Annotated in this window: 53 protein-coding genes and 3 pseudogenes (2 of these 56 cut by a window edge); 15 read left to right on the top strand and 41 right to left on the bottom strand. The window is 71.5% G+C overall.

Annotation, left to right across the window (positions count from 1 at the left end; genetic code table 11):
• Window positions 1–555, bottom strand: the beginning of a protein-coding gene (locus tag OG524_RS30960; protein WP_405812521.1) for a glycerate kinase. The gene continues 561 nt to the left of window position 1, outside the view; the window shows 555 of its 1,116 coding nt (coding positions 1–555); the start codon lies at window positions 553–555; its stop codon lies beyond the left edge, outside the window.
• Window positions 556–706: 151 nt separating this feature from the next.
• On the opposite strand from OG524_RS30960, the gene OG524_RS30955 reads away from it, so the two are divergent.
• Entirely contained in the window at window positions 707–1,201 is a 495-nt protein-coding gene (locus OG524_RS30955; protein ID WP_405387390.1) for an NUDIX domain-containing protein, read from the top strand.
• A gap of 81 nt (window positions 1,202–1,282) precedes the next feature.
• Window positions 1,283–1,753 carry a hypothetical protein gene (locus tag OG524_RS30950; protein ID WP_405812077.1) on the top strand — a complete coding sequence of 157 codons (471 nt, stop codon included), beginning with the start codon at window positions 1,283–1,285 and terminating at the stop codon, window positions 1,751–1,753.
• Here OG524_RS30950 and OG524_RS30945 read toward each other — a convergent pair.
• On the bottom strand, window positions 1,721–2,125 hold the full coding sequence (locus tag OG524_RS30945; protein ID WP_405387394.1) for a (2Fe-2S) ferredoxin domain-containing protein: 405 nt from the start codon (window positions 2,123–2,125) through the stop codon (window positions 1,721–1,723). The genes OG524_RS30950 and OG524_RS30945 overlap by 33 nt on opposite strands.
• Window positions 2,126–2,451: 326 nt before the next feature.
• Here OG524_RS30945 and OG524_RS30940 point away from each other — a divergent pair, with 326 nt between their 5' ends.
• A complete protein-coding gene (locus tag OG524_RS30940) occupies window positions 2,452–3,033 on the top strand; it encodes a TMEM165/GDT1 family protein (RefSeq protein ID WP_405387396.1) in 582 nt (193 codons plus the stop codon).
• A gap of 48 nt (window positions 3,034–3,081) precedes the next feature.
• Here the strand turns inward: OG524_RS30940 and OG524_RS30935 are convergent, their stop codons facing one another.
• From OG524_RS30935 to OG524_RS30925, 3 genes are all read right to left on the bottom strand, one after another.
• Window positions 3,082–3,582: a methylated-DNA--[protein]-cysteine S-methyltransferase gene (locus OG524_RS30935; protein ID WP_405393044.1), complete on the bottom strand. Its 501-nt coding sequence runs from the start codon at window positions 3,580–3,582 to the stop codon at window positions 3,082–3,084.
• A 35-nt stretch (window positions 3,583–3,617) separates the two neighbouring features.
• Complete coding sequence (locus OG524_RS30930; protein ID WP_405387400.1) at window positions 3,618–5,090, bottom strand: AlkA N-terminal domain-containing protein; 1,473 nt, start codon at window positions 5,088–5,090, stop codon at window positions 3,618–3,620.
• 131 nt (window positions 5,091–5,221) lie between these two features.
• The gene (locus OG524_RS30925; protein WP_405387402.1) at window positions 5,222–6,637 is read right to left on the bottom strand and encodes a phytoene desaturase family protein; all 1,416 of its coding nucleotides are present in this window, start codon (window positions 6,635–6,637) and stop codon (window positions 5,222–5,224) included.
• Between the two features lie 86 nt (window positions 6,638–6,723).
• On the opposite strand from OG524_RS30925, the gene OG524_RS30920 reads away from it, so the two are divergent.
• Window positions 6,724–7,569 (top strand): nucleotidyltransferase domain-containing protein, encoded by an 846-nt coding sequence (locus OG524_RS30920; RefSeq protein WP_405812076.1) that lies wholly within the window; start codon window positions 6,724–6,726, stop codon window positions 7,567–7,569.
• Window positions 7,570–7,572: 3 nt separating this feature from the next.
• Here the strand turns inward: OG524_RS30920 and OG524_RS30915 are convergent, their stop codons facing one another.
• A complete protein-coding gene (locus OG524_RS30915) occupies window positions 7,573–8,406 on the bottom strand; it encodes an inositol monophosphatase family protein (protein WP_405812075.1) in 834 nt (277 codons plus the stop codon).
• A 45-nt stretch (window positions 8,407–8,451) separates the two neighbouring features.
• A complete protein-coding gene (locus OG524_RS30910) occupies window positions 8,452–10,251 on the bottom strand; it encodes a gamma-glutamyltransferase family protein (RefSeq protein ID WP_405387408.1) in 1,800 nt (599 codons plus the stop codon).
• An 889-nt stretch (window positions 10,252–11,140) separates the two neighbouring features.
• On the opposite strand from OG524_RS30910, the gene OG524_RS30905 reads away from it, so the two are divergent.
• Window positions 11,141–12,064, top strand: a complete 924-nt coding sequence (locus OG524_RS30905) for an NAD-dependent protein deacetylase (protein ID WP_405387410.1) — start codon at window positions 11,141–11,143, stop codon at window positions 12,062–12,064.
• A gap of 47 nt (window positions 12,065–12,111) precedes the next feature.
• Window positions 12,112–12,417 carry a hypothetical protein gene (locus tag OG524_RS30900; protein ID WP_405812074.1) on the top strand — a complete coding sequence of 102 codons (306 nt, stop codon included), beginning with the start codon at window positions 12,112–12,114 and terminating at the stop codon, window positions 12,415–12,417.
• On the opposite strand, the pseudogene OG524_RS30895 reads toward OG524_RS30900, so the two are convergent.
• Window positions 12,408–13,412: pseudogene (locus tag OG524_RS30895) on the bottom strand (LysR family transcriptional regulator). The gene OG524_RS30900 and the pseudogene OG524_RS30895 overlap by 10 nt on opposite strands.
• A 223-nt stretch (window positions 13,413–13,635) precedes the next feature.
• Between OG524_RS30895 and OG524_RS30890 the strand changes: the two are divergent.
• A complete protein-coding gene (locus OG524_RS30890; protein WP_405387414.1) occupies window positions 13,636–14,181 on the top strand; it encodes a tellurite resistance TerB family protein in 546 nt (181 codons plus the stop codon).
• A gap of 94 nt (window positions 14,182–14,275) precedes the next feature.
• Here OG524_RS30890 and OG524_RS30885 read toward each other — a convergent pair whose 3' ends face one another.
• Window positions 14,276–14,872 (bottom strand): hypothetical protein, encoded by a 597-nt coding sequence (locus tag OG524_RS30885; RefSeq protein WP_405387416.1) that lies wholly within the window; start codon window positions 14,870–14,872, stop codon window positions 14,276–14,278.
• A gap of 224 nt (window positions 14,873–15,096) precedes the next feature.
• Between OG524_RS30885 and OG524_RS30880 the strand changes: the two genes are divergently transcribed.
• Complete coding sequence (locus OG524_RS30880; protein WP_405812520.1) at window positions 15,097–16,152, top strand: biotin/lipoate A/B protein ligase family protein; 1,056 nt, start codon at window positions 15,097–15,099, stop codon at window positions 16,150–16,152.
• 112 nt (window positions 16,153–16,264) lie between these two features.
• Here OG524_RS30880 and OG524_RS30875 read toward each other — a convergent pair whose 3' ends face one another.
• The 3 genes from OG524_RS30875 to OG524_RS30865 form a co-directional block, all read right to left on the bottom strand.
• Window positions 16,265–18,484 (bottom strand): NADP-dependent isocitrate dehydrogenase, encoded by a 2,220-nt coding sequence (locus OG524_RS30875; protein WP_405812073.1) that lies wholly within the window; start codon window positions 18,482–18,484, stop codon window positions 16,265–16,267.
• 232 nt (window positions 18,485–18,716) lie between these two features.
• Window positions 18,717–20,183: an amidase gene (locus OG524_RS30870; protein ID WP_405387418.1), complete on the bottom strand. Its 1,467-nt coding sequence runs from the start codon at window positions 20,181–20,183 to the stop codon at window positions 18,717–18,719.
• Window positions 20,184–20,360: 177 nt separating this feature from the next.
• A complete protein-coding gene (locus OG524_RS30865) occupies window positions 20,361–20,717 on the bottom strand; it encodes a hypothetical protein (protein WP_405812072.1) in 357 nt (118 codons plus the stop codon).
• A gap of 179 nt (window positions 20,718–20,896) precedes the next feature.
• On the opposite strand from OG524_RS30865, the gene OG524_RS30860 reads away from it, so the two are divergent.
• Complete coding sequence (locus OG524_RS30860; protein ID WP_405812071.1) at window positions 20,897–21,670, top strand: hypothetical protein; 774 nt, start codon at window positions 20,897–20,899, stop codon at window positions 21,668–21,670.
• 104 nt (window positions 21,671–21,774) lie between these two features.
• On the opposite strand, the gene OG524_RS30855 is transcribed toward OG524_RS30860, so the two are convergent.
• From OG524_RS30855 to OG524_RS30795, 13 genes are all read right to left on the bottom strand, one after another.
• Window positions 21,775–23,325 carry an NCS1 family nucleobase:cation symporter-1 gene (locus tag OG524_RS30855; protein WP_405812070.1) on the bottom strand — a complete coding sequence of 517 codons (1,551 nt, stop codon included), beginning with the start codon at window positions 23,323–23,325 and terminating at the stop codon, window positions 21,775–21,777.
• A gap of 83 nt (window positions 23,326–23,408) precedes the next feature.
• Complete coding sequence (locus OG524_RS30850; RefSeq protein ID WP_405387422.1) at window positions 23,409–24,410, bottom strand: TIGR03842 family LLM class F420-dependent oxidoreductase; 1,002 nt, start codon at window positions 24,408–24,410, stop codon at window positions 23,409–23,411.
• 11 nt (window positions 24,411–24,421) lie between these two features.
• Complete coding sequence (gene hydA, locus OG524_RS30845) at window positions 24,422–25,822, bottom strand: dihydropyrimidinase (protein WP_405387423.1); 1,401 nt, start codon at window positions 25,820–25,822, stop codon at window positions 24,422–24,424.
• A gap of 94 nt (window positions 25,823–25,916) precedes the next feature.
• Window positions 25,917–27,200 carry an aspartate aminotransferase family protein gene (locus tag OG524_RS30840; RefSeq protein ID WP_405387424.1) on the bottom strand — a complete coding sequence of 428 codons (1,284 nt, stop codon included), beginning with the start codon at window positions 27,198–27,200 and terminating at the stop codon, window positions 25,917–25,919.
• On the bottom strand, window positions 27,197–28,039 hold the full coding sequence (locus OG524_RS30835) for a nitrilase-related carbon-nitrogen hydrolase (RefSeq protein ID WP_405387425.1): 843 nt from the start codon (window positions 28,037–28,039) through the stop codon (window positions 27,197–27,199). The genes OG524_RS30840 and OG524_RS30835 overlap by 4 nt, the downstream gene beginning before the upstream one ends.
• A 132-nt stretch (window positions 28,040–28,171) precedes the next feature.
• Entirely contained in the window at window positions 28,172–29,209 is a 1,038-nt protein-coding gene (locus tag OG524_RS30830) for a serine hydrolase domain-containing protein (RefSeq protein ID WP_405387427.1), read from the bottom strand.
• Window positions 29,206–30,126, bottom strand: coding sequence for a DUF6895 family protein (locus tag OG524_RS30825; RefSeq protein ID WP_405812069.1), 921 nt, complete (start codon window positions 30,124–30,126; stop codon window positions 29,206–29,208). Before OG524_RS30825 ends, OG524_RS30830 begins: the two co-directional genes overlap by 4 nt.
• On the bottom strand, window positions 30,123–30,851 hold the full coding sequence (locus OG524_RS30820; protein ID WP_405387429.1) for a hypothetical protein: 729 nt from the start codon (window positions 30,849–30,851) through the stop codon (window positions 30,123–30,125). The genes OG524_RS30825 and OG524_RS30820 overlap by 4 nt, the downstream gene beginning before the upstream one ends.
• Complete coding sequence (locus OG524_RS30815) at window positions 30,848–31,030, bottom strand: hypothetical protein (RefSeq protein WP_405387430.1); 183 nt, start codon at window positions 31,028–31,030, stop codon at window positions 30,848–30,850. The genes OG524_RS30820 and OG524_RS30815 overlap by 4 nt, the downstream gene beginning before the upstream one ends.
• A 642-nt stretch (window positions 31,031–31,672) precedes the next feature.
• Window positions 31,673–33,034, bottom strand: a complete 1,362-nt coding sequence (locus tag OG524_RS30810) for a hypothetical protein (protein ID WP_405812068.1) — start codon at window positions 33,032–33,034, stop codon at window positions 31,673–31,675.
• A gap of 136 nt (window positions 33,035–33,170) precedes the next feature.
• Window positions 33,171–33,551, bottom strand: a complete 381-nt coding sequence (locus OG524_RS30805) for a PPOX class F420-dependent oxidoreductase (protein ID WP_405812067.1) — start codon at window positions 33,549–33,551, stop codon at window positions 33,171–33,173.
• Between the two features lie 20 nt (window positions 33,552–33,571).
• Window positions 33,572–33,901 carry a helix-turn-helix domain-containing protein gene (locus OG524_RS30800; protein ID WP_405387434.1) on the bottom strand — a complete coding sequence of 110 codons (330 nt, stop codon included), beginning with the start codon at window positions 33,899–33,901 and terminating at the stop codon, window positions 33,572–33,574.
• Window positions 33,902–34,018: 117 nt separating this feature from the next.
• A complete protein-coding gene (locus tag OG524_RS30795) occupies window positions 34,019–34,441 on the bottom strand; it encodes a MarR family winged helix-turn-helix transcriptional regulator (RefSeq protein WP_405387435.1) in 423 nt (140 codons plus the stop codon).
• A 177-nt stretch (window positions 34,442–34,618) separates the two neighbouring features.
• On the opposite strand from OG524_RS30795, the gene eno reads away from it, so the two are divergent.
• Window positions 34,619–35,920 (top strand): phosphopyruvate hydratase, encoded by a 1,302-nt coding sequence (gene eno / locus OG524_RS30790; protein ID WP_405387436.1) that lies wholly within the window; start codon window positions 34,619–34,621, stop codon window positions 35,918–35,920.
• 74 nt (window positions 35,921–35,994) lie between these two features.
• Here eno and OG524_RS30785 read toward each other — a convergent pair whose 3' ends face one another.
• The 3 genes from OG524_RS30785 to OG524_RS30775 all read right to left on the bottom strand — a co-directional run bounded on the left by OG524_RS30785 (window position 35,995) and on the right by OG524_RS30775 (window position 39,861).
• Entirely contained in the window at window positions 35,995–36,708 is a 714-nt protein-coding gene (locus OG524_RS30785) for a glycoside hydrolase family 75 protein (protein WP_405387437.1), read from the bottom strand.
• A 155-nt stretch (window positions 36,709–36,863) separates the two neighbouring features.
• Window positions 36,864–38,666 (bottom strand): gamma-glutamyltransferase, encoded by a 1,803-nt coding sequence (ggt, locus tag OG524_RS30780; protein ID WP_405812066.1) that lies wholly within the window; start codon window positions 38,664–38,666, stop codon window positions 36,864–36,866.
• Between the two features lie 151 nt (window positions 38,667–38,817).
• Window positions 38,818–39,861: an NlpC/P60 family protein gene (locus tag OG524_RS30775; protein ID WP_405387439.1), complete on the bottom strand. Its 1,044-nt coding sequence runs from the start codon at window positions 39,859–39,861 to the stop codon at window positions 38,818–38,820.
• Window positions 39,862–40,344: 483 nt separating this feature from the next.
• Between OG524_RS30775 and OG524_RS30770 the strand changes: the two genes are divergently transcribed.
• The 3 genes and pseudogenes from OG524_RS30770 to OG524_RS30760 all read left to right on the top strand — a co-directional run.
• Window positions 40,345–40,926, top strand: a complete 582-nt coding sequence (locus tag OG524_RS30770) for a snapalysin family zinc-dependent metalloprotease (RefSeq protein WP_405387440.1) — start codon at window positions 40,345–40,347, stop codon at window positions 40,924–40,926.
• Between the two features lie 538 nt (window positions 40,927–41,464).
• Window positions 41,465–44,065, top strand: coding sequence for a rifamycin-inactivating phosphotransferase (gene rph, locus OG524_RS30765; RefSeq protein WP_405387441.1), 2,601 nt, complete (start codon window positions 41,465–41,467; stop codon window positions 44,063–44,065).
• A 71-nt stretch (window positions 44,066–44,136) separates the two neighbouring features.
• A pseudogene (locus OG524_RS30760) lies at window positions 44,137–44,445 on the top strand (acyl esterase); the annotation flags it as partial.
• Window positions 44,446–44,472: 27 nt separating this feature from the next.
• Here the strand turns inward: OG524_RS30760 and OG524_RS30755 are convergent.
• The 5 genes from OG524_RS30755 to OG524_RS30735 all read right to left on the bottom strand — a co-directional run bounded on the left by OG524_RS30755 (window position 44,473) and on the right by OG524_RS30735 (window position 48,232).
• Window positions 44,473–45,342, bottom strand: coding sequence for an amino acid ABC transporter permease (locus tag OG524_RS30755; RefSeq protein WP_405387442.1), 870 nt, complete (start codon window positions 45,340–45,342; stop codon window positions 44,473–44,475).
• Window positions 45,339–45,983 carry an amino acid ABC transporter permease gene (locus OG524_RS30750; protein WP_405387443.1) on the bottom strand — a complete coding sequence of 215 codons (645 nt, stop codon included), beginning with the start codon at window positions 45,981–45,983 and terminating at the stop codon, window positions 45,339–45,341. The genes OG524_RS30755 and OG524_RS30750 overlap by 4 nt, the downstream gene beginning before the upstream one ends.
• Window positions 45,984–45,999: 16 nt before the next feature.
• Window positions 46,000–46,914 (bottom strand): glutamate ABC transporter substrate-binding protein, encoded by a 915-nt coding sequence (locus OG524_RS30745; RefSeq protein ID WP_405387444.1) that lies wholly within the window; start codon window positions 46,912–46,914, stop codon window positions 46,000–46,002.
• Window positions 46,915–46,925: 11 nt separating this feature from the next.
• On the bottom strand, window positions 46,926–47,669 hold the full coding sequence (locus tag OG524_RS30740; RefSeq protein ID WP_405387445.1) for an amino acid ABC transporter ATP-binding protein: 744 nt from the start codon (window positions 47,667–47,669) through the stop codon (window positions 46,926–46,928).
• 101 nt (window positions 47,670–47,770) lie between these two features.
• Complete coding sequence (locus OG524_RS30735; RefSeq protein WP_405387446.1) at window positions 47,771–48,232, bottom strand: DUF6278 family protein; 462 nt, start codon at window positions 48,230–48,232, stop codon at window positions 47,771–47,773.
• Between the two features lie 100 nt (window positions 48,233–48,332).
• On the opposite strand from OG524_RS30735, the gene OG524_RS30730 reads away from it, so the two are divergent.
• Complete coding sequence (locus tag OG524_RS30730) at window positions 48,333–49,112, top strand: SDR family NAD(P)-dependent oxidoreductase (protein WP_405387447.1); 780 nt, start codon at window positions 48,333–48,335, stop codon at window positions 49,110–49,112.
• Between the two features lie 202 nt (window positions 49,113–49,314).
• Here the strand turns inward: OG524_RS30730 and OG524_RS30725 are convergent.
• Both OG524_RS30725 and OG524_RS30720 read right to left on the bottom strand, forming a co-directional pair.
• Window positions 49,315–49,491 (bottom strand): annotated as a pseudogene (locus OG524_RS30725) (arsenic resistance protein); the annotation flags it as partial.
• 383 nt (window positions 49,492–49,874) lie between these two features.
• Entirely contained in the window at window positions 49,875–50,615 is a 741-nt protein-coding gene (locus OG524_RS30720) for a Clp protease N-terminal domain-containing protein (RefSeq protein ID WP_405812065.1), read from the bottom strand.
• Between the two features lie 146 nt (window positions 50,616–50,761).
• On the opposite strand from OG524_RS30720, the gene OG524_RS30715 reads away from it, so the two are divergent.
• Window positions 50,762–51,055: a glutaredoxin domain-containing protein gene (locus tag OG524_RS30715; protein ID WP_405387449.1), complete on the top strand. Its 294-nt coding sequence runs from the start codon at window positions 50,762–50,764 to the stop codon at window positions 51,053–51,055.
• A gap of 60 nt (window positions 51,056–51,115) precedes the next feature.
• Here the strand turns inward: OG524_RS30715 and OG524_RS30710 are convergent, their stop codons facing one another.
• From OG524_RS30710 to OG524_RS30685, 6 genes are all read right to left on the bottom strand, one after another.
• Complete coding sequence (locus tag OG524_RS30710) at window positions 51,116–51,895, bottom strand: exodeoxyribonuclease III (protein ID WP_405812064.1); 780 nt, start codon at window positions 51,893–51,895, stop codon at window positions 51,116–51,118.
• 34 nt (window positions 51,896–51,929) lie between these two features.
• Window positions 51,930–52,583 carry an MBL fold metallo-hydrolase gene (locus tag OG524_RS30705; RefSeq protein WP_405387451.1) on the bottom strand — a complete coding sequence of 218 codons (654 nt, stop codon included), beginning with the start codon at window positions 52,581–52,583 and terminating at the stop codon, window positions 51,930–51,932.
• Between the two features lie 13 nt (window positions 52,584–52,596).
• Window positions 52,597–53,877, bottom strand: a complete 1,281-nt coding sequence (locus tag OG524_RS30700) for an alpha/beta fold hydrolase (RefSeq protein ID WP_405387452.1) — start codon at window positions 53,875–53,877, stop codon at window positions 52,597–52,599.
• Between the two features lie 251 nt (window positions 53,878–54,128).
• On the bottom strand, window positions 54,129–54,365 hold the full coding sequence (locus OG524_RS30695; protein WP_405387453.1) for a hypothetical protein: 237 nt from the start codon (window positions 54,363–54,365) through the stop codon (window positions 54,129–54,131).
• A 330-nt stretch (window positions 54,366–54,695) separates the two neighbouring features.
• A complete protein-coding gene (locus OG524_RS30690) occupies window positions 54,696–55,709 on the bottom strand; it encodes a fatty acid desaturase (RefSeq protein ID WP_405812063.1) in 1,014 nt (337 codons plus the stop codon).
• 74 nt (window positions 55,710–55,783) lie between these two features.
• Window positions 55,784–56,202, bottom strand: the 3' end of a protein-coding gene (locus OG524_RS30685; RefSeq protein ID WP_405812062.1) for a metallopeptidase TldD-related protein. Its footprint extends 1,012 nt past the window's final position; 419 of the gene's 1,431 nt are visible here — the last part of the coding sequence; its start codon lies off the right edge, out of view; the stop codon is at window positions 55,784–55,786.

Here is a 56,202-nt window from a genome sequence, read left to right as displayed (position 1 = left end):
GTCCGCCAGCCGGGGGTCGAGCCCCGACAGGTCGGCCTCGGCCAGGTCGGCGAGTCCGCCGCCGCCGGGGCCGACGGGCTTGCCGTCGGCGTCCAGGAAGCGTGCCCCGAGTGCGGCGAGCATGCCCGCGCCGCCGTCCGTCGTGGCGCTGCCGCCGACGCCGAACACGATCGTCCGGGCGCCCGCGTCGAGCGCGGCCAGCAGCAGTTCGCCCGATCCGTACGTGGTCGCCGTGAGCGGGGCGAACTCCCCGGAGGGGAGGTGCTGGAGGCCCGAGGCCTCCGCCATCTCCACCACGGCCGTGGTGCCGCGCACCGCGTACGCGGCACCGACCGGAGTTCCCAGCGGCCCGGTCACCCGTGCCTCACGGCGCTCGAATCCGGCGGCCACCGCCGCCGCGACCGTGCCGTCGCCGCCGTCCGCGACGGGCAGGGTCTCGACCCGTACACCGGGGACGACGCGCCGTAGTCCGGCCGTCACCCGCTCCGCGACCTGCACGGCCGTGAGTGAGCCCTTGAACTTGTCCGCCGCGACGAGCACGCGGGCGGTCTCCATCACTGCTCCGTCCGTCACCTTGCATCCTTTGCTTTCGAACAGGCAGTCGCGCCGCCCCGACCCTATCCGGACCGCCCCCGGTCTGCCCATGGCTGTCCACGCGTCGGCCACGGCTCGGCCGGGCCCCGGCCGGAGCCTCTACGCTGCCCCCGTGACCACCACTGACTACGCCACTTACATCGCAGGACTGCCCCGGGTACTGGCCGCGGCGGCCTCGCTCTTCCGGGACGAGCACGACCGGCTCCTGCTCGTCGAGCCGAACTACCGGGAGGGCTGGGCCCTGCCCGGCGGCACGGTCGAGTCGGACGGGGGTGAGAGCCCCCGGCAGGCCGCGCGCCGGGAGACGGCGGAGGAGATCGGGCTGGACCTGGAACCGGGCCGGCTGCTCGCGGTCGACTGGGCCCGCGGTACGGGACGGCCGCCGATCGCGGCGTACCTGTACGACGGCGGGGTGCTGTCGGCCGAGCAGTTCGAGGCGATCCGGCTCCAGGAGGAGGAGCTCCTGTCCTGGCGGCTGGTGGACCGCGCGGACCTCGGCGGATTCCTGCCGGAACGACTCGGGCGACGTGTCCTGGCGGCTCTGCGGGTGCTGGACTCGGGGGCGGGTACGGCCGAGCTGGAGGACGGTGAACCACCCGTCCGCTAGGGCGGGTTGCCGTTCGCTGGCCATGGGTCCCTCGTGCGCCCGGGCCCGGCATCATCCCAACTCCGCTACAGGGGAGGGACCATGCCCGGGCTCGACGGACGCGACGGGCTCGATGGACGCGACGGAACGAGCAGGCCGCACAGAACGCCCGGCCCCACGAGGAGCACCCGCCGCCTGTGGCGGACGGCGGTGGCGGCGCCGGCCTGCACGGCCGTGATCGGGACGGCCGGCGGCACGGCAGCCGCGACCGTACGGGCCACCGCACCGGTCACCGTTCCCCGCCCGCTTCCGGCCTCGGTGGACGGTGGTGCCTGGCAGTCCGGCCATGTCCAGGGCATGGCCCTCGACCGCCGCCGCGGCTCCCTGTACTTCTCCTTCACGAACCTGCTGGTGAAGACCGATCTGAAGGGCCGTCCGGTCGGCTCGGTCGATCCGCGAACCCATCGGGACGGCGCTGCCCGCGCTGCTGGCCCGGCTGGCCCCGTCCGCGGAGGGCTGACCAGCTCCTGGCCGGTCGGGCTATCCCTTCAGACCGCCCTGTATCCGGCGTGACGGCTTGAACGTGTACAGGTCCAGGATCTCGGGCACATCTGCGAGGCCGGGTCCGCCCTCCGCCGCCCAGGTGGCTATGTCCGCGACGGCCTGCGGATCGTTGACCAGCCCGAGCCAGACGGGACGGCCGCCCGCGCCACGGCCCTCGGCGGAGGGCTGTACGACCATGACGTTGCCGTGCTCGCACGCGTCCAGACACTCCACGGCGCGCACGGTGGCGACCCCGTCGAGGGACTGCCTCAGCTGCGCCAGCTGCCCGGCGTGGTCCACGCCGGGGATCTTCGGGGTGCCGCAGCAGCAGCCCCGGCAGACGCTGACGGTGGGCCGGGACGGTCCCGGCTCTGCGACGGCCTTGCGGGTGCGGCGGCTCATGCGGGGACACTCCCGGTGGTGGCGCGGATGATCACCGTAGGACTGTACCGAGCGGCTCCCCCACGGGCCGGGGCGACCGGGTGGGGTAATGTTGACGGCTGCGAAGGGGAGTAGCCCCGAAAACCGGTCGTCGACACACTGGAGCCCTCTGGTTCCCGGTGGCCGGGCCCGTAGATACTTGCGGGTGGGCGAGACCTTCGGTCAGGTATGACACGTCCGTGACCTGCGGGCGGTGCCGTCATGCCGGGCCGAGTGGTCCTCCAGAAAAGCCCGAACGGCACTTCGCGGATGACCCGGGGCCCGGTTCTCACAGAAAGCCACCCGGAATGCATCTCGACCCACTGGCGATCCTCACCGCCTTCGGGCTGATCTTCCTCGCGGAGCTCCCCGACAAGACGATGTTCGCCTCGTTGGCCATGGGCACGCGCATGCGCCCCCTGTACGTCTGGTTCGGTACGTCGTCCGCCTTCGTGGTGCACGTCGCCATCGCGGTCGGGGCGGGTGGCCTCATCGGTCTGCTGCCCGACTGGACCGTCAAGCTGGTCTCGGCCCTCCTTTTCGCCTTCGGCGCGTTCATGCTGCTGCGCGGTGGCGGCGACGACGAGGACGGGGACGAGATCAAGACCGTGACCGGCTTCTGGCCGGTCTACTCGACCGCCTTCATGGCCGTCTTCATCAGCGAGTGGGGCGACCTCACCCAGATCACGACCGCGAACCTCGCCGCGAGCAACGGCGCCTGGTCCACGGCCATCGGAGCGGCCGTCGCCCTCATGTCCGTGTCCGCGCTCGCGCTGCTGGCCGGACGGTTCATCGCCAAGCGGGTCCCGCTGAAGACCGTGCAGCGCATCGGCGGGCTGTGCATGCTCGGGCTCGCGATCTGGTCGGCCGTCGAGATCTTCACCGGCTGACCGGCCGACGCCGCCTCGGCGGCGCGACCGGCCCGGCGTACCGGCCCCTCAGAACAGGGCCGGTACGTCGCTGTCCGTCCCCCGCTCGAAGTCGAGCAGCCGCTGCTTGCGTTCCAGGCCGCCGCCGTATCCCGTGAGGCTCCCCGAGGCTCCGACGACGCGGTGGCACGGGACGATGATCCCGACCGGGTTCTTGCCGTTGGCCAGGCCCACCGCACGGGAGGCGCCGGGCTTGCCGAGCTGTTCGGCCAGCTCGCCGTACGAACGGGTCTCGCCGTACGGGATCCGCTCCAGCTCCGCCCAGACGCTGCGCTGGAAGGGTGTGCCGTCCAGGTGCATCGGCAGGTCGAATTCCGTCAGCTCGCCCACGAAGTAGGCCTCCAGCTGCCGGACGGTCTCACCGAAGGGCCGCGGGTCCGGTTCACCGAAGGTCTCCTCCGGCGGGCGGTGCCGTTGCTCGGTCATGTACAGGCCGGCCAGGACACCGTCGGTGGCGACCAGCGTGAGGTCTCCGTAGGGGCTGTCGATGACCGTGTGCTGCCTGGTCATCGCAGATGTGGCTGTCATGGTTCGTCCTCGGGGGGTCAGGCGGGCAGGTGGTTGATGGGGTGGTCGTCGACGGTCCAGAGGTACTGCACGGCGTACGCGCGCCAGGGGCGCCAGTGCGCGGCGCGTGCGGTGAGGGCCGCGGGGGTCGCCGGGAGGCCGAGCTTCTCGGCCGCCCTGCGGATGCCCAGGTCGGTGGGGAGGAAGGCGTCCGGGTCGCCGAGGGCGCGCATGGCGATCACCTCGACCGTCCAGGGGCCGAATCCCGGCAGTGCGGTCAGCTGGGCGCGGGCCTGTTCCCAGTCGGTGCCCTCGCCAAGGCGGAGGGATCCGTCGGCGAGTGCGGCGACCAGGGTGGTGAGCGTGGTGCGGCGGCTGCGCGGCAGGGCGAGGGCCTCCGGATCGAGCCCGGCCAAGGCCTCCGGGGTCGGGAACAGGTGGGTCAGGCCGCCCTCGGGGTCCTCGACAGGTACCCCGTGGGCGGCGACCAGACGGGCGGCGTGGGTACGGGCGGCGGCCGTGGAGACCTGCTGTCCGAGCACGGCGCGTACGGCGAACTCCGCCGCGTCCACCGTGCGCGGCACCCGGCGCCCGGGGGCCTGGTCGACCAGCGGCGCGAGCAGCGGGTCGGAGCGCAGCTGCTCGTCGACGGCGACGGGGTCGGCGTCCAGGTCGAAGAGCCTGCGGCAGCGGCTGATGGCCTGGGTCAGATCGCGCGGATCGGTGAGGGAGAGCCGGCAGGCGATGTGGTCGGACCGCGGTGAGAGCGCCACGATGCCGTGTCCGTGCGGGAGCCGGAGCGTGCGGCGGTAGGCGCCGTCGCGCCACTCCTCGACCCCGGGGACGGCCGTCGCGGCCAGGTGCCCGAAGAGGTTGCTGGGGTTGAGCGGGGCACGGTAGGGCAGCCGCAGGGTGATGACGCCGGCCGCCTCGGCCGCGCCCGCCCCGCGTGCCGCGCGGGCGCGCAGCTCCCCCGGTGCGAGGGCGAAGACCTCGCGGACGGTGTCGTTGAACGTGCGGATGGAGGCGAATCCGGCCGCGAACGCCACCTCCGCCATCGGAATCGCGGTCGTCTCGATGAGGACCCGGGCCGTCTGGGCCCGCTGGGACCGCGCCAGGGCGAGCGGCCCGGCGCCGACTTCGGCGAGGAGCTGGCGCTCGATCTGCCGGGCGGAGTAGCCGAGCCGCACGGCGAGACCCGGTACGCCCTCCCGGTCGACGACCCCGTCCTGGATGAGGCGCATCGCGCGGGCGACGGAGTCGGCGCGGGCGTTCCACTCCGGGGATCCGGGGCTGGTGTCCGGCCTGCATCGCTTGCAGGCCCGGAATCCGGCCTGCTGGCACGCGGCCGCGCTGGGGTAGAAGCTCATGTTGCGCACCTTGGGCGGCACCACCGGGCAGCTGGGCCGGCAGTAGATCCGCGTGGTCAGGACCGCGGTGAAGAACCAGCCGTCGAAGCGGGCGTCCTTCGACTGTACGGCCCGTACGCAACGCTCGGTGTCGGTGTGCATGCTTCCAGGATCAGGCACCCGGAACGGGAGGGCTGGCGGAAATCCGACATCAGCCCCGCGCGGGAATCCGACATCATCCGTTCGAGGGAATCCGGCCGCCGGGCCGGCACCGGGGCCGCCGCGCGGGTACCTCACCTGGCCCGCAGCCGCTTCCACACCGCCTTCGCCGCGTGGTGGCCTGACATGCCGTGCACTCCGGGGCCGGGCGGGGTGGCGGAGGAGCAGAGGAATACCGCGGGGTGGGCGGTGGCGTACGGCACGCGGGCGAGCTTGGGGCGGAGCACCGTCTGCAGCCCGGCGAACGCTCCGGTCGCGATGTCACCGCCGACGTAGTTGGCGTTGCGCGCGGCGAGTTGGGGCGGTCCGGCGATCGCGCGTGCCAGGACGAGATCGCGGAAGCCGGGCGCGAAGCGCTCGATCTGCCGCTCGATGACCTCTGTCGCGTCCCCTTCCCAGCCCGCGGGGACGTGTCCGTAGACCCAGAAGACATGGCGGCCCTCGGGCGCCCGGGAGGGATCGACGAGGCTCGGCTGTGCGGTGATCAGGAAGGGGACGCTCGGGTCGCGGCCCTCCACCGCGGCGCGCAGGGCCGTGTCGATCTCCCCGGCCGTGGGACCGACATGGACCGTACCGGCCCGCCGGGCCTCCTCGGCCGTCCACGGGACGGGGCCCGACAGCGCGTAGTCGATCTTGAAGCAGGAGGCGCCGTAACGGTAGCGGCTGTAGGCGCTGCCGAGGCCGGCGATACGAGCCATCGCGGTGGGCGAGGTGTCGAAGACGTACGCGCGGGCGGGCGGGAGTTCGTCGAGGCGCTTGACCTCCACACCCGTCCGGATCGTGCCGCCCTGTTCACGCAGGTACGAGGCGAGGGCGTCGGAGATGGCCTGTGAGCCGCCGCGCGGCACCGGCCAGCCCTTCGCGTGCGCGGCGAGCGCGAACAGCATGGCGATCCCGCTCGTCGCGATACCGCTGGTGGGCGCTATGGCGTGGGCGGCGAGCCCCGCGATCAGTCCGCGTGCCCTGGCACCCCGGAAGCGGCGGGAGAGGAACGTGGCGGGCGGCAGCGCGTCGAGGCCGAAGCGGACCCATCGGTACGGGTCGCGGGGCAGCCCGTCCCACGGGGTGCGCAGGAAGTCCGCTGCGAGGGTGTCCCAGTGGCCGGTGTAGGGCTCGACCATCCTGCGGTACGCGCCCGCGTCCTGCGGGCCGAGCGACATGGCGCTCTCCCCCACGGACCGGGTGAGCACGGCGGCGGAACCGTCCGGGAAGGGGTGGGCGAGCGCCAGCTCGGGCTGCAGCCATTCCAGGCCGTGCCGGCCCAGCGGCATCGCGTCGAAGGCGGGTGAGCCGATGCCCAGTGGGTGGACGGCGGAACACGGGTCGTGGCGGAAGCCGGGAAGGGTGAGCTCCTCGGTTCGCGCGCCGCCTCCGACGGTCTCGTGGGCCTCGAAGACCTCAACGGCGAGGCCCCGGCGGGCCAGTTCGACCGCGGCCGTCAGCCCGTTGGGGCCCGCCCCCACGACTACGGCATCCAGCATCGATGGCACCTTCGGACTCCTTCGTCAGCCGATGGCCAGGACACCCAGGATATTCGGGCGCACCGACAACCGGTCCGCGGGTAGCCTCCCGCCCGATGAACAAAGCGTGCGCACCCTCTTCCGCCGTCTCCGCCATGGCCTCCCGGCTCACCGCCGTGTCCGGTGTCCGGGCCGTCGTCCTGGGCGGCAGCCGGGCCCGTGGCACCCACCGGCCCGATTCCGACTGGGACCTGGGCGTCTACTACCGCGGCACCCCCGACCTCGCCGCGCTGGCCGCGCTGGGCTCGGAGATCCAGGGTTCCCCGCTGGAGGTCGCGGGGCCGGGCGGCTGGGGGCGGTGGGTCGACGGCGGTGCGTGGCTGACGGTGGACGGCGTCCCGGTCGACTGGATCCTGCGCGATCTGGACCGGGTGGAGTCGGTGTGGTCCGACTGCCGGGAGGGCCGCTTCGAGGTGGGCGTCCAGCCCGGGCATCCGCTGGGCTTCTGGTCCCCCTGCTACGTCGGCGAGGTCGCCCTCTGCCGCGTACTGGAGGACCCCCACGGCGAGTTGACACCCCTTCAGGAAGCGGTGCGGGCCTATCCCGAGCCGCTGCGCGAGGCGCTCGCCGACGCGGCGTGGGAGGCGGAGTTCTCCGTGGCCGGCGCCCGTAGGTCGGCCCCGGCGGGTGACACGCTCCATGTCGCCCTGTGCCTGTCGAAGGCGTTCGGGATCCTCGCCCAGGCCCTGCACGCCCATCACCGCACCTGGTGTCTCAACGAGAAGGGCGCGCTGGCCGCCGCGGCCGCTCTGCCGGACACGCCCGCGGACTTCGCTGACCGGGTCTCCCGGTCGCTGCGCGGCCTGGACGCGGCGGCGGTGGAGACCGCGGCCGGTGTCGTCCGGGACGTACGGGACGTGCTCGCCGGCGGTGGTCCCGCGGTCACCGCCGCGGGAGCGTGAGCGCTACAGGCCGGCGCGCAGCGCGGACAGGATCCGGTCCGCGGTGGGCCTGTCCCTGGCCGCCGTGAACGGGAGGTCGTTGCCGCCGGTGATGCGGTACGGAACGCCGGTGAGTGTCGACTCGGCGCCGCCCGCCTCGGCGACCAGGAGCAGGCCCGCCGCGTGGTCCCAGGCGAACTCCCAGTTGAACGCGACGGCGTCCTGCGCCCCGCAGGCGACGGCGAGGTACTCCAGGCCGGCCGAGCCGCACGCACGGGCGTCGATGCCTTCGGTACGCAGGCCGAGCAGGGCGCGCTTCTGGGCGTCGGAGGTGTAGTCGGGGTGTGACATCGCCACCTTGAGCACAGCTCCCGGCGCGGGCGAACCGCTGTGCAGCGGGGTGCCGTTGAGGGTGGCGCCCCTCCCCCGGACGGCGACGGCCATCTCGCCGAGCACGGGGGCGTACGTCCACGAGGCGTACACCTGTCCGTGGTGGGCGAGGGCGACCAGGGTGCAGAAGCCGGGTTCGCCGTGGACGAACTGACGGGTTCCGTCGACGGGGTCGACGATCCACACGGGCGCGTCGCCGCCGAGCGCGTCGTACACGGCCGGGTCGGCGTGGACGGCCTCCTCGCCGACGACGGCCGAACCGGGCAGGAGCCGGGTCAGGGACCTGGTGAGGTGTTCCTCGGCCAGCCGGTCCGCGGCGGTGACCAGGTCGTGCGGGCCGCTCTTCTCGACGATCTCGTGCGTGGCGAGCTGCCGGTAGCGCGGCAGGATCTCGGCGGCGGCCGCTGCACGGACCGCCGCCTCCACCTCGGTCAGGTTCCCGTTGTCGGCGAGGAAGTCATCGATCATGCCTCCAGCTAAGCACGGTCCGCGTGGGATGCCGCAGGTGGGCGGTCAGCGGCCGACCGCGTACCCCTGCATGCCGCGTGGATTGGCCGCGGCGGACAGAATTCCGGTCTCCGGGTCGCGGGCGACGGCGCACAGCCTCCCCTCGGACCAGGGCGGGCCGACGGTGACGTCGTGGCCGCGGCGGCGCAGCTCCGCGACGGTTTCGGGGTCCATGCGCTCCTCGACGGTCAGGCTCCCGGGCCTCATGTCGCGCGGGTGGAAGGAGCCGGGGAAGCTGTCGTTGTGCCAGTTCGGAACGTCGATGGCGCCTTGCAGGTCGAGCCCGCCGCGGATCCGGGGGCGCAGGGCGACGGCCAGGAAGAAGTGGAGCTGCCACTGGTCCTGCTGGTCGCCGCCGGGGGTACCGAACGCCATGACCGGGACACCGTCGCGCAGGGCGAGCGACGGGGTCAGGGTCGTGCGGGGGCGGCGGCCGGGGGTGAGGGTGTTGGGCAGTCCCTCGTCGAGCCAGGCCATCTGCAGCCGGGTGCCGAGCGGGAAGCCGAGCTCGGGGACGACGGGGTTCGACTGGAGCCAGCCGCCGCTGGGGGTGGCGGAGACCATGTTGCCCCAGCGGTCGACGATGTCGAGGTGGCAGGTGTCGCCGCGGGTCGCGCCGTCCCCGGCGACGGTCGGCTCGCCCGCACCGGCGGCCGTCGGTATGCCGGTGGTGCCGAGGCCGGACGCGACGGCGCGGGCGTGGGCGCTGAGGACGGGGGTGCGCCCGCCGGGGCTGCCGGGGCGGAGCTCGTGGGACGCCTCGCCGGTGACGAGGGCACGGCGTGCGGTGTTGTACGGCTCGGAGAGCAGGGTGTCCAGGGGGACGTCTTCGGCGTCGCCGTACCAGGCCTCGCGGTCCGCCATGGCGAGCTTGCAGCCCTCGACGAGCAGGTGCACGTAGTCGGCGGAGCCGTACGGCGGCAGCTCGCCGGGAAGGAGCGCGAGCTGCTGGAGGAAGGCGGGGCCCTGGCTCCAGCCGCCGGCCTTGGCCAGCGTCCAGCCGTTCCAGTCGTACGTGGCCGGGGCCTCGTAGGCCGCGGACCAGCCGGCCAGGTCGGCGGCGGTGAGCGTGCCGGTGTGGCGGGTGCCGCTGGTGTCCAGGGTGGGTACGGCCGCCTGCCGGACCAGTGCCTCGGCGATGAAGCCCTCGCCCCAGACGGTACGGGCGGCCTCGATCTGGGCGACGCGGTCGGCGCCGCCGGTCCGCTCGGCCTCGGCGATCAGCCGCCGCCAGGTCGCGGCGAGTGCGGGGTTGCGGAACAGCTCCCCCGGCTGCGGGGCCTTCCCGCCGGGGAGGTACACCTCGGCGGACGACGGCCAGGCGGTCTCGAACAGCTCGCGGACCGTCTCCACGGTCTCGCCGATCCGCTCGACCGGCGGGTGGCCGTCCCCGGCGTACCCGATCGCATACCGCAGCACCTGGCGGAGGGTCCTGGTGCCGTGGTCGCGCAGGAGGACCATCCACGCGTCGAAGGCGCCCGGTACGGCGGCGGCCAGCGGCCCGGTACCGGGCACCAGGTCGAGGCCGAGCCCCCGGTAGTGGGCGACGGTCGCCCCGGCGGGGGCGGGTCCCTGGCCGCACAGCACCCGCACGTCGCCGTCCTTCGGCGCCAGGATGACGGGCACCTCCCCGGCCGGGCCGTTGAGGTGGGGTTCGACGACGTGCAGCACGAATCCGGCGGCGACGGCCGCGTCGAAGGCGTTGCCGCCGTCCTCCAGGACGGCCATCGCGGACTGCGAGGCGAGCCAGTGGGTGGAGGACACCATCCCGAAGGTGCCCTGGAGGGTCGGCCGGGTCGTGAACATCGCGCCTCACCTTGCTGGTTGTACGTGTCGAAACGGACCGAACACCGCCCACGACCGGCCCCGGGGAGAATCTGGGGAGTTTCGCCCTGCAAGACCGTTCACCTGATCGTCGAGCAGGCTATCGATCGCCCGCGTTGCACACCACGGGGTTCCCACCTGGGCAGAGCGCGTGGCGCACGCGATCGAGCTGGTCGTACTGCCCGTCGCCATCTGGCGATTACCGATCGGCTTCGGGTACGGCATGCGAGGAGAGCCCGTGCCCTCTGCCTGGTACAACGCCCCTTACGTCATCGGCCTGACGATCCTCACCGAGATCCTCGCGCTGCTCGGCTCGGACCGGTCCGCCGATGGGGCGAGGTCGTTCCGCGCCGGCTGCCGAAGCGGGGAGGGCGACGCATCCCGCCGGCCGCCGCGATCGTCCCCGCGCCCCTGGGCGGTCTCTTCTTCACTGCGCTCGGCGTCCACTGGCTGCACGAGGCCGCTACCGTCGGCACGGCGGCCTGGCCGTACGACGAGGGCTGGGATGTCCTCGTGATGGCGATGAGCGGGCTGATGAACCCGTGGGGGCCACTGCTTATGATTCCGACGTATGCGTACTGCCGACGCCGCCGGGCCTGATCTCGGTCTTCGGTGAGAACGCGCAAACCTTCGCAGCGAGGAATCATCATGTCTGGTATGCGGCTTGCCGACGGTAACGGCTGACCTGGGCCCGGGTCCGGTGGCGGCGCCTCCTCGCAGGAGCGGTACGCCTTCCCGCCGCGTCCGGCGGACAGTCTCTGCCAGGCAGACCGTGCGTCTCCCCCGGCGATCCGCACCGGATTCCGGCACATCCCCCGCACCCGCCCGAGGGGTACGGAACCGGCCCGGGCCGGTTCCGTACCCTGGGGGCATGCGCATGCGCCCCACCCTGAGCTGGACCCCTTCCGAGGACCTGTCGCCGGGCACCACCGATCCGGGGCCGATCGCCGACGTGCTCGGGGCCGGCGGTGTGCTGGTGCTCAGCGGGGCGGGCCTCTCCACGGAGTCGGGCATCCCCGACTACCGGGGTGAGGACGGGAGCCTGGGCCGGCACACCCCGATGACCTACCAGGACTTCACCGCCGGCGCGCAGGCGCGGCGCAGGTACTGGGCGCGCAGCCACCTGGGCCGGCGCACCTTCTGCCGGGCGCGCTCCAACGCCGGGCACCGGGCCGTGGCCGCGTTCGGGCGGCACGGTCTGCTCTCGGGGGTGATCACCCAGAACGTCGACGGTCTGCACCAGGCCGCCGGCAGCCAGGGCGTTGTGGAGCTTCACGGAAGCCTGGACCGAGTCGTCTGCCTCTCCTGCGGCGCCTTCAGCCCGCGTCGCGAACTCGCCCGGCGGCTGGAGGACGCCAACGCGGGCTTCGCGCCGGTGCCTGCCTCTGTCAATCCGGACGGCGACGCCGATCTCACCGACGAGCAGGTCGGGGACTTCCGCGTGATGCCCTGCGCGGTCTGCGGCGGCATTCTCAAGCCGGACGTGGTGTTCTTCGGCGAGTCCGTGCCCCCTCAGCGGGTCGAGCACTGCCGCGAGTTGGTGCGTGGGGCGGCTTCGCTGCTGGTCCTGGGCTCCTCGCTGACGGTGATGTCCGGGCTCCGGTTCGTCCGTCAGGCGGCCCAGGACGGAAAGCCGGTGCTGATCGTCAACCTGGACCCGACCCGGGGCGACCGGCACGCCGTCACCCGCGTCGCGCTCCCGCTGGGAGCGGCCCTCACCGCGGTGGCCGGCCGGCTGGGCGTCCCCGTCGACGACGAGGCGGCAGGACCGGGTGAAGGGGCTCAGGGGCCGTAGGTACGCGTACTCATCCGACCGGGCCGGGTGACGGGCAGGGTCGGAGGATGCATGAGGACCGCACCGGCCGTGAGCCACGCAGTGCCCTGGCCAACCTCGGCGTCTTCCTCGCCGTGCTGCCGTTCAACGTCCTTCCGGCCGGATACGCCTTGCTGGCGGTCGGCATCGGTGGCTGGGCCGCCACGAAGAACGGCGAGGAACCGACCGTCCCGGTGTGGGAGATCGCGGGGTCCGGCAGTGTTCTCGTGGCGGTGGCGGTGGGTTTGGCATGGGGCCGGTTCCGGGCCGCCGCCGTTGCGCAGGTCGGTCTCACGGCGGTGCTGATGACCTGGCTTCTGTCGGCCTACCACTGACGTATGCCGGACGGGCCGGGACGCGACCGGTCGTGCCGGGTCGGGCCGGACCGCCGGCCGCGGTGGCCGCCGGACCGTTCAGCCGGCGTCGTCACGGGTGAGGCTCGCGCCGATGCGGGCCGGGTCTCCCGGAGCCAGATGTGTGACGCGTCGTAGGTGTGGACGGCGTGCCACCACAGGGCCTGGCGCAGCGGGACCGCCTCGTAGGGCGGGCTCATGACCCGGACGGGCAGCACCCCGGACAGCATGTCCGCCAGGCGCTGCTGCACCAGGGCGATCCGTCGGGTTCCGGCGACCATGTGGGGCAGCAGTTGGAAGCTGTCGACGGAGACCTCGACGCGCGGTTCGATGCCCAGCATGCCCAACTGCCGTACGGCGGGGGCGTCGTAGGTGCGCTGGTAGGTCACCCACGGCAGCCCGGCGAGGTCCTGCCGGGTGAGGGCGGTCACCGACCTCGGGATTGTCCTCGGCCACCAGGAAGACCCAGGCGTCCTGGTAGAGGTCGGTGGCCGGCATGTCGTTGATGATGCCGTGCGGCATCAGGAGGCCGTCGGTGGCGCTGAGCAGGGACGCGGTGTCCTCGACGACGGTGTCCGGGGTGTGGCTGAAGCGGAGGCGGATGCCGGGCGCCTCCTCGTGCACGACACGGGCGAACGCGGCGCCGAAGACGGCGACCGCGTAGTCGGAGGCGAGGAGCCGGAATTCGCGGCTTTCGGTGGCGGGGTCGAAGTCGGCCTGGCTGCTGAAGAGCCGTTCCAGCAGGTCGCAGGCGGTGGAGGTGCGGTCGAGCAGAACCTGCCCGAGGGCGGTGAGCTCGTAGTGGCCACCGACGCGGGCGAGCAGATCGTCGTCGAAGTGGGGCGGAGCCGGGCGAGCGAGGCACTCATCGCGGGCTGGCTGAGGCCGAGCCGCTGCCCCGCCCGGGTGACGTTGCGCTCCTCCAGCAGGGCGCGGAGTGCGACGACGAGGTTGAGGTCCAGACTGGCCAGGTTCACGGGCGCCTTCCTTCGGGTCGTGCGGTGCCCCGCAGGGCCGGCGCTCCCCGGAGGGTTCGGCGCCTTCCCCGGAGGGCCGGTGGTCCCCGCTGTGAGGCGGCGGCCCTGGCAGCAGGGCGAATCGAACGGCTCATTTTGCGGAACCTTTACCCGGGACCGGCCGTTGGCCGAGTGAGCACACGGCTCGCGACCGACAAGTCAGAATCAGACCGAGGTGACGTCAATGGCAGTGTGGGACCGGCTCAAGGACCAGGCCAAGAATCTGCAGCAGTCCCAGGGAGGGCGCCCGTCCGGCGGACGGAGCGGCGGGACGCGGTCCGGCGGTGGTTCACGCGCCCAGCTGGTCAGCACGCTGAAATCACAGCTGACCTCTCTCAAGACCGAGCTGAAGAGCGGAGCGTACCGGGACGCGAGCATGGCGGTGTGCGCGCTGGTCGCCGCCGCGGACGGCCATGTGGACCCGGCCGAGCGGCAGCACGTGGAGTCGATGATCCTGGGCAACGACGTCCTGCAGAACTTCCCGCCGGAGCAGTTGCGCACGCGTTTCAACAAGCACGTGGACCAGCTGGCCCTCAACTTCCAGCAGGGCAAGGCGGACGCGCTGCAGGAGATCGTCAAGACGGCCAAGAAGCCGACCGAGGCACGGGCCGTGGTCCAGACCGGCATCGTCGTCGCCGGTGCCGACGGTGACTTCTCCCACGCCGAACACATGGTGCTGCGGGAGGTGTGCGCGGCGCTGGGGCTGTCCCCCGCCGAGTTCCAGCTCTGACCCCTCCCCCGCACTCAGGTTCCCGGGGCGGCGGCGCCCGTCGTCGGATGTGGTCCGACGCGACGGGTCCGCCGGCCCGGAACGGTCCGGTGGCTCAGTGGCCTCCCCTGTTCTCGACGCAGGGGCCCGTGCCGGGCTGCGGCTCGGCGTAGGCGCCGTGCACCTCGCCGGTCAGCTCGTCCTCGGTCACATGCCCGGACACACAGGTGACTCCCGTGTGGACGCTGTAGAACCCGGACCAGATGTAGACGCCGTGCTCCTTGCCGCACCCCAGGCTCTCCAGTGCCGCCGCGATCCGGGCATCGCTGAAGTCCCCCTCCTCCCGGACCTTCTCCAGTTCCTTGCGGATGAGCCGGGCCGAGGCCTCGCCCCGCACGCGCTTCTCCTCGGCCGGCGGGGCCTGCATGCGGTAGGCGTGGTTCTCCTCGTCATGGGGTGCGCCGTCGCCGACCTCGCCCTGCCGGGTGCCGTCGGCGTCAGGAACGGCACCCGGAGCCGGGGAGGCCGGCGGCTCCGCGGGCGCCCCCTCGGGAGGCTGCGCGCAGGTCGGCCGGGGAGCGAAGGAGGTCTGCGGGGTGACGGAGGGCAGCGGCGCCGACCGCGCGTCGCCGCTCCGCTCGGTCCCGCAGGCGGTGACGCCGATCAGCAGGAGGGCGGCTGCCGCGACGGATCGTCCGAATGGCTTGGGCATGCGCGGAGTCTGCCACCCGTGCCGGGTACGGGCGTGAGTGCGGGTACTCATCTCCGACGGCCTCTCGTCCCCGGCCGCTCCCGCCGCACAGCGCACGCCGCGCACCTCCGCCGCGGCCCTCGGGGCGATCTGGACACCGGCGCGGATTAAACCGCCATACGGCAGGGTTGTGCCTGATCGGAGCCGATTCGCGAAGATGGGTCGGCGGATGCGGAGGCATGGCGGTGCACGGAGAGTACAAGGTCCCCGGCGGCAAGCTCGTGGTGGTCGACCTGGACGTGGAGGGCGGGGCCCTGCGCGGCGTACGGGTGGCCGGGGACTTCTTCCTGGAGCCCGACGAGGCCATCCTCGCCATCGACGCCGCACTGGAGGGCGCCCCCGCCCACACCGACACGGCGGGCCTCGCCGCCCGGATCGACGCGGCTCTGCCGGAGTCGACCGTGATGCTGGGGCTGACCTCGGAGGGCGTCGCCGTCGCCGTACGGCGGGCCTTGGCGCAGGCCACCGAGTGGAGCGACTACGACTGGCAGCTGATCCACGACGCGCCGCAGTCCCCCGCCCTGCACATGGCGCTGGACGAGGTCGTCACCGCCGAGGTCGCCGCCGGACGCAGGCCGCCCACGCTGCGGGTCTGGGAGTGGGCCTCCCCGGCCGTGATCATCGGGAGCTTCCAGTCGCTGCGCAACGAGGTCGACGGTCCGGCCGCCGAGCGCCTCGGCGTCGAGGTGGTCCGGCGCGTCTCGGGCGGCGGCGCCATGTTCGTGGAGCCGGGGAACACCATCACGTACTCGCTCTCGGTGCCGGACTCACTCGTCTCGGGGCTCTCCTTCGCCGACAGTTACGCCTATCTCGACGACTGGGTGCTCGGGGCCCTGGCCGACATGGGCATCAAGGCCTGGTACCAGCCGCTGAACGACATCGCCACGGACGCGGGCAAGATCGCGGGGGCCGCGCAGAAGCGGGTGGCGGGCGGGCAGGGCGCCGTGCTGCACCACGTGACCATGTCGTACGACATCGACGCCGACAAGATGCTGGAGGTGCTCCGGATCGGCAAGGAGAAGCTGTCGGACAAGGGCACCAAGTCGGCGAAGAAGCGCGTCGATCCGCTGCGCCGGCAGACCGGGCTGCCCCGGGAGATCGTCATCGCCAACATGATCGACTCGTTCCGCAACCGGCACGGCCTGACGCAGGGCGCCGTGACGCCCGAGGAGCTGGCGCGGGCGGAGGAGCTCGTACGGACCAAGTTCGGCACCGTGCAGTGGACGGCCCGCGTGCCGTAGGGGCGGGGGCGCACGCGAGCCGCCCCGGCAGGCGGGTGCCTGCCGGGGCGGCCGGTGGTGCGGGTGCTGCGCCGCGGGGCGGCGCACCGGGATCCGGCCCGGCGCCGGGGGGTCAGCCCAGCGTCGCGATGGCCTTGTTGAAGGCCGCCGACGGGCGCATGACAGCGGCGGCCTTCGCCGGGTCGGGCTGGTAGTAGCCACCGATGTCGACGGGCTTGCCCTGGACGGCGATCAGCTCACCGACGATGGTCTCCTCCTGCTCGGCCAGGGTCTTGGCGAGCGGCGCGAACGCCTCGGCGAGCTTGGCGTCCTCGGTCTGCCCCGCCAGCTCCTGGGCCCAGTAGAGCGCCAGGTAGAAGTGGCTGCCGCGGTTGTCGATGCCGCCGAGCTTGCGGCTGGGCGACTTGTCCTCGTTGAGGAACGTGGCGGTGGCACGGTCCAGCGTGTCCGCGAGGACCTGGGCACGGGCGTTGGACGTGGTCTGCGCGAGGTGCTCGAAGCTGACCGCCAGGGCAAGGAACTCACCCAGGCTGTCCCAGCGCAGGTAGTTCTCCTTGACGAGCTGCTGGACGTGCTTCGGCGCGGAACCGCCGGCGCCCGTCTCGAACAGGCCGCCGCCGTTCATCAGCGGGACGACGGAGAGCATCTTCGCGCTGGTGCCGAGCTCGAGGATGGGGAAGAGGTCCGTCAGGTAGTCACGCAGCACGTTACCGGTGACGGAGATGGTGTCCTCGCCGCGACGGATGCGCTCCAGGGAGAAGGCGGTGGCCTCCTCGGGCGTCTTGATCTCGATCTGCAGACCGTCGGTGTCGTGGTCCGCGAGGTAGGTGCGGACCTTCTCGATGAGCTTCGCGTCGTGTGCGCGGTTTTCGTCGAGCCAGAAGACGGCCGGGTCGCCGGTCGCGCGGGCGCGGGTGACGGCGAGCTTGACCCAGTCCTGGATCGGCAGGTCCTTGGCCTGGCACATCCGGAAGATGTCACCGGCGCCCACGGCCTGCTCCAGCACCGCGTCACCGGCGGCGTCGACGACCCGCACGGTGCCCGTGGTGGGGATCTCGAAGGTCTTGTCGTGGCTGCCGTACTCCTCGGCCTTCTGCGCCATGAGACCGACGTTGGACACCGAGCCCATCGTGGACGGGTCGAAGGCGCCGTTCGCACGGCAGTCGTCGATGACGACCTGGTAGACACCCGCGTAGCTGCTGTCCGGCAGGACGGCGATGGTGTCGGCCTCCTGGCCGTCCGGACCCCACATGTGGCCGGAGGTGCGGATCATGGCCGGCATGGACGCGTCGACGATGACATCGCTGGGGACGTGCAGGTTGGTGATGCCCTTGTCGGAGTCGACCATCGCGAGCTCGGGACCCTCGGCGATCTCGGCCTCGAAGGACGCCTTGATCTTCGCACCCTCGGGCAGCGCCTCGAGTCCCTTGAGGATGCCGCCGAGCCCGTCGTTCGGGGTGAGGCCGGCCGCGGCGAGCGTCTCGCCGTACTCGGCGAAGGTCTTCGGGAAGAACGCGCGGACCACGTGGCCGAAGATGATCGGGTCGGAGACCTTCATCATGGTGGCCTTGAGGTGCACGGAGAACAGCACGCCCTCGTCCTTGGCACGGGCGATCTGCGCGGTGAAGAACTCGCGGAGCGCGGCCACCCGCATCACGGCGGCGTCGACGACCTCGCCCGCCAGGACGGGTACGGACTCGCGCAGCACGGTGGTGGTGCCGTCGTCGCCGACGAGCTCGATGCGCAGGGTGCCGGGCTCGGCGATGACGGCGGACTTCTCGGTGGACCGGAAGTCGTCGACGCCCATGGTGGCGACGTTCGTCCTGGAATCGGCCGACCAGGCGCCCATACGGTGCGGGTGCGTCTTGGCGTAGTTCTTGACCGAGGCGGGGGCGCGGCGGTCGGAGTTGCCCTCGCGCAGGACCGGGTTGACCGCGCTGCCCTTGATCTTGTCGTAGCGGGCGCGGACGTCCTTGTCCTCGTCGCTCTTGGGGTCGTCCGGGTAGTCCGGCAGTGCGTAACCCTGCGCCTGCAGCTCGGCGACCGCGGCCTTGAGCTGCGGGATCGACGCCGAGACGTTCGGCAGCTTGATGATGTTGGCGCCGGGAGCCTTGGCCAGCTCGCCGAGCTCGGCGAGTGCGTCATCGATACGCTGGCCGGCCTCGAGGCGCTCCGGGAAGGCGGCGATGATCCGGCCGGCCAGGGAGATGTCGCGGCTCTCCACCGTGACCCCTGCGGTCGAGGCGTAGGCCTCGACGACGGGCAGGAACGAGTACGTCGCCAGGGCAGGGGCCTCGTCGGTGTGCGTATAGATGATGGTCGAGTCAGTCACCGGGTGCTCCGCTCCACGTCTGCAACATTGCTTGACATCAAGATATCTCGTGGTCGCCCCCCTCTCCACAGGGGCCCGCCCCCGTTCTCGGCCGGATCCGGTCACACGCGGACGGTGTGGCCTGGGGGGTGCCGCCGTTCACGGATCACCGCCTGGTCCAGCTGATGACCTTCGGCGCGATCTGCGCCGTGGAGCGGGTCGCGGCCGGCCTGCGGGGGGAAGAGGATCAGCGCTACGACGTCCCGGGGGCGGGCGGGCGGTGCTCGTACCAGCGCCGGTCGGATTCCAGCTGGGCGGCGAGGGAGATGAGTCGTTCCTCGCTGCGGGAGGGGCCGAGGAGTTGGGCGCCGAGGGGCAGGCCGTCGTGGGTGAAGCCCGCGGGGACGTTGACGCCGGGCCAGCCGAGGACGTTCCAGGGCCAGGCGTACGGGCAGGCCGCAGTCATCGCGAGGTCGGTGCGCCAGGCGCTCAGCCGGTCGAAGGCGCCGACCAGGGGCGGCGGGGCGGCGGTGGTCGGGGTGAGGAGCACGTCGTATCCGCTGCCGGTCCGCGCCGTCTCGAAGAAGGCGCCGAGCCTGCGGTGCTGGCGTACCTCCCGGGCCCGGGCCGCGCGGACCACCCGGCCGCCGAGGCGGGTTCCGGTGCGCAGGGCGCTGCGGGTGCGCGGGTCCAGGAGCGCGGGATCGGGGTGCAGCGCGGCGAGTTCGGCGATCCCGGCGGTGGCACGGGGGACGAAGGAGAGGCCGATCAGTCCGTAGCGGGGGCGGGCCTCCTCGACGTGGTGGCCCAGGCGGGCGAGGGCTTCGGCGAGTGCCGTGACGGCACGCACCACCTCGGGGTGCGGCGTGTTCCTGGTGAGGGTGAGCGGGGGCTCCAGGGCGAGGCCGATCCGCAGCCTGCCGGGGTCGCGGCGGGCCGCGGCGGACGCGTCGACGGCGGGTGGCCGGTGCGGGTCGCCGGGGTGCGGTCCCGCGGCGGCGTCCAGGAGCAGGGCCGCGTCGGCGACCGTACGGGCGAGGGGGCCGTTCACGGTGAGGCCCTGGAAGGCGTCGCTGTTGGGGTGGACGGAGATCCGGCCGCGCTGCGGCTTGATGCCGACGAGGTGGGTCCAGGCCGCGGGGATACGGATGGATCCCGCGCCGTCCGAACCGAGCGCCGCCGGTACGAGGCCGGCGGCGACGGCCGCGGCGGATCCCCCGGACGAACCGCCGGGCGTGTGGGCGGTGTTCCACGGGTTGCGGGTGGCGCCGAAGGCGGGCCCCTCGGTGAACGCCCACTGGCCCAGCTCGCAGGAGTTGGTCTTGCCGACGACGACGGCTCCCGCGGCTCGCAGCCGTCGGACGGCCTCGCTGTCGGCGGTGGCGGGCGGCAGTTCGCCGTCGCAGCCGAAGTAGGTGGGCATGCCGGCGACGTCGGTGTCGTCCTTGACTGCGACCGGCACCCCGAGCAGCGGCAGCCGCTCCCCCGCGGCGAGCCGCCGGTCGGCGTCGGCGGCCTCGGCGAGTGCGGCCTCGGCCCGCAGGTGCCGGAAGGCGTTGAGGGTGTCGCGACTGGCCTCGATGCGGGCCAGCGCGGCGGCGACGAGCGCCTGCGAGGTCGTCCGGCCGTCGGCCAACTGCCGTGCGCTGCCCGCGAGTCCGGGCTGCTCGGACACCTCGCCGGGCCTGCTCGGTCGCTCCGTCGGTTCTGCTGAGGACATCGCTGCAGCCTCCTCGCGTCCGCCGGAGCACCGGTGTCCCGGGTCCGCCCCGGGGCCGCCCGAGCGGGGCCTACTGGAGAGTAACGAAGCGGGGTGGTCCGCTCAAGCATGCCGCCGCGTGGACTGTCCGCGCCGTCGCCGTACGACGCGGACGGTGCGGGTGCGTCGGGGGGTGCCCTACGGCCTGACGTGGATCTCGCCGATCCCCGTGCCGAGGCCGGCGCAGTGGGCGGTCGACTGTCCGGACTGCCCCGGACCGAGTGTGACGTGCTCGCCGTCCACGTCCGGGGACCAGCCGCAGACCAGGTGGACCCAGAAGGTCCGGGGTGCGGAGCCGTCGTTGCGGCAGAGCGCGTATCCGGTGTGGTCGTCGACCGCGTGCTTCCCGGTGTCGCAGGACAGGCCGGGCGGTACGGCGGCCGGCGCCACGGCCACCGCGGCGGTCACCGGCACGGCCGACGCGAGGGTCAGCCCCATGACGGTGGCACCGCGCACGAGGGTGCGGACGGCGTTCCCCTTGGACAGCTTCTTCATGGCTCCCCTTCGATTCCTTGATCGTCACGGCGACCCTCCCCCACGTTCCGTAGCCGAAAACAGCGCCGAGCCTCACACTCCGCACACATGGTCCGCCGCGCGTGTGCAGGGCCGCGGGCGTACGCTCGATCGGGGGACACGCGAGAAGGCTCGGGAAAGGCTGTTTCCGAGGAGGCGCCGTGACCGTACAGCGCATCGCCGCCCGTGGCGCCGCCTGCGCCGCGGTGGTCGTGCTCACCGTGACGAGCGGCGCGGTGGCCCGTGCGGACGACGACATCGAGTCGCTCCCCGCTCAGCAGATCGCCGAACGCTCCCGTGACGCGCTGCTCGACGCCGAGTCGCTGCACCTCCGCGCGGAGGGCGACCTGGGCGAGGGGCGGCCCCCGATGACGATCGACCTCACCCTGGACCGGAACGGCAACTGCGTGGGCGGCATCGACCTGGGCGACGGCAAGGGCCGGGTCGAGATCGTGAAGCGGGGCGACGAGGTGTGGGTGAAGCCGGACGCGGACTTCTGGGAGAACCAGGTCCCGGTGGGCGGCACCACGTTCGAGGCGATCCTGGCCGGGCGCTACATGAAGGGCGAGGCCTCGGACTCCAGGCTGCGGCCGGTGGTGAAGGCCTGTGATCTCGACACGTTCCGGGAACTGGTCACCGACAACGCCGGCACCACCGGCGGAACGCTCACCAGGGGAACGCCTTCCACGGTGGGCGGTACCCGCACGATCCCCGTCACCAGGAGCGGGGAAGGCGACAGGAAGGACGACCGGCTGACGGTGTACGTGGCCACCGAGGGCAAGCACTACCCGGTGCGGATCACGGTGAGGAGCGAGACGTCGGACGCGGCCGTGGCCCTCTCCCGCTTCGACACGCCGGTGCCCACGGCCACCCCGTCGCCGCAGGACACGGTGGACGTCAACGCCCTGCTCGGGCGTACGCCGGCACCCGCCTGAGCGTGCCGGGTACGGCCACCGCGCCCCGGAGAGGCGTGCGGCGGGAGACGTACGGCGATCCGCGGCGGCCCGGGAAGGTGGCCGCCGCGGACCGTGGTCCTGAGTCAGACGCGGGTCCGGGAGCCCCGGCTGAGCAGCGTGTACAGCAACAGCGACGTGGCCAGGCCCACCGCCCAGCCGTAGTCGGCGAGCGGCTTCAGGAAGGGGATGAGCCCGTCCGCCGGGAAGGGCCCCTTGCCGGGGGCCGAGTGGGAGCCGCCGATCGCGAGGACGCCACCGGCCGCGAAGGCCGCCACGGCCCGCCAGTTCCAGCCGTTGGTGTACCAGTAGCGGCCGCCGGGCCGGTAGAGGTCGGCCAGGTCGAGCACGGTGCGGCGGATGATCCAGTAGTCGGCGATCAGGATGCCCGCGACCGTACCGAGCAGCCCGCCCACCAGGCCGAGCCACGTGAAGATGTACAGCTCGGGGGTCTCGGTGAGCTTCCACGGCATGATCAGGACGCCGACGACACCCGTGATCAGCGCCCCCGTACGGAAGTTGATGATCTTGGGCGCCAGGTTCGCCAGGTCGTACGCCGGGGACACGACGTTCGCCGCGATGTTGACGGAGATCGTCGCGATGAGCACGGTGATCAGCCCGAAGAGGAGCCCGAAGACGTTGTCGGTCTTGGCGACGAGCTGCACCGGGTCCCAGATGGCCTCGCCGTACACCGCCTGCGAGCCGGAGGTGACGAACACGGAGAGCAGCGCGAAGAACGTCATGGTGGTCGGCAGCCCGAGCGACTGGCCCCAGATCTGGGCGCGTTGACCGGCGCCGAAACGGGTGAAGTCGGGGATGTTCAGCGACAGTGTGGACCAGAAGGCGATCATGCCCATCAGGGACGGGAAGAAGACCGGCCAGAAGTCTGCCCCCCAGCCGAGCGCGGACGGCTGGTCCAGGAGCGGGCCGAGGCCGCCCGCCTTGACCGCGATCCACACCAGGAGGACCACCGCGCCGACGATGACGAAGGGCGCCGCCCAGTTCTCGAAGCGCCGCAGGGTGTCCATGCCCCGGTAGATGATGGCGAGTTCGAGCACCCAGAAGAGGACGAAGCAGAGCCAGAGCGTCCAGGGCTGTCCGCCGATCTCGTCGGCCTGTGCCCAGCCGCCGAAGATCTTGCCGAGCAGCGTGAAGATGCCGACGCCGCCGATCCAGGTCTGGATCCCGAACCAGGCGCAGGCGACCGCCGCCCGGATCATCGCGGGCAGATTGGCGCCGCGCAGCCCGAAGGATGCGCGGGCCAGGACCGGGAAGGGGATTCCGTACTTGGGTCCGGCGTGCCCGGTGAGCAGCATCGGTGCGAGCACGATCAGGTTGGCCAGCGCGATCGTGAGGACGGCCTGCTTCCAGTCCATGCCGAGCGCGACGAGCCCGGAGGCCAGCAGCCAGGACGGGATGTTGTGCGCCATCCCGATCCACAGGGCGGCGAAGTTGTACGTCGTCCAGCGGCGCCGCTCCAGCGGGACCGGCAGCAGGTCGTCGTTGACGAAGCGGGGGTCGTCGGGGACGGTGCCCGGGGCGAGTTCGATCCGGCCGGAGGGGTCGGGTATCCGCTCCCCGGGTCCGGACGGAGGGCCGGGTGGGACAGGTGGGACAGGTGGGACGGTGGCGGTCATGGCTGCGGGACCCTTCGCTCGGGAACGGTGCCGTGCGGGGCGCGGGCGGTTGCGGTGCGGCCTGTCGGTGGCGGGCTCGCGGGTCAGGCGGAGAGCGCGGGGATGATCGTCGAGCCGTAGGCGTCGATGGTCGCCTCCCGCGCGTCGTGCATGTTGTAGACGGCGAACTGGTCGACGCCCAGGTCGCGCAGGGTCTGCAGCTTCTCGATGTGGGCCTCGGCCGGTCCCAGCAGGCAGAACCGGTCGACGATCTCGTCGGGGACGAAGGCCGTGTCCGGGTTCCCGGTTCGGCCGTGGTGGCTGTAGTCGTATCCGGACCGGCCGGCGATGTAGGCGGTGAGGGCTTCGGGCACGAGGCCCGAGTGTTCCCCGTACCGGGAGACGAGGTCGGCGACGTGGTTGCCGACCATGCCGCCGAACCAGCGGCACTGCTCGCGGGCGTGGTCCAGGTCGTCTCCGACGTAGGCGGGCGCGGCGACGCAGATGGTGACGGAGTCCGGGTCGCGGCCGGCGTCGGACGCCGCGTCGCGCACCGCCTTGACCATCCATTCGGTGAGGTAGGGATCGGCGAGCTGCAGGATGAATCCGTCCGCCTTCTGCCCGGCCAGGGCCAGGGCCTTGGGTCCGTAGGCGCCCATCCAGACCGGGAGCCGGCCGTCCTTCACCCACGGGATCTGGACCTGCTGCCCGTCGACGGTGGCCTCGCGCCCCTCGGCGAGGTCGCGGATCACGTCGATGGCCTCGCCCAGCCTGGCCAGGGTGTTGGGCTTGCGGCCGGCCACCCGCATCGCCGAGTCGCCGCGCCCGATCCCACAGACGGTGCGGTTGCCGTACATCTCGTTGAGGGTGGCGAAGGTGGAGGCGGTGACCTCCCAGGTGCGGGTGCCGGGGTTGGTGACCATCGGGCCGACGATCAGCCGCTCGGTGTGTTCCAGGATGCGGCTGTAGATGACGAAGGGCTCCTGCCAGAGCACCGTCGAGTCGAAGGTCCAGCCGTAGCGGAAGCCGTTCCGCTCGGCGCGGCGCATGAGTCCGACGACGGCCGAGGCCGGCGGATCGGTCTGGAGGACGAGTCCGAAGTCCATGGCAGGTGCTCCTAGTCGAGGTACTGACAGGTGGCGCGCGGGGTGTACATGCCGTGACCGGCCCGGCCGGTGAACTTCCGTTCGTCGATGACCACGTCCCCGCGTGAGAGGACCGTCTCCACCCGGCCGGTGAGCTGCTTGCCCTCGTACGCCGAGTAGTCGACGTTCATGTGGTGGGTCTCGGCCGAGATGGTCTGCTCGGCGTGCGGGTCGTAGATGACGACATCGGCGTCGGCTCCCGGCGCGATGGTGCCCTTCTTCGGGTAGAGCCCGAACATCCGGGCCGGGGAGGCACAGGCGATCTCGATCCAGCGGCGGCGGGAGATGTGGCCGTCGACGACGGCCTGGTGGAGGAGGTCCATCCGGTTCTCCACACCGGGCATGCCGTTGGGGATCTTCGAGAAGTCACCGCGGCCCATCTCCTTCTGCCCCGAGAAGCAGAACGGGCAGTGGTCGGTGGAGACGACCTGGAGTTCGTTGTTCCGCAGCCCGCGCCAGAGCGCCTCCTGGTGCTCCTTGGGGCGCAGCGGGGTGGAACAGACGTACTTCGCGCCCTCGAAGTCGGGCTCGGCGAGATTGTCCGTGGAGAGGAAGAGGTACTGCGGACAGGTCTCGCCGAAAACCGGCAGTCCCTTGTGGCGGGCGGCGGCGAGCTCGGCTACGGCCTCGTCGGCGGAGACGTGGACGACGTAGAGGGGCGAACCGGCGACCCTGGCGAGCTGGATGGCGCGGTGGGTGGCCTCGGCCTCCAGCGCCACCTTGCGTACGTCGCCGTGGTAGCGCGGGTCGGTGCGGCCCTCGGCGAGGGCCTGTTCGACGAGGACGTCGATGGCGATGCCGTTCTCCGCGTGCATCATGATCAGACCGCCGTTGCCGGAGGCCCGCTGCATGGCGCGCAGGATCTGGCCGTCGTCGCTGTAGAAGACGCCGGGGTAGGCCATGAACAGTTTGAACGAGGTGACGCCCTCCGCCACCAGGAGGTCCATCTCCTTGAGTGAGGACTCGTTCACATCGGACATGATCATGTGGAACGCGTAGTCGACGGCGCAGTTGCCGTCGGCCTTCGCGTACCAGGCGTCGAGCCCCTCGCGCAGGGATCCGCCCATGCTCTGGACGGCGAAGTCGACGATCGTGGTGGTGCCGCCCCAGGCGGCTGCCCGGGTGCCGGTCTCGAAGGTGTCGGCCGCGAAGGTCCCGCCGAACGGCATCTCCATGTGCGTGTGCGCGTCGACACCTCCCGGGATGACGTACTTCCCGGTGGCGTCGATCCGCCGGTCGGCGGTCCAGCTCGCGGCCGCGTCGGTGCCGTGGGCGGCGAGGGCGGCGATACGGCCCCCCTCGATGAGTACGTCGGCGTGGATCTCGTCGGACGCGGTGATGACGAGGCCGCCGTGAATGACGGTGCGGCTCATATACCTTTCCTCCTCGCGGTGCGGTGGCGGACGTTTCTGTCTCCGGTGCGGTGCGTCCCGGGTGCGGCGCACCCCGTCGGCCCGATGTGACGGGTCAGCCGGCCGCCCTCAGCGCCTCGGCCAGGATCTCCGCGCCCTCCTCGGCCTCGGCGACGGTCAGCGACAGCGGCGGTGCGATCCGCAGGACGCTGGTGCTGTGCCCGCCGCCCTTCCCGATGAGGAGTCCACCCGCGCGGGCCGCTTCGAGCACGGCCGCCGCGCCCTCCGGGTTGGCCTCGTCGGTGCCGGGTCTCACCAGCTCGATGCCGATCATGAGGCCCCGGCCGCGCACCTCCCGTACGGCCGCGGAGCCCGCGGCGACCGCGCGGATCCGCTCGATGAGCAGTCCGCCGACCCGCCGCGCGTTCCCCTGGAGGTCGTGTTCCAGGAGGTACGAGAGGTTGGCGAGCCCGGCGGCCATGGTGACCGGGGAACCGCCGAACGTGGAGATGGAGTTGGCGTCCAGGCAGTTCATGACGTCGGCCCGGGCGACGACTCCGCCGATGGACATGCCGTTGCCGATTCCCTTGGCGAAGGTGAGGATGTCCGGCGGACCGTTTTCCGCGTGTGCCTGCCAGCCCCAGAAGTGCTCGCCGGTCCGGCCCCAGCCGGTCTGCACCTCGTCGGAGATCCACAGGATGCCGTGCCGGTCGAGGACCTCGCGGAAGGCCGCGTACAGCCCGTCGGGCGGTGCGGTGAAGCCGCCGACGCCCTGGACGGGCTCGGCGATCAGGGCCGCAGCCTCCCGGGTGTGGCCGAGCAGGTCCTCCAGATCGGCCACGCACGCCTTGATGAACTGCGCGTCGCTCAGCTCCGCATACGGTCCGCGGGTGCGGACCCCGCCGTGGACGTACAGCGTCTGGAGGGGCGACAGACTCGTGGGAGACCAGGCCTGGTTGCCGGTGACGGACACCGCCGAGAACGATCTGCCGTGGTAGCTGTTGCGCATCGCCAGGATCTGGTTCGACCGGCGGTAGGCGGTGGCGAGCAGCAGGGCGGTGTCGTTGGCCTCGGTGCCCGAGGTCGTGAAGAAGACCCGGGCGTCGGGGATGCCGGAGAGCGTGGCGACACGCTCGGCCAGCTCGACCATCGGCCGGTTGAGGTAGAGCGTCGAGGAGTGGATGATCCGGCCGGCCTGTTCGGTGACGGCCTTGGTCACCTCGGGCAGGGCGTGCGCGGTCATGGTGGTGAGGATGCCGCCGAAGAAGTCGAGGTAGCGGTTCCCGTCCGCGTCCCAGACGTGGCGCCCCTCGCCGTGGGTGAGTTCCAGGGGCTGCCGGTAGTAGAGGGCCAGCCAGTCGGGGCTGACCGCCAGATGCCGTTCGTGCAGCCCGGTCACGGCTCCACCAGCCCGTCGTACGCGTCAGGCCGGCGGTCCCGGTAGAACGCCCACTGCTGCCGGACCTCCTCGATCAGGCCGAAGTCGAGGTCGCGGACGAGGAGTTCCTCCGCCTTGTCGCTGGCGACCTCGCCGACGAACTGGCCGCGGGGGTCGACGAAGTAGCTCGTGCCGTAGAAGTCGTTGTCGCCGTACTCCTCCTGGCCGACGCGGTTGATCGCGGCGATGAAGTACTCGTTGGCGACGGCGGAGGCGGGCTGCTCCAGCTGCCACAGGTAGCTGGAGAGGCCGCGCGAGGTGGCCGACGGGTTGTAGACCAACTGGGCTCCGTTGAGTCCGAGTTGGCGCCAGCCTTCGGGGAAGTGCCGGTCGTAGCAGATGTAGACACCGACCTTGCCGACCGCGGTGTCGAAGACCGGCCAGCCGGCGTTCCCGGGCTTGAAGTAGTACTTCTCCCAGAAACCCTTGACCTGCGGGATGTGGTGCTTGCGGTACTTGCCGAGGTACGAGCCGTCGGCGTCGATCACCGCGGCGGTGTTGTAGTAGAAGCCGGACTGTTCCAGCTCGAAGACCGGCACGACGATCACCATGCCGGTCTCGCGGGCCAGGTCCTGCATCCGCCGGACGGTCGGACCGTCCGGGACGGCCTCGGCCCAGCGGTAGTGCTCGGGCTCCTGCACCTGGCAGAAGTAGGGGGCGTTGAACACCTCCTGGAAGCCGATGACCTGCGCGCCCTGCCGGGCTGCCTCGCGAGCGTGTTCCTCGTGCTTGGCGATCATGGATTCGGTGTCGCCGGTCCAGGTCGCCTGGACAAGTGCGGCGCGTACGACTTGGGACATGAGCTGCTCCTTCGACGCGGCGTCAGAGAGCCTCTACGCGTTTTCTACGCCCGTAGACACGGTGTATAGGAGGAGAACGTAAGCCCCGTCACACGGCGGGGCAAGACCATCGCCGTGAACCGGCGGAGTCGATCATGTTTCGCACCCGAGCGGTCCACAGGGTCCGGACGGCGGCTCACCCAGCGTGCGCAGCGTCCCGTACGCGGCCTGGACGAACGGTGCGAGCGGGGTGGGAGCCGTGTTCGTGAGGGCCACGAGTCCGGTGCGCGAGCCGGGCAGGAAGCCCGCGAAGGCGGTGAAGCCGCGGGTGCCTCCGGAGTGGTGGAGCAGCGCTCCGTCGGGGCGCGGGCGGAGGTTCCAGACGAGGCAGAGCCGGGAGCCGGTCCTGGGCACGCTCAGCCGGGGGCGCTGCACCTCGGTGAGCGCGGTGCGCAGGACGGCGGACTCGCCGGCGGCGGTGTCCGGGTCGAGCAGCGCGGTGAGGACACGGAGCAGGTCCCTGGGGCTGGAGCGCACCGCACCGGCTGCGGGCAGGCCGGGCATCAGCAGGGCCGGGCGCGGTCTGCCGTGCCAATGCCCGGTCGCCTGGGGCCGGTCGGGGTCGCAGTCCGTGTCGGTGAGGCGGAGCGGGCCGGTGACGCGTTCGGCCAGCAGGGCCGCGTAGTCGTCCCCGGTGCCGCCGGCCGCTCGGGCGAGTACGTGGCCGAGCAGGGCGCCGCCGAAGTTGGAGTACAGGACGCGGGTGCCGGGGCGGTGGCGCAGCCGGGTGCGGGGCAGGGCGGCCAGCAGGTCGGCCTCGGAGAAACCGGCGTACGGGTTGCTGAGCCATCCGCTGCGTACCGCGCGGGCGAGCAGGCCGGGGGGCAGCCGGGGCAGGCCCGAGGTGTGGGTGGCCAGGTGGAGCAGGGTGAGCGGTCCGGGAAGCCGGACCGGGAGGTAGCGGTCGACGCGGTCGCCGTAGCGGACCTCGCCGCGGGCGGCCAGTTCGGCGAGCAGCAGCGCGGTGAAGGTCTTGGTGAGCGAGCCCGTCTCGAAGCGGGTGCGCTCCCCCACCGGACCGCGGCAGAGCACAAGGTGCTCGTCCCCGCGAACGGCCGCGACCGCCGTTCCCGGCCCCTTGGCCGCGGCCAGGAGGGGGCGGAGGCGGACGGCCAGCGGCGCTCCGGTCACCGTCGGCCCGCCGCCCGGGCGAGCACGACGGATCCGGCGACGGCGGTGACGACGACGGTGTGCTGATGGTCCGTGAACCTCTGCCGCGGGTCGTCGTCCACCGGGTCGGAGTCCCGGGGCACGAGTCCGTCCTCGTGCTGAAGTGCGGCGACGGCCTCCCAGTCCTCCTCCGCGCAGTACGGGTCCGGGAGCGAGGCGCCGACGATGAGCAGCTCCGCGACGAGGTCCCACTGCCCGGCCTCGTGCCAGACGTCGATCCACACGGGGAGCCAGGTGCGTACGTACGTGGCGAGTTCGGGCGGCAGTCCGTCCGGGTCGGCGCCCCAGTCGGTGAGGTGGAAGACCGTGTGGGTCATCGCGTAGGCGGTGATCCAGTTGACGGCCCAGGGCTCCGGTGTCGCGCCGAGCCAGGTGGCGCCGGCCAGCGCCGTCATGTCCTCGGCCTGCCGCAGGCCCACGACGCGGGCTGCGTTGGCGACGGCGAGCCGGCGGTTGGGCAGCATCTCGACGCTGTCGGCCGACCGCATGCGGGACCGGTGGGCCAGCAGCCGGTCCAGCCCTTCGTGCCGGTAGCCGCAGCGGAAGAAGGGGGCGTACATCTCCAGCGGGTCCGTCATCAGGGTGTGGCGGAGCTGGCGTTCGTAGATCATGTCGCCCTGCCGGAACTGCTCCCAGGTGAAGTCCATCAGGCTCTGGGCGGCTGCGAGGCGGCCGGGGCCTGCGACACCGTCGCGCAGGATGAGCGACGCGGCGAGGGTGGTCTCACCGAGCGGCTTGTAGACACTGTCCGGGTCGGCCATCGTCTCGGTGGTGTCGGGCGGCAGGCCGCCGAGCGCACGGTTGGCGTGCAGCCACGAGAGGGCCCGGTCCGCCATGACGCGGGCCGCCCGGGTCACGGGCTCGGGAATCGTCGTCATGTGCGTGCCGCCTTCGTGCCCGTGCCGGGCCGCCGTCGGAGGAGGTGGCCGGCGATCGCCAGGTCCAGGGCCGCACGGGGGCCGGCTCCGCCGACCAGCCATACGTGTTCCGCCGCGAGGGCCGGGTCCAGCGGCAGTTCCGTGCCGTCGTGGTGCAGCCAGGCCAGCCAGCGGATGAGCCGTACGGCCGTGGGGAAGTCGCGGCGCAGGATCGACCGGCTGACGCCCCGGCTCAGCGGCAGGGCGCCGCCACGGGCCGCGTCGTGCACCGGCCCGTCGAGGCCGAGGGTGGCGAGCGGGGCGAGTTGGGCCATGCGGACGGACCATGTCTGCCAGTGCGCGGTGCCGGCGAGTTCGGCCTCGTCCGCCGGCGGGGCGGCGAGCGCCCGGAGGGTGTCGTCCCCGGTGAGCCGGGCCAGGAGCCGCGCGGTGGCCCAGTCGCGCCGGGCGACCGTTCGCTCTTCGAGTACGCCGGAGGCCGGGAAGGCCTCGAAGGCCTTGGTCACGACGGCCGCATCCTGTGGCTCGAACGGGTCGCCCGCCAGGAGGTGGGAGCTGAGGGCGTCGGCCCCGAGCACCCGGACAGCCGCGAGGGCCGCCAGGGTGTCGGAGGCGTCGTCGACGTACCGGGCCAGCTGTACAGCGTCCCCGGTGCCGTCGAGGGCACCGAGGACGCTGCTTGCCAGGGCATCGGCCGCCGCGGCGAATTCGGACTGGGAGCTCACTTGCCCCGCGGCTCCTTCGGCTCCTTGGGAGACAGGAGCAGGAGCGCGAGCAGGAAGCCCGCCGCTTCCGGGGTGTACAGCGGGGCGGCGCTGACGGCGGCCTCGGGCTCGGCCATCAGCGCGCCCAGCGCGGTGGTCTCGGTCGGCGTGGCGGTGAGAGTGATTTCCTGGGCAAGCATGGTGCCTCCTCATCACTGGGGTGACATGACCCACTTGCATGGATATACCTCGACCGAGCCTAAAGGGTGGAATGAGATTTATCTCCGCAAAGCTGAATTCGCCGGGCTCTCGCACCGGAGCGCCCTCCGGCTCGTAGCCTCCGGGACAATCCGACCGAAGGGGCGTCCCCTGCGTTACACACTGTTCGGCAGGACCGGGCTGCCGGTCAGCGAGCCGGCCCTGGGTGCCATGACCCTGGGCAGCCACGAATCGGAGCCCGACGCCGTCAGGTGGACCAGTGGACGGGTCCTGGACGCCTGTCTGGAGGCGGGCGGCAATTTCGTCGACACCGCCGACATCTACGACGGCGGATCGTCGGAGCCGGCCCCCGGGGGCCTCGCGGGCGGCCCGGCAACATCGTCGGCGCCTCCACAAAGGCACAGCCGAAGGACGACCTGGCCCGCCTGGAGGTGACCCTCGACGCCGGCGCCCGGCTCGACGCGGTGCGCGCGGTCCCGCCCGGCTTCCCGCACGACTTCCTACGCGAGCGGGGCGTCACGGAGACGGTGTACGGGGACCGTTGGGCCGGCATCGAGGACTGGCGCTCCACGGGCCGCCGCACGACGAACGGGGCGCCGCACCCAGGGGGCCGCGCCCGGCGCCTACGGTGCCGCGATGCCCGCCACCCGCAGGGCGTGGACCAGGTCCCACTCCCGCGCCGCGGACACCTCTCGGGCGGCGGCGAGCAGTTGGGGGACGAGGTGGCGCGGGCCGCCCTCGGCGATCCGCGCCGCGTCCTCGGCCGTCCGTACCCGTACGAACGCGCCCAGCAGTGCCCGCACCTCGTGTTCCCGGCCCGCCCGGTCGAGGGCGACCACGGCGTCGGCGATCTCGGCCGCGGGCCGCGCCACACCTTGCCGGAGCAGCTGCCCGCAGTCCTCGGCGCGACCGGCAGCGGCCAACGCACCTGCCGCCGCGGCGAGTTCGGCGGGCGCCAGGGAGGACGCCTCCCACAGCAGGGTGGTCCAGTCGGCGGCCAGACCGGCCCGGTGCAGCGCGACGGCGAGTACCGGCAGCCGCTCCGCCTGCCAGCCGGCCGCCTCGCAGAGCACACCGTGCGCCTCACCACTGCGGCCCTCCGCGCGCAGCCGTACGAGCAGTGCCACGGCGTCATCGGCGGCGCGGCGGGCCGCGGGGTCGGGGGCGGCTGCCTGCGGCGCGGTCACGGTCGTACCCTCGGCGGGGGCACCGCCGAAGCGGGCGCCGCGCGGTACGGCGGTGGCCGGCGAGGGCTCGGGCAGCACGGGAACGGCCGACGGCACCGGGGCCGCCTCCGTGCCGTCCTCCAGCTCCAGACCCGCGAAGCGGGCGCCGCGCGGCTTCCTGCGTGCGGGCGCGGGGCGCGTCGCCTCCGGTTCGGGCCTGTGGCCCGGAGCCTGGGCCACAGGCCCGGACGGGCGGCGGGGTTCCGGGACCCGGTGCGCGTTCCCGGCGGGTTCCGGTTCCGGTGTGCGCGCGGGTTCCTCCGCACGGAACCAGGTGTCGGGCACGGCGTTCTCCACGGCCGTCAGCCGGTTGCGGAGCTCGGTGCAGCGGGCCGAGGCACGGGCGTGGTCGTCGCGCGCCCAGGCCAGGACGTCCGGATCGGCATCCGCGCCCCCCTCGGCGGCCCGCAGCCGCTGGGCGGTGTGGGTCTGCTCCCGGAGCATCAGGCCCAAGCGGTCGACGAGGGCCTGCCGTCCGCCCGGCCGCCGGTCGTGCGCACCGGCGGAAGCGGTGAACAGCGCGGCGGCCCGTACGGATTCCTGCGCGGCGACGTCGGTGCCGCGGGCCGCGGCGAGGTCCTGGAGGAGTGATTCGACCACGTCCCAGGGCGGCACCTCGACGCCGTCGAAGCAGGCGCGCATGCCCTCGGGATCGCGCGCGCAGAAGACTCCGTACCACCCCTGCCCAGGATCGAGCAGGGCGGCAAGATCGTACAGGTACTGTGCGAACTTCCTTACGTCCCACGCATGTTGATCCACTGATACCGTCGCCCTCGCCGGCCGTCGACTGGAGCGTTCCAGTCCGGTGGCATTCGACCGCAGGCGTGTTACGGGCGGGCTACGCCCGCTTTTCGAGCATGATGCGTCAGGAGCGCGGCACGGACCGCACGCCCCCTCAGAAGGTGACGGCGATTCCGGTGTGGGGCCGCTTACCGAGGCGCACGACCATGGCGGGCCAGTCCACGATCCAGAACTTCCAGGTGTACTTGCGTGCGAGCACCTTGCGCACCGCGGACGTCCCGTCCTTGTCGAGCAGCAGCGCCGTCCCCTCGGCGCTCGGCGCCCCTTCGGCGATCCGGCCTCGGACGTCGCAGACGGTGACGAGGACCCGGGGGTTGCTGCGCAGCCGCTTGACCTTCCAGGAATCGCTTCGTGTCCAGACGTACAGCACGTCACCGCCCGCCGCGGCCCAGACGGGCGTGGCGACGGGCGTGCCGTCCTTCCGGTACGTGGTCAGACTGACGTACTCACTGCGGGCGAAGTCCTGGAGGGTCACGGGCGTGACCCTACTCCGCACTAAGCCGTGAGCGGCAGCGCCCCCGGTCCGGGCAGTGGCGCGGGGAGCGGTCCGGATGCCGACCGTGCCCCGGCCACCGGTTCCGGTTCGTGCGCGCACCGCGCGAGCACGTCGTCCATCGACAGGCCGAGGACGCCCGCCACCGCCGCCACGGTGAAGAAGGCGGGGGTCGGGGCCCGGCCCGTCTCGATCTTACGGAGCGTCTCGGCGGAGATTCCGGCGCTCGCCGCGACCGCGACCATGCTGCGTCCGCCGCGTGCCTCACGCAGCACATCGCCGAGCCGCTCGCCGCGGCGGCGTTCTTCCGGCGTCAGGGGTGTCCGTACCATGCCGTCATTCTAATACCGCTTCGAACGGCAAAGTAATTGGCAGGGTGCAGCCCAGGACAGGGCGCCTGCGGCAGGAACAGCGCCGCGCGCGAGCCCGGCACGACCCGAACGCGAGGCCTAGCGCGCGGCGAGCCGCTCCATCAGGGCGGCGCTGCGTGCCAGCACCTCCCGCTCCTCGCCGGTGAGCTCGACCTCGATGGCCTGGGCGAGCCAGCCGGCCCTGCGTCCGCGCTCCGCGTCGAGGGCGGCCCGCCCCGCGGGGGAGAGCCCGACCAGGACCTTGCGGCCGTCCGTGGGATGCGCCCGACGGACGACCAGGCCCTGCTCCATGAGCAGCCCGACCGCGCGGGCCATGGACTGGGGCCGCACGCGCTGATCCACGGCGAGCTCGCTGGTGGTCATGGCCCCGTCGCGATCGAGGGTGCCCAGCACGGAGACCTGACCGTGCGGAATCCGGTCCTCGTGCTTCACGCGCCGCGTCAGCTTCCCTATCGCGTCACGCAGTTCTGTGGCGACGGCGGCGGGTTCCGGGGTGGGCATAAGGCACTTTAACCGGTGATCACCAGCGGGACCCGGCCCCCTGCCCGTGCGACTGAACTGAACAGTTCAACTGAACAGCTGAACTGAACAGCATTGCTGTAGAGTCGGTGTTGTCGCGGCACGCGCCAGCGTTGTCGCAGCAGGGCCGCGGCGTGCGTCAACACGAAGGACCTCCCCATGGCTTCCACAGCAGTCGAGTCCACCGTCGTCCAGTCCGTCACCGCCCGCAGGGTCCTCGACAGCCGGGGCAACCCCACCGTCGAGGCCGACGTCCTCCTCGCCGACGGATCCCTGGGCCGCGCCGCGGTCCCCTCCGGCGCTTCGACCGGCGCGCGGGAAGCCGTGGAGTTGCGGGACAAGGACCCCGGGCGCTGGCACGGCAAGGGCGTCGACCGTGCGGTCGCCCACGTCAACGGCGACATCGCGTCAGCGGTCGTGGGGCGCGACGCCGACGACCAGGCGGGCCTCGATGCCGCGCTCGTGGCGCTCGACGGCACGGCGGACAAGTCCCGTCTCGGCGCGAACGCGCTTCTCGGCGTCTCCCTCGCCACCGCCAAGGCCGCCGCGGCGGCCCACCGCCAGCCCCTCTACCGCTACCTCGGCGGCGCCGACGCCCGTCTCCTCCCACTGCCGATGATGAACATCGTCAACGGCGGCGCCCATGCCGACAATCCGCTGGACTTCCAGGAGTTCATGATCGCTCCGGTGGGTGCGGAGACCTTCGCGGAAGCCGTCCGCATGGGCAGCGAGGTCTTCCACACCCTGCGCCGCGGTCTGCTGGCCGCCGGGCACTCCACGGGCGTCGGCGACGAGGGCGGCTTCGCCCCCTCGCTGCGCACCGCGGAGGAGGCACTCGACTTCGTGATGACCGCCATCGAGCGCACCGGCTACCGGCCCGGCACGGACATCGGTCTGCTCATGGACCCGGCGTCGTCGGAGTTCTTCCGCGACGGGGTGTACGACTACGCGGGCGAGGGGGTGCGCCGTACCCCCTCCGAGAACGTCGACTACCTGGCCAAGCTCATCGACGCCTACCCGGTCATCTCCGTCGAGGACCCGATGGCGGAGAACGACCTGGACGGCTGGCGCGAGCTGACCGCCCGCGTCGGCGACCGCTGCCAGCTCGTCGGCGACGACGTGTTCTGCACCGACGAGAAGCTGCTGCGCGAGGGCATCCGCACCGGTGTCGGCAACTCCGTGCTGGTCAAGGTCAACCAGATCGGCACCCTGACCGAGGCCCTCGCCACGGTCGCCACCGCGCACCGCGCGGGCTGGACCGTCGTCATGTCGCACCGCTCCGGCGAGACGGAGGACACGACGATCGCGGACCTGGCGGTCGCGACGGGCTGCGGGCAGATCAAGACCGGATCGCTGTCCCGGTCCGACCGTACGGCGAAGTACAACCAACTCATCCGTATCGAGGAGGAGTTGGGCGCCTCGGCGCGGTACGCGGGACGAGCGGCACCGGACCGTTCCTGACGCACCGCGGTGCGGTGGGTTTCGGCCAAGAGCCCGCATCCGGCGGTACGACAGCCGTCCCGCCGGTACGGCTGTCATCCCGTGGAACCGTCGTCGACGAACTTCCGGGCGAGTGCCTCGCCGGCCGTGACCGCGGCCTTGCGGCTCTCGATCGGTGACACCTCGGAGTTCTTGAACAGGATGTAGGTGACGCCGGACGCGGTTCCACCGCTCTTCGGATCCGGGTCGATACCGAGGGCCTCGGCCGTGGCGTACGACGCCTCCCCGATGATCCCGGTGGGTCCGGTGTCCCCGACCACGGCGTACTGCACCTGGTCTCGGTAGACGACGGCGGCGACCGTGCCGCCGCGGATCCCTGATTCGGTGTGGTTCCAGAGCGGGCCGGAGCCCGGTACGACGACGTACGGCAGCCGGGCGGAGTCCAGGGGCCTGCCCGCAGATGTCTGGAACGCCGTCTCCGGCAGGAAGGAGGGATCGGTCCGGCTGCTGCAGGCCTTGGTGATCCGGCCGTCGCAGTCGATGTCCATGTCCGCCTCCCAGAACACCGCCCCCTTCGTCCCGCACACCGGCACCTTCGCAGGGCCGCCTTGGTCCGTTCGGTACTTCCCGTCGGAGATCCGGGTGCAGCTCTTCACCCGGGCCAGCAGCCCGGCGGCGCTCACCGGGTCCTTCCCGCTCCCGCTGTCGGCGCCGTCGGCCGGGGTGGTGAAGGCCGCTGCGGGAAGGGCCGCGGCGGCGAGCAGGGCGGCGCCGGAGACGACGGAGAGGGCGAGCATTCGCGTACGCACCGTGGGTGAAGCCCTTTCACTGGACACGAAGGACCCCGGCGGGCCCTTCCTTGCCGACACGGCCGGGACAGCCCGGCCGCGTCATGGAGTCGGGGCCGGTACGACGCGGCTGAGCGCGTCGTACCGGCCCCGAGGCCACTGCTACGGCCGACCGGTCATGAACGACCGCTCGGATGCACCACCATGGCCGAGCCACCGCCCCGCCGCACCTTTTCCGCGGCCGCGATCCAGCGTCCGTCCGGCAGCCGCTGGACGCCGGTGGCGGCGCCGATCTCCGGATTCGCCTTGAAGACGTGCCCGAGCGCCTCCAACTCTGCCCGCACCGGGCTGTTCCACAGCCCCGGCTCGATCTCCGTCGTCGCCGAGTTGCGCTGGCTGGCGCGCGGCGCGGCGATCGCGTCGACGAGCGGCAGCCCCCGGTCGACATGACCGGTCAGCGACTGCAGCACGGTGGTGATGATCGTGGCGCCGCCGGGCGAGCCCAGTGCCAGTACGGGGGTGCCGTGCTTCAGCACGATGGTCGGCGAGATCGACGACCGCGGGCGCTTGCCGGGACCGGGCAGATTCGGGTCGTGGACCGCCGGGTTGGCGGGTGCGAAGGAGAAGTCCGTCAGTTCGTTGTTGAGCAGGAAGCCCCGCCCCGGGACCGTGATGCCGCTGCCGCCCGTCGACTCGATGGTGAGGGTGTACGCGACGACGTTGCCCCACTTGTCGGCGGCGGTCAGATGCGTCGTGTTCTCGCCCTCGAACGTCGTCGGGGCGGCGGTGCCCCCGGAGGCGCAGCGCGCGGGGTCGCGCGGGTCCCCCGGAGCGAGCGGGCTGGTGAGGACCGCGTCGTCCTGGATGAGGCACTCGCGCGAGTCGGCGAAGCGCTGGCTGAGCAGTCCTCGCGTGGGTACGTCCTCGAACGCCGGGTCGCCGACCCAGCGCCCCCGGTCCGCGAACGCGATCCGGCTCGCCTCGATGAACCGGTGCAGGTACTGCGCCTGGGTCGCCTTCGAAAGGTCCGTGGACTCCAGGATGTTGAGCGCCTCGCCCACACTCGTCCCGCCCGAGGAGGAGGGCGCGATGCCGTAGACGTCCAGGCCCCGGTAGCCGATTCTCGTCGGTGCCTGGCGCAGCGCCTTGTAGGACTGCAGGTCCTTGGCCGTGAGGTCACCGGGGCGCACCACGCGGGCCGCCGCCGGGTCCACGGGAGGTGTGCGGACCGTCGACACGATGTCCTGGGCGATTCCGCCCCGGTACAGCTCGTCGATGCCCTCCCGGCCCAGGGTCTCGTAGGTGCGGGCGAGGTCCGGGTTCTTGAACACCGAGCCGACAACGGGCAGTTGGCCGCCGGGCAGGAAGAGGTCCGCGGAGGCGGGGAAGTCGGCGAACCTGGCCTGGTTGCCTGCGGTCTGCGAGCGGAAGGTGTCGTCGACGACGAACCCGTCGCGGGCGAGCCGCTCGGCCGGCTTCAGGAGCTGGCGCAGAGACTTGGTGCCCCACGCGTCCAGTGCCTTGTCCCAGGTCGCGGGGGTACCGGGGGTGCCGACGCCGAGGCCGCTGGTGACGGCGTCGGCGAAGGGGATCGGCTGCCCGTTCTCCAGGAAGAGCGAGGAGTCGGCGCTGCGGGGCGCCGTCTCCCGTCCGTCGATGGTCTCCACGGTGCGCTTCCGGGCGTCGTAGTGGACGAAGTAGCCTCCGCCGCCGATGCCTGCCGAGTAGGGCTCGGTGACGCCCAGCGCCGCCGCGGTCGCCACGGCCGCGTCCACGGCGTTGCCGCCCTTGCGGAGCACCTCGATACCGGCCGCCGACGCGTCCGCGTCGACGCTCGCGACGGCTCCCCCGTACCCCACCGCCACCGGCGACTTGGGTGGCGGTACCGAGGGTGATGAAGCGGGGGCCGCGGCGCCGAGCGAGCCGATGACGGCGATCACGCTTAAGAACGACATATTCCGGCCGACGGAACGACGCATCCGTACCTCCAGTGAGAGATCGTCCGCGCAGGGTAACTCCGCCCCGGCCGAATCGTCAGGACCCGTTCCGGCCCGGGGTCCGAGGACCGCCCGTTCACGCGTCCGCGGTCGTGATCGGATGCGTACAGCGGCCTGGTGTCCGCGGTCGTGATCAGATGCGTACCGCGGCCTGGTAGCTGCCGACGGTGTTCATCGATTCGTAGCGGACGAAGGCGCCCGGGTACGGGGCGTGCAGCACGGTGTTGTTGCCCGCGTAGAGGCCCACGTGCGTGGTGTTGCTGAAGAACACCAGGTCGCCCGGCTTCAGTTGGCTGCGCGCGATGCGGGTGCCCTCGTTGATCTGGGTGTGCGTGGTGCGGGTGATCTGGACGCCGGCCTGGGCGTAGGCCCACTGGGTCAGGCCTGAGCAGTCGAAGGCGTCGGGGCCCGTGGCGGACCAGTCGTACGGTTTGCCCACCCGCGTGTCGCCGGCCTGGAGGGCGGCGGCACCGAGTGCGGACGCGGGGACCTCGTTGCCGAGGTCGACCTTCTCGCCGAGCTGAACCCGGTCGCCCGCGGCGCGGCCGGCGCGCTGCTCGTCCTCGGCCGTCTTCGCGCGCTCGGCGGCGGTGAGGGTGTTGAGCAGCTTCTGGGCGTCGGCGAGCTTGCCCTGCTGCTCCTTCTTGTTCTTGCCGAGCGTCTCGCGAACCTCGGCGAGGTCGTTGAGCTTGCCCTGGGCTTCCTTGCGCTGCTGCGCGAGGGTGCGCTGTTTCGCCTGGATCTTCTGCAGCGACTCGGTCTGCTTGGCCGTCAGCTGGTCGAGCGCGGAGGCCTGGTCGAGGAAGTCGTCCGGGTCCGAGGAGAGCAGCAGCTGGACGGACGGGTCGAGTCCACCGGAGCGGTACTGCGCGGTGGCGATCGAACCGAGTCCCCGGCGCAGGGTGTTGAGATCGTCCTGGCCACGGGCGACCTTGTCCTGGAGCGCGTCGGCCTGCTTCTTGAGCCTGGCCTGCTGCTCCTTGGCGCCGTTGTACTTCTCCGTGGCCTTCTCGGCCTCGTGGTAGAGCTTGTCGACCTTCGCCTTGACCTCGCTCCTGGTCGGCTTGGGGTCGGCGTGGGCGGCCTGGGAGGTCAGGGCCACGGCTGCCGCAGCGGTCGCGGTGAGCACGGTCACGCGGGTGCGGCTCGGCTGTTTGGGACGACGGTGGGACGCCATGGAGGCGAGCTCCTTCTTCCTCGAGCCGCCTGCCGGGCCACTGGGATGCGAATCAGTCCCGGCTCCGTGCACGTCACGGACGCGGCGGTTCCTTCGCCGCCACCCCGGATGGATGGCCAATCGCGCGAAGGTTCGAGGACCGACTCTAGTAACCGTCTCGTGATCTACGCAATCTTCACAGGAAAGTTGCCGATCCGAGCTGGTGATCACGGCGACGGGTCCGGACTACACCAAGGCACGGCGGAACTACGCGTGGTGATGAGTCGTCAGGGTGTGGCTCAGCGCGGGGGCCTGCCCGGTGACGACACCGAGCATCCCTTTCCGGCCCTCTGTTGATGACAGGGGCATGATAAGTGCGTGCTGATGGGCATAGTTCTGAGGCCCGGGGGAGAACCCGCGACCGGCCACCGTGCCGATGCGGTCCCCACTCCCCCGCCCTCGGTTCCTGACGGAGCCGTGTCCCCCACGAGCGAAGGAACGACCATGCCGCACTTCTTATGGCTGAAGGCAGCCGGCACCGCCGCCGCGATCACCCTGGTCGCGGCAACAGCGGCGCACGCCGCACCCGTACCGGAGCAGACCGCGGCGAAGAGCGCGGCAGCGGTGGTGACACTCCACTACGACGACAGCGGAGCAGGTGGCTGGGAGGCGGCCATATCCGCAGGAGTCGCCTCGTGGAACCAGAACGTCGGCAACGTGCGGCTGGCCGAGGCCGCGCCCGGCACCCGCGCCGAGATCCAGATCGTGGCCACCAGCGGCTGGCCGCAGGCGACACTCGGACCGGTACGCCCCGGTGGCCAGGTACGTGTCGAACTCGGCAGCCAGGCCGTGTCCCAGGGCTATGACAAGACCCGCATCGCCGCCCACGAGATCGGGCACAGTCTGGGCCTGCCCGACACCAAGCCGGGCCCGTGCTCCCAGCTGATGTCCGGCTCGAGCGCGGGCACCAGTTGCAGGAACGCGATTCCGAACGCGACCGAACAGGCCCGCGTGGAGTCCGCCTACGCCAACGGCCTGGCCTCGCTCCTTCCCACCGACGGCCGCACGCTGGTGGACGCGCCTTAACGCGCCCTGGCCGGCAGGACGACCACCGGGAGGGGTGTCCGACCGCCACGTGCGGTCGGACACCCCTCCCGCGCGTCCCCCGGAAGACCGCGGGAGACCGCGGGAGACCGCGGGAGACCGCGGGAGACCGCGGGAGACCGCGGGAGACCGCGGGAGACCGCGGGAGACCGCGGGAGACCGCGGGAGACCGCGGGAGACCGCGGCGCGCTCACGTTCGGGCCTTGCCGGCCGTCGGGTCCCACGCGCGGCAAAAATGGAGAAGGCAAGGAGAGCCCTCTCCTTGCCACTTTCAAGGTATAGCGCGCCGGGGGGCTTGCCGCAAGACCCGGGTCACGGCGCAGAATCATCGGCCGGTGCCACAACCTGCGCAGGTAAGGGGGTCGCTCCGCCCGGCCGGGCGGAGCGGTCTGCCCACCCGCCGGGGGACGGCGACCGGGCACGAGGACGTGCTCGGCAAGGGTTCGGCAGATTTGGAGGCTTCCGTGATTCGATCGGCTGCCGCAGCGCGACGGAACAGGTCCGCCTCGGAGGTATCGCAGTGACCGAGCGGTACGTGCGGGATCTCCAAGAGGTCGACGAGACTCAGGTCGCGGTCGTCGGCGGCAAGGGCGCGCACCTGGGCGGGCTGTCCCGGATCGAAGACATCCGTGTGCCGGGTGGTTTCTGCGTGACGACGGACGCCTTCCGGCGGGTCATGGCGGAGGCGCCCTCGATCGACGACCAGCTCGATCGGTTGTCGCGCCTGGCCCCGGACGACCGGGAAGGGATCCGCACGCTCAGCGCGCGGATCCGCCGGACCGTCGAGGGGATCACCGTCCCGGGCGATCTCACGGCGGCGATCACCCGCGCGCTCACCCGGTTCGGCGACGAGCGGGCCGCCTACGCCGTCCGGTCCAGCGCGACGGCGGAGGACCTGCCGACGGCCTCCTTCGCCGGGCAGCAGGACACGTACCTCAACGTCGTGGGGCCGAAGGAGGTCCTCCGGCACGTCAGCAGGTGCTGGGCCTCGCTGTTCACCGAGCGGGCCGTGACCTACCGGCGGCGCAACGGCATCGACCACCGTACGGTCCACATGGCCGTGGTCGTACAGCGGATGGTCTTCCCGCACGCGGCCGGTGTCCTGTTCACGGCCGACCCCGTCACGGGCGACCGGAAGGTCTCCACCGTGGACGCCGGCTTCGGCCTCGGCGAGGCTCTGGTCTCCGGCCTGGTGAACCCGGACGTCTTCAGGGTGCGGCACGGCGAGGTCGTCGCCAGGACGATCGCCGCCAAGCAGCGTGCCGTCCACGCCCTGCCGGCCGGCGGTACGCGGGAAGTGGCGGTCGACTCGCGGCGACAGGAGCAGCCGTCGCTGACGGATGCGCAGGTCCTTCGGCTCGTACGGCTCGGGCGGCGGATCGAGGCGCACTTCGGCCGCCCGCAGGACATCGAATGGTGCCTGGACGACGACGGCTTCCGGATCGTTCAGAGCAGGCCGGTCACGACGCTGTTCCCCGTCCCGGACTCCGGTGACCAGGAGAATCACGTCTATGTCTCCGTCGGCCACGGGCAGATGATGACCGACCCCATGAAGCCCCTGGGGTTCTCCATGTGGCAGTTGACGGCCATGGTGCCGATGCACGAGGCCGGCGGGAGGCTGTTCGTCGACGTCACCCGGCGCCTGGCCTCGCCCGCCGGCCGGGCCGGCCTCCTGGACGCCCTGGGGAAGGGTGACCCGCTGATCCGGGACGCCCTGGAGACCGTCCTCGACCGCGACGGCTTCGTCCCGTCGCTCCCGGACACCGGTCCCGGCGGGCCACCGGTCGGCGGCGCGTCCGCCCCGGTCGAGACGGACCCGGCCGTCGTCACCGGGCTCATCGAGCGCAGCCGGGCGTCCGTCGCAGCGCTGGAGCGAGACATCCGGACGAAGAGCGGACCGGCGCTGTTCGACTTCCTGCTGGAGGCCTTCGAGGAGCACAGGCGGATTCTGGGTGATCCGCTGAGCATGCAGGCGATCACGGCGGGGATGGAGTCCACGTGGTGGCTCAACGACAAGCTGCTGGAGTGGCTGGGCGAGAAGAACGCGGCTGACACCCTCACGCTGTCCGCCCCCGGCAACATCACGTCGGAGATGGGACTGGCGCTGCTCGACGTCGCGGACGTGATCCGCCCGCTGCCGGAAGTGGTGGAGTTCCTCCGGGGCGTCGAGGACGATGCCTTCCTGGACGAGCTGGCGAAGCTCCCCGGTGGGACCGAGGCCCGCGACGCCATCGAGACCTACCTCGACCGGTACGGCATGCGCTGCGTCGGCGAGATCGACATCACGAGGCCCCGCTGGCGCGAGCGCCCCGGCACGCTCGTGCCCGTGATCCTCGACAACATCAGGAACTTCGGGCCGGGCGCCGCCGAACAGCGCTTCGAGCAGGGGCGGCAGAAGGCGCGGAAGAAGGAACAGGACGTGCTGTCACGTCTGCGCGCCCTGCCGGACGGGGACCGGAAGGCCGACGAGACCAAGCGGATGATCGACCGGGTCAGGACCTTCATCGGCTACCGGGAGTACCCGAAGTACGGCATCGTCAGCCGCTACTTCGTCTACAAGAAGGCCCTGCTGGAGGAGGCCGGGCGTCTCGTAAGGGCCGAGGTGATTCCTGAGGAGGAGGACGTCTTCTACCTCACGTTCCAGGAACTCCACGACGCCGTACGCTCGCACCGGGTGGACGGCCGGCTCGTCCAGGAGCGCAAGGACGCGTTCCGGTCGTACCACGCGCTCACACCGCCCCGGGTGCTCACCTCGGACGGTGAGGCCGTCACCGGGGCGTACCGGCGCGACGACGTGCCGGACGGCGCCCTGGTCGGCCTGGCGGTGTCCGCAGGGACCGTCGAGGGAAGGGCCCGTGTCATTTTCGACATGGCCGACGCCGATCTCGAGGCGGGCGACATCCTGGTCACGCCCTTCACCGACCCCAGCTGGTCACCGCTGTTCGTCGGAATCGCGGGCCTGGTGACGGAGGTGGGCGGCCTGATGACCCATGGGGCCGTGATCGCCCGGGAGTACGGTCTGCCAGCCGTCGTGGGCGTGGAGCGGGCCACCCTGCTGATCCGGGACGGGCAGCGGATCCGTGTGCACGGGACGGACGGGTACGTCGAGATCCTGCCTTGACGGGCCGCACCGGGAGACCCTGTCCGCAGCTTCCTGCTGATCAGCGCCGTAGCCGGACCCTGCGGTGCGTCACCGGCACCGGCACCGAGGAGAGCGGCACCCCCGTCGCCTGTCTCTGCGACGTGGGGCCGCCCGGCCTCGGCAGACTGGTCAGCAACGCCCCCTATACGTTCTGCGGGCGGACACCGGGCCGGCCGTCCTCCGTCGGTCGGGAGCCGGGCTCCATGGCCTACGGCGTCCCGGCCGGTCACCGGCTCGCCCTGGTGGCCGACAGCTCGGCCACCTCCGCGTCGAGCACCCTCCGACCGGCGCACAGCTGACCTTCTCCGCGCGCGGAACGGTCCCGGTGACAGGGTCCGGTACCGCTGCGCGAGGAGTGATCACCGGCTGCTGCCGGACGGTCTCGGCTACTGCCTGCCCGGCAGCAGCGTTCCTGGTTCGGCGGGGGCGACGCCCACCGCCTCCGTCTTCGGGTTGCGCCGCTGCCGTCTGGCCATCCAGGTCGCGAACCACGAGAGCAGCATGCACATCCCGATGTAGATGGGTGAGATCACCATGACCACCGGGATGAACGGCAGGTCGTAGTCGAGGTTCGACGCGATGAGTTTGCCCGCGTGGAGGAATTCCTCGTAGGTGATCAGATAGCCGAGCGAGGTGTCCTTGAGGGCCACCACCAGCTGGCTGATGATGGTGGGCAGCATCGCCCGGACAGCCTGCGGGGCGAGGACATGGGTGGTGACCTGCGTCTTGCGCATGCCGAGTGCGTACGCCGCCTCCCGCTGCCCCCGCTCCACGGAGTTGATGCCTGTACGGAACACCTCGGCGAGCACGGAGCCGTTGTAGAGGGTGAGCCCGGCCACCAGTGCGGGCAGCGGCTGCACCTTGAGCGCGACGAAGATGAAGAAGATCATCACCAGGACGGGCATGGCCCGGAAGAACTCGACCAGAAGCGTCGCGATCCAGCGCACCGGCCGGTGGACGGAGAGCCGCCCCACGGCGAGCACGGCCCCGAGCGCGAGGGACAGGACCGCCGCGTACGCGAAGGCCTTCAGGGTGTTGCCCAGTCCGCGGAGCAGCAGTTCCTGGATGCCCTTGTAGGTGAAGGGGTTCCACTTCGCGGCGGTGAACTGGTCCGTGTCGAAGAGCAGGTAGAGGATCCAGCCGAACACGGCGAGGATCACGATCGTCGAGACGACCCCGTAGGTGAAGTGCCTCTTGCGGGTCACCGGCCCCGGAATGTCGTAGAGCGCGGTGGCGGAGACGGTGGAGTGGGTCATCGGGCGACTCCCCAGCGCTTCTCCATCACGTTGAAGAGCGCACTGATGGTCAGGGTGATGATCAGGTATCCGACGGCGATCCAGACGAAGGTCCAGATGATGCTGTAGCCGAGTTCGTTGAGGGGCTTGTACACACCGAGCAGCTCGGTGACGCTGAACGCTCCGGCGATCGCGGAGTTCTTGGCGAGGGCGATGAGTGTCGATCCGATCGGCGGGATCACCGAACGGAAGGCCTGCGGCAGCACGACGTTGCCCAGCGTCTGACCGAAGGACATGCCGAGGCTGCGGGACGCCTCACCCTGGCCCGTGGGCACGGTGTTGATGCCGGAGCGCAGCGCCTCGCAGATGAAGGCCGAGGTGTAGCAGCCGAGGGCGAGGACCGCGAAGACCTCGAAGGGCAGCACCAGGCCGAAGCGGGGCAGCCCGAGGAGGACGGCGAAGAACAGCAGTGTCAGCGGGGTGTTGCGGAGCACCGCCACCCAGACGGTGCCGATGACCCGGAGTGAGCCGACGGGCGCGACCCGGAAGGACGCCATGAGGAAGCCGAGGAGCAGGGCGAGGATCGAGGCGTAGACGGTGAGCTCCACGGTGCCGAGGAAGCCCTTGCCGTAGAGCGAGAAGTTCTCTGTCAGTACATCCATGGTGGTGGCCCGCCCCTCAGTTCGCCGGGTAGCGGTCGATAGGCGGGGGCGTCGGCGCGGGTACCCCTGACAGGCCGAGCGTGGCCTCGAACGCCTTCTTCCAGTTGCCGTTCTTCTCGTTCTCCTCCAGGGCGTCGTCGAGCGCGAAGCGCAGCGCGTTGTCGCTGCGCGGGACGCCGATGCCGTAGGGCTCCTCGGAGAAGGGCTTGCCGACGACCTTCATCTCGTCCGGTGCCTTGGCCGCGAAGCCCAGCAGGATGGCGTCGTCGGTGGTGACGGCGTCGACCTGGTAGGTCAGCAGGTTGTCGACACAGATCGAGTACGTGTCGTAGGCGACGAGGTCAGCGTCGGGGAAGTCGGCGGCGATCCGCTGGTACGGCGTGGAACCGGCGGCGGAGCAGACGGTCTTGCCCGCCAGGTCCTGCGGCCCCTTGATGTCGTTCTCGTCGGTGCGCACCAGCAGTCCCTGCCCGGCCAGGTAGTACGGCCCGGCGAATCCGACGATCTTCTTGCGCATGTCGTTGATCGTGTAGGTGCCGACGTAGTAGTCGATCTGCCCGTTCTGGAGGGCCGTCTCGCGGTTGGCGGAGGCGATGGTCCGGAAGCTGATCGTGTCGGGCTCGAAGCCGAGCGACGCCGCCGTCATGCGGGCGATCTCGATGTCGAAGCCCGAGTAGATGCCGGTGGCCGGGTCCTTCTCGCCGAGATAGGGCTGGTCCTCCTTGGCGCCGACCACGAGGTGGCCGCGCTTCCTGGCCTTCACCCAGGTCTTCGAATCGGGCAGCTGGAAGCTCGTGTCGACCGTGTACCGGGGCAGCGCCCCGGCCTTGGGTCCCTTGACCGGCGGGCTGCCGTCCTTGCCGCAGCCCGCGGCGAGCACGGCGAGCAGGAGGCCGGCGAGCACGGCCGCGATGTTCCTCGTACGCAACACGGTGCCCCCTGTCAGTGCTTGAGGATCTTGGACAGGAAGTCCTTGGCACGGTCGGTCTCCGGGGCGGTGAAGAACTGCTCCGGGGTGCGGTCCTCGATGATGCGTCCCTCGGACATGAACACCACGCGGTTGGCCGCGGACCGGGCGAACCCCATCTCGTGCGTGACGACGACCATGGTCATGCCCTCGCGTGCGAGCTGTCGCATGACCTCGAGCACCTCGTTGATCATCTCCGGGTCGAGCGCCGAGGTGGGCTCGTCGAAGAGGAGGGCCTTCGGGTCCATGGCCAGCGCACGGGCGATGGCGACGCGCTGCTGCTGGCCGCCGGAGAGCTGGGCAGGGAGCTTGTCGGCCTGCGAGGCCAGCCCGACCCTCTCCAGCAGCTCCCGGGAGCGCCGGTCGGCGTCGTCCTTCTTGCGCTTGCGGACCTTGATCTGGGCGAGAGAGACGTTCGCCAGGACGGTCTTGTGCGCGAACAGGTTGAACGACTGGAACACCATGCCGACTTCGGCCCGGAGCTGCGCGAGCCCCTTCCCCTCCTCGGGGAGGGGCCTCCCGTCGATCGCGATGAAGCCGGACTCGATGGTCTCGAGTCTGTTGATCGTCCGGCAGAGCGTCGACTTGCCCGATCCCGAGGGGCCGATGATCACCACCACCTCCCCGCGGCCGACGGTGAGATTGATGTCCTGCAGTACGTGCAACGTCCCGAAGTGCTTGTTGACGTCCCGCAGCTCGATCAACGGATCGACGGCCATACGCTGCCCTACCCACTTTTCGCTGTGTCGAGGTCAGCGCAAACTATCCAGGCCTGACGCCCACTTCGGGGCCGACACGCACCGGAAGCGCATAAGGCTGTTTATCGCGTTTTGCGTTCCGGCCCGCTCTCCGCCGACTCCGCGTACATCTCCGAGAGCTCGGGGCTCCCCGACATCGCCCAGTCCAGCCCCGCCCCGACGACATCGATCTCACGGCCGGAGGCCAGGCGCACCACGGGCTGTCCGCCGGCCAGGATGTCCCAGGCCGCGCCGGGGACGGTCCGGACGAGGACGGTGCCGAGGTAGAGGCCCGCGTCGTTGCCCAGCCAGGGCAGCTCCTCGGGGTCGTCGCGCCACAGCGGCGGGAGCTGGTCGAGCGCGGACAACGAGGCGGGGCTGTCGTCGAGTTCGAGGCCGTGCTGCCCCGCCCGCGCACGCAGCAGTTCGCATTCCGCGAACAGCTCGGCCACACCGTCCGGATCGGTCTCGACGGCAGCCGCGAGAGCCACCCCCCGCGTACCGCCCTGGCGCTTACGCCAGTTGTCCAAGAAAGGGATGTTCATACCACTAGGGTCCCACCCCCGACCTGTTCCGCACCGCAGGGCGCGCGACTGTTCCCGATCCAGGACCGGGTGCCGGACCGCGCCTGTCTAGGCTGGGCCGATGACCTCGCAGAACTATCTCTCCGAACTCTTCTCGCTGGACGGCCGGGTGGCCGTGGTGACCGGCGGCAGCTCAGGCATCGGCCGGGGCATCACCGACGCGCTCGCGCGTGCGGGTGCGCGGGTCGTCGTCGTGGCGCGCCGGGAGGCGGAGCTGACCCGTACCGTCGCCGAACTGACGGCGGAGGGCTGCCGGGCGGCCTGGGTGAGCGCCGACCTGGGGACGACGCAGGGTGTGCGTACGGCCGGTGACAAGGCTGTCGCGGCGTTCGGTGAGCCCGACATCCTGGTCAACTGCGCGGGCATCAACCTGCGGCCGCCGATGGGTGAGCTGGACGAGGACGTGTGGGACACCACGATGACGGTGAACCTCAAGGCGCCCTACCTGCTGGGCCGGCGCTTCGGGCCCGGCATGGCCGAGCGCGGGTACGGGCGGATCATCCACATCACCTCCCAGCAGGCGCACCGGGCGTTCGTGCAGAGCGGGGCGTACGGGGTGTCCAAGGGCGCGCTGGAGTCGCTGGCCCGCTCCCAGGCCGAGGCCTGGTCCCCGCGGGGTGTCACCTGCAACACCCTGGTGCCGGGGTTCGTGATGACACCCCTCAACCAGCGGCTGTCCTCCGACCCGGAGCGGGTGGCGGCGCTGGCCGCCCGCACGATGGTGGGCCGCAACGGGCTGGCCGAGGACTTCGCCGGCGCCGCGGTGTTCCTGGCGAGCGCCGCCTCGGCGTACGTCACCGGGCAGTCGCTCTTCGTCGACGGCGGGTTCTCCGTGCACTGAGCGGTGCGGGCTGCTCGGTGCGGGTGCGGGGCTCTCCGCATCCGGTGCGGCAACGTGTGGATGCCGCCCCCCTCGGAGGGGACGGCATCCACACGTGCGAGCGCACGGGACCGAAGGCGGCGACGGCCGGGCTCGACGAGAGGGCGGCGGGGAGGAGTGACCCGCGCTCAGGAACCGACCGGTGGCGCCCGGCCGGGTCCGCGGGGACGAGGCTGGGGACGAGGCGGACGTAGGCGACCATGCCGAGGACCTCGACGAGGGTCTGGGCGACCACCACGACCGCCGCCACCGACAGGGCGTCGGGCAGAGCGAGCGCGAGGGGCAGGACTACGAGGGAGTTGCGGGTCGCGCCGGTGAAGACGACGGCCCGGGAAGCGGGGGCACCAGCGGGTGTGCTCGATGTCCCGGGCCGGGCCGGCGGCCTGGCCGAGGTCCACCGGGCCCGTCGTCGTGCCACAGGAGGCTGCCCGGCGCCGGCGGTGCAGCACGTACGCGGCCACGGCGGCAGCCAGGGCCACCACGGCCAGGACGGGAACCCAGAACGAGGCGAGCGCGGAGGCCGCGCCGATGCCGCCGAGCAGGGCCGGCAGCGGTCCGCGCAGCACACGGCGCAGGGCATCCGGACGTACGAGCGCACGAGATCAAAGGCGGCGACGGTGACAGGGTGCGCCTCTGCACCACGGCCCGGCCTGAGCCGGACCATCAGGAATCGAACCTACGAAGTATCCGTTGCCTGCGCACCGGGCGCTCGACACGCTCACCCTAGCTGTCGGCGGCGGGAGTTGCCGTCTCCTCTTCCGCGGCGGCGACGGCCGCCGACGCGGCCTCCTTGTCGATGCCGAGCCCCGTGAGCACACCCGTGCCGCCCTCGAACTCCAGCAGGGCCAGCAGGATGTGCTCCGTGCCGACGAAGTCGTCCCCCAGCCGCAGCGCCTCACGGAAGGTGAGTTCCAGGACCTTGCGCGCTCCGGCGTCGTAGGGGATCAGCTCGGGGACGGTGTCCGCAGCGGCCGGCAGGGCGAGCAGCGCCGCCTCGCGGACGGCGGCGTGCGATACGCCCTGCCCCACGATCACTTGCGCGGCGAGGGCGTCCGGCTCCCCCAGCAGCCCCAGCACCAGGTGCTCGACGCGCACCTCGTCGTTGCGGGCGGCCTGCGCCTCGTTGTGGGCGCCCATCACGACGTTCCGGGCCTGCTCGGTGAACCGGCCGAATCCCTGGCTCGGGTCCAGGTCCGCGGTCTCGTCCGGCTTCTTGGCCACGAACCTCTTCTGGGCGGCCTGCCGGGTGACGCCCATGCTCCTGCCGATGTCCGTCCACGAGGCGCCCGAGCGTCGCGCCTGGTCCACGAAGTGGCCGATGAGGTGGTCGGCGATCTCACCGAGGTGATCCGCCGCGACGACGGCACCGGTGAGCTGCTCCAGTGCGTCGGTGTGGGTCTTCTTGATCGCGTCGATCAGGTCGTCGAGGCGAATGGGGGGGTTGGGCCCGAGCGGCTTCGTCATGGGGCAACCCTAGGTTGACACCCTTAAGCCGTCAACCCTCGGTTGACAGCTTGTGGGCCTTGTCCGTACGGCCACCGCGGTGTTGGCTGTGGATCCGGCGTCGGCTGCAGTCGATCAACCGTACGAGCTGCGACGAGAGGCACACGATGGCCGAGGACCGCGACGGCATGGTCGTCCACTGGCGGCCCGGCTGCCCCTACTGCATGAAGCTCCGCCTGCGGCTGCGCTTCTCGAAGCTGTCGTACACCGAGGTCGACATCTGGCGGGACCCGGACGCCGCCGCCTTCGTGCGCTCGGTCGCGGACGGCAACGAGACCGTGCCGACGGTCACCGTGGCCGGGCACTCCATGGTCAACCCGTCCATGCGTCAGGTGATGCGGGCCGTGAAGGAGCACGCCCCGCATCTGCTGGACGCCGACGGGACCCCGAAGGACCGCTGACCGGGTCGGGTCAGCGGCTTCGGACGCCTCCGAAGTCCGGGAAGTCTCGCGAGGTGAGCCTCAGAGATCGAGGTCCACGACCACCGGGGCGTGGTCGGACGCGCCCTTGCCCTTGCGCTCCTCACGGTCGACGTAACTGTCCTTGACCGCGGCGGTGAACGGGGCGTTGCCGTAGACCAGGTCGATGCGCATGCCCCTGTTCTTCGGGAAGCGCAGCTCGCGGTAGTCCCAGAAGGTGTACGGGCGGTCGTACTTGAGCGGGCGCGGCATGACGTCCGACAGCCCCTCCGCGCGCAGGGTGGCGAGGGCCGCACGCTCGGCGGGTGTGACATGCGTGGCCCGTTCGAAGAGCGCCGGGTCCCAGACGTCCTCGTCGGTCGGCGCGACGTTGAAATCGCCCAGCACCGCGAACGGCAGCGTGCCCGCGGCGTCCACGGCCACGGCCTTCTGCAGCGCCTCCAACCACCGCAGCTTGTAGGCGTAGTGGTCGTGCACGACCTCGCGGCCGTTGGGGACGTAGACCGACCAGACGCGGACCGGCCCGCAGGTCGCCGAGATCGCCCTCGGCTCCTGCACGCCCTCGTAGTCCGGGCCGTCGGGCAGGCCCGTCACGACGTCCGCGAGGCCGACGCGGGAGAGCAGTGCTACGCCGTTCCACCGGCCCGTGGCGTTGACCGCGGACTCGTAGCCCGCCTCACGCAGCGCCTCGGCGGGGAACTGCTCCAGCGTGCATTTGGTCTCCTGGATGCACAGCACGTCCGTACCGGTGCTCTCCAGCCAGGCCAGCAGCCTCGGGAGCCGGGCGGTGATCGAGTTGACGTTCCACGTGGCGATGCGCATGCGTCAAACCTAGCGGCTCCCACTGACAGCCGGGTCAGAGACGGGTCGCGTCGCCCGGTGTCAGCCGGCCGTGGTCCGTTCCGCCCAGGGCGCCGATCTGACGGTCGTAGATCGGGCGGGCGAGGTCGGTGAGCAGCGCGTCGTGGACGTCGATCGCCCGTCGCGGCTTGACCTCGCGCACGTAGTCGATGACCTCGGAGATCTTGTTCCAAGGGGCCATCACGGGCAGCAGCAGCGTGTCGACCGTCCGGTCGGGCACCGTGAGCGCGTCACCCGGGTGGAAGACCGAACCGTCCACCAGGAAACCGACGTTGGTGATCCGCGGGATGTCCGGGTGGATCACCGCGTGCAGTTCGCCGTGCACCTGTACGTCGAACCCGGCGGCGGAGAACGTGTCGCCGTGGCCGACCGTGTGGACGCGCCCGGGGAACGCCGCGGACAGCTTCTCGGCCACACTCCGCAGGGTCCACACCTGCGCGGCCGGGTTGGATTCCAGGCCGGCGCGCAGCCGCGCCTCGTCGAAGTGGTCCGGGTGTTCGTGCGTCACGAGGATCGCGTCGGCACCGACCGCGGCGTCCTCCTCGGAGAATCCGCCGGGGTCGATGACGAGCGCCTGCCCGTCGCGCTCCAGCCGGATGCAGGAGTGTGCCTTCTTCGTGAGCGTGAGCGTGCCGATCGGTGTGTTCATACCCACCATCCTGCTACGCGGGCGGAGTGGTCTCCTCCTGGACGACGGACTGCGCGATGTCGAACGCGGCACTCGCCGCGGGGATGCCGCAGTAGACGGCCGTCTGCAACAGCACCTCCTTGATCTCGGCGGGGGTGAGCCCGTTGCGCAGTGCGGCCCTGACGTGCTGGGCGAGACTGCCCAGGTGTCCGGAGCTGACGACCGCGGTGAGGGTGACGCAGCTGCGTGCCCTGCGGTCGAGGCCTTCCCGGGTCCAGATCTCGCCCCAGGCGTAGCGGGTGACGAGCTCCTGGAAGTCGTCGGTGAAGTCGTCGGACCCGGCCGTCGCGGCATCCACGTGGGCGTTGCCCAGCACTTCGCGCCGGACCTTCATCCCGCTGTCGTAGCGGTCGCCACGGCCGGTGGTGACCACCTCGGGTGGGACGGCGGCGGCGATCTCGCCTCTCGGCACGACGGGCACGAAGGAGGCCGTGCTGCCCGGGGCGGGCGGCACCGGGATCGAGCCCAGGGTGTCCTGCCAGCCCGTGGAGAAGTGCATCAGGAGCAGGTCGGTGACGGCACCCGGCTGTTCGACGGGGGCCAGGTGGGAGGCTCCGGGTACGAGCGCGAGCCTGGCGTCCGGGATGCCGGCGACGAGCGTACGGGCCTCGGCGGGACCGGTGACCTTGTCCTCGGCACCGACCAGGACGAGGGTCGGGACGCCGATCCGGGAGAGTTCCGTACGGATGTCGAAGGCGGCCAGGGCCTCGCAGGCGGCGATGTAGCAGCCGGGGTCCGTCGTACGCACCATCTGGACGGCCCACTCGACGATGGCCGGCTGGGCCGCGGCGAAGCCGGGGGTGAACCAGCGTTCCGGGGAGGTGCGGGCGATCGGCTCCAGGCCGTTGCTGCGGACGATCACCCCGCGCTGCCGGAACTCGTCGGCGGTGCCGAAGCGGGGCGAGGCCGCGACCAGCGCGAGCGAGGCGACCCGGTGCGGGTGGCGCAGCGCGAGATCGGCGCCCACGGCTCCGCCGACGGAACAGCCCGCGTAGGCGAAGCGGTGGACGCCGACGCTGTCCAGCGTGTCGAGCAGACGGTCGGCGAGATCGCCGACGGCGGCGGCCGGGTGGGCAGGGGCTCCGCCGTGCCCGGGCAGGTCGTACCGGAAGATCCGCCAGTGCTGGGAGAGCCCTGGTATCTGGCGATCCCACATGTGCCATGTGGTGCCCAAGGAGGGACCGATCACCAGGACCGGAGCGTCTTCTGGCCCGTCAAAGCGGTATTGCAGGGTGTTCGGTAGTGTCTCGCTCACCCGTCCGACCCTCTCATCTGTCACGAGATGTCACATCGCCGGGGTGGACCTCCCCGTTCTTGCCTCCTCGTAATGGCAAGCCCGGCACCGCCGGAACCCTCGCGAGGCCGACGTCTTCCACTAATCGAGGTCGAGGACCACCGCAGCCGGCTCCGCCGGCATCCCGACCACGGATACGTCACCCCGCTCGAAACGAGGGCCCTGCTCAGGCAGAGCCTCACCCCTGCAGCGTAAACAACCGCTGTCCACGTTCAGGGGAACTTCACCTCCCCCATCTCGTCCACCAGGACGTAGCCGGAGCCGAGGCAATCCGGTCCAAGGGTCAGCTTTTCCCCGACCTGGAGAGCCTTGAACGACCGAAGCGCGTCCCATACCGGAACGGGCAACGGAAGCTCACGCTCTCCAGCCGTCGACCGCAGTGCGACACCGTGGCGGGCGCTGCCCTCGCAGTCTCGGTCGTATGCCCGGAGCGGCGTGTCCCGTCTCATGCCATGCCCGCTCATGAGCGGGGTGACGGACGGCGAAGTGGTCGTCCCCCGAACCCTCCGCCTCAAAAGTTCTGATTACAGCCGATGCCTCGGCAGCTTCACACCGGGCGTGTGATCCGTCCGCCTGACCACGGCACATCAGTCACAAAGCCATAATGCAGCGCGTAGGTGACCCGGGCGACGGCAGTAGGTACGCAACGCGGCGTTCAGCAGCCCGCGCGGGTCTTCGCCGGCCTCGGTGAACCTCTCTGCCCGCACAGTCGCGCCCGAGATGACGTGGCGCGATGATGCGGATGACGGCTTCGCCGCCACACCAGCCGGACGACAACATCAGGCCGCCGGCATCGCTTTCGCCGTGTCGCTGACCGCGGTGGCGGGCAGCAACCGGTAGATCTGCCCCATCCCGCCGACCACGCCGTCCAGGCGGACCAGCGCCGCATACTCGGGGTCACGCCGCAGGATCGCATCGACCTCACGCAGCCGCCACATCGGTGTGCGAGGGAAGAGGTGGTGAACCAGGTGGAAGCCCTCACCGTCCTTCTCCCCGAGCAGGAAGCGGCTCACCAGGCCGTACACCCGGTTCCAGGTCATGAAGATATCGACCCGCGGCGCAGTCTCGATCAATGGGAAGTGCTCCATGAGTTCGGCTAAGGCGCCGATCCAGACCTGCGTCGTGATCAGCGGCACGATCCAGAGCAGCAACAGCCATGGCCACCAGCCACCGAGCACGGCCCAGGTCAGCACAGCGGCGAGGATGACAATCCGCAACCTCAGTTCCGCCGCCTGCTCGCCCTGCGTCACGATCCGGTGTCGCAGCAGGTAGAACACATAGGAGGCAGTGCGCTTCGGGCTCGTCACCGTCCACAGGTAACGGCGCAGCGTGGACTGGCTGAGGTTGTCGCCGCACAGCCCGTTGTCCTGGTACTGCCGGTAGTCGGGATCGCGTTCCGGGTCGCCCAGGCGACCGTGGTGTTCACCGAGGTGCGAGGCGCGGTAGCCGGTGAAGCTCTGCAGGACCGGATATCCGCCGAACACCGCCCCGATGACGTCTCCGGTCCGGCGATGGGCCATGAACGCGCGGTGGGTGGCCATGTGCAGCACTCCGGCGAGGGCCCGCTGACGGCCACCGATGAAGAAGACCGCGACGATGTGGACCGGGATTGCCGCCCACAGCGACACATGCTGGTATGCCAGCACCGACGCCGCGCACCACGCTGCGATCCACAACCAGTGTTCGATCACCTCAAGCGGCCCGTGCCAGTTGTCCAGACGGGCCGCAGCACGAACGGCCGCGAGGATCTCCGGCGAGAACCGGTGCCGGTCGATGCGGAAATTGTTGGACAAGAACCCTGCACCTCCATTTCCTGTACCGTCGGCCGCAGACGTTTCCACCCGGGACGGCGTCTTCGTCAAGGGCCTTAGCTCGCGTGGCTCACCGAGGACATGTTGAACGCTTCCACGCGCAACGGCGGCATCGCGCAGCGTGTGAAATCGTCGCTCCATTCGCGTGGCAGTGTCCGGTCCTCGGTCGCGCCCACTTCGAGCAGCCGACCGAGCATCCCGACCGGGGACTCGTTGAACCGGAAGTTGTTCACCGCCCCGACGACCTCGCCGTCCTCGACCAGGTACACCCCGTCCCGGGTCAGGCCCGTCAGCAGCAGCGTCCGCAGGTCGACCTTGCGGATGTACCACAGGCAGGTCAACAGCAGCCCGCGTTTCGTCGACGCGATCATCTGCTCCAGTGACGGCAGCACGCCACCGTCGGGGCTGGGAGCGGCCAACACGAGGTTGTCCACGGCCGGGGTCACCGGCAGGCCCGCGAGCGTGGCCGAATACC

Origin of the sequence: Streptomyces sp. NBC_01520 (assembly GCF_045040375.1) — a bacterium.
GTDB lineage: Bacteria > Actinomycetota > Actinomycetes > Streptomycetales > Streptomycetaceae > Streptomyces.
Note: the sequence above shows the minus strand (reverse complement) of the source record. Positions and strands in the feature narration are given on the sequence as shown.

Coding starts and splice junctions, on each gene's coding strand:
- OG524_RS30715 (WP_405387449.1), top strand. CDS start 50,762: ATGGCCGAGGACCGCGACGGCATGGTCGTCCACTGGCGGCCCGGCTGC.
- OG524_RS30905 (WP_405387410.1), top strand. CDS start 11,141: ATGCGCATGCGCCCCACCCTGAGCTGGACCCCTTCCGAGGACCTGTCG.
- OG524_RS30730 (WP_405387447.1), top strand. CDS start 48,333: ATGACCTCGCAGAACTATCTCTCCGAACTCTTCTCGCTGGACGGCCGG.
- OG524_RS30870 (WP_405387418.1), bottom strand. CDS start 20,183: ATGTCCTCAGCAGAACCGACGGAGCGACCGAGCAGGCCCGGCGAGGTG.
- eno (WP_405387436.1), top strand. CDS start 34,619: ATGGCTTCCACAGCAGTCGAGTCCACCGTCGTCCAGTCCGTCACCGCC.
- OG524_RS30855 (WP_405812070.1), bottom strand. CDS start 23,325: ATGACCGCCACCGTCCCACCTGTCCCACCTGTCCCACCCGGCCCTCCG.
- OG524_RS30930 (WP_405387400.1), bottom strand. CDS start 5,090: ATGCACACCGACACCGAGCGTTGCGTACGGGCCGTACAGTCGAAGGAC.
- OG524_RS30720 (WP_405812065.1), bottom strand. CDS start 50,615: ATGACGAAGCCGCTCGGGCCCAACCCCCCCATTCGCCTCGACGACCTG.
- OG524_RS30915 (WP_405812075.1), bottom strand. CDS start 8,406: ATGATCGATGACTTCCTCGCCGACAACGGGAACCTGACCGAGGTGGAG.
- OG524_RS30890 (WP_405387414.1), top strand. CDS start 13,636: ATGGCAGTGTGGGACCGGCTCAAGGACCAGGCCAAGAATCTGCAGCAG.
- OG524_RS30795 (WP_405387435.1), bottom strand. CDS start 34,441: ATGCCCACCCCGGAACCCGCCGCCGTCGCCACAGAACTGCGTGACGCG.
- OG524_RS30920 (WP_405812076.1), top strand. CDS start 6,724: ATGAACAAAGCGTGCGCACCCTCTTCCGCCGTCTCCGCCATGGCCTCC.
- OG524_RS30750 (WP_405387443.1), bottom strand. CDS start 45,983: ATGGATGTACTGACAGAGAACTTCTCGCTCTACGGCAAGGGCTTCCTC.
- OG524_RS30755 (WP_405387442.1), bottom strand. CDS start 45,342: ATGACCCACTCCACCGTCTCCGCCACCGCGCTCTACGACATTCCGGGG.
- OG524_RS30945 (WP_405387394.1), bottom strand. CDS start 2,125: ATGAGCCGCCGCACCCGCAAGGCCGTCGCAGAGCCGGGACCGTCCCGG.
- OG524_RS30865 (WP_405812072.1), bottom strand. CDS start 20,717: ATGAAGAAGCTGTCCAAGGGGAACGCCGTCCGCACCCTCGTGCGCGGT.
- OG524_RS30735 (WP_405387446.1), bottom strand. CDS start 48,232: ATGAACATCCCTTTCTTGGACAACTGGCGTAAGCGCCAGGGCGGTACG.
- OG524_RS30740 (WP_405387445.1), bottom strand. CDS start 47,669: ATGGCCGTCGATCCGTTGATCGAGCTGCGGGACGTCAACAAGCACTTC.
- OG524_RS30850 (WP_405387422.1), bottom strand. CDS start 24,410: ATGGACTTCGGACTCGTCCTCCAGACCGATCCGCCGGCCTCGGCCGTC.
- OG524_RS30775 (WP_405387439.1), bottom strand. CDS start 39,861: ATGGCGTCCCACCGTCGTCCCAAACAGCCGAGCCGCACCCGCGTGACC.
- OG524_RS30710 (WP_405812064.1), bottom strand. CDS start 51,895: ATGCGCATCGCCACGTGGAACGTCAACTCGATCACCGCCCGGCTCCCG.
- OG524_RS30910 (WP_405387408.1), bottom strand. CDS start 10,251: ATGTTCACGACCCGGCCGACCCTCCAGGGCACCTTCGGGATGGTGTCC.
- OG524_RS30950 (WP_405812077.1), top strand. CDS start 1,283: ATGCCCGGGCTCGACGGACGCGACGGGCTCGATGGACGCGACGGAACG.
- OG524_RS30935 (WP_405393044.1), bottom strand. CDS start 3,582: ATGACCAGGCAGCACACGGTCATCGACAGCCCCTACGGAGACCTCACG.
- hydA (WP_405387423.1), bottom strand. CDS start 25,822: ATGAGCCGCACCGTCATTCACGGCGGCCTCGTCATCACCGCGTCCGAC.
- OG524_RS30800 (WP_405387434.1), bottom strand. CDS start 33,901: ATGGTACGGACACCCCTGACGCCGGAAGAACGCCGCCGCGGCGAGCGG.
- OG524_RS30825 (WP_405812069.1), bottom strand. CDS start 30,126: ATGACGACGATTCCCGAGCCCGTGACCCGGGCGGCCCGCGTCATGGCG.
- ggt (WP_405812066.1), bottom strand. CDS start 38,666: ATGCGTCGTTCCGTCGGCCGGAATATGTCGTTCTTAAGCGTGATCGCC.
- OG524_RS30815 (WP_405387430.1), bottom strand. CDS start 31,030: ATGCTTGCCCAGGAAATCACTCTCACCGCCACGCCGACCGAGACCACC.
- OG524_RS30900 (WP_405812074.1), top strand. CDS start 12,112: ATGCATGAGGACCGCACCGGCCGTGAGCCACGCAGTGCCCTGGCCAAC.
- OG524_RS30705 (WP_405387451.1), bottom strand. CDS start 52,583: ATGAACACACCGATCGGCACGCTCACGCTCACGAAGAAGGCACACTCC.
- OG524_RS30835 (WP_405387425.1), bottom strand. CDS start 28,039: ATGTCCCAAGTCGTACGCGCCGCACTTGTCCAGGCGACCTGGACCGGC.
- OG524_RS30770 (WP_405387440.1), top strand. CDS start 40,345: ATGCCGCACTTCTTATGGCTGAAGGCAGCCGGCACCGCCGCCGCGATC.
- OG524_RS30695 (WP_405387453.1), bottom strand. CDS start 54,365: ATGAGACGGGACACGCCGCTCCGGGCATACGACCGAGACTGCGAGGGC.
- OG524_RS30940 (WP_405387396.1), top strand. CDS start 2,452: ATGCATCTCGACCCACTGGCGATCCTCACCGCCTTCGGGCTGATCTTC.
- OG524_RS30885 (WP_405387416.1), bottom strand. CDS start 14,872: ATGCCCAAGCCATTCGGACGATCCGTCGCGGCAGCCGCCCTCCTGCTG.